The sequence below is a fragment of the Prevotella sp. tf2-5 genome (assembly GCF_900115435.1).
In the GTDB taxonomy this organism is placed as follows: Bacteria; Bacteroidota; Bacteroidia; order Bacteroidales; family Bacteroidaceae; genus Prevotella.
In genome coordinates, this window is record NZ_FOWK01000013.1 from 57,672 (window position 1) to 108,583 (window position 50,912).

Here is a 50,912-nt window from a genome sequence, read left to right on the forward strand (position 1 = left end):
TCGGCATGAACCAACTCGGTGTCAACGTAGAATTCGTCAGTACGCTGGTTACAGCCTCTGCAAAGCGGAGTAATATAGTGACTGTCGTCGTTGGCACCAACCTTCTTGACATGTGCGCCAACAAGATTGTCTCTACCTTTGACTGTACAGTCAGTAGCTCCACAATGATCAGCAGTTTTGCCAGTCTTGCCTTCCCAAAACTCCAGCCAAGTGTCGTAGCCCTTAGGCTGCTTGTCTGAAGTGTTGTTTAAGTTCTTAACTTTTACCATTGCTTCAATCTTTAGTTAATAAATTGGCTTCAACCAGAGAGCGTGGCCTAATTCATCGCACAGAGAAATAGGAACTTGCCAGCGGTGTTATCGTTATGCTGAGAACGGGAGTGCTTTTCATTATGTCCTCCGTAGGTGGTTGTGGCAAACGGTGTGCCAAATAGTTAATCCAGCTCAATTAATGTAAGAAATTGCAAAATTGTCGGTGCTATGGCAAACGAATGTTCAATTTGTGTCAAAATGGCATGAGGATTGGGAATGACAGTAAATAAAACCTATACCCAAACATGAACAGTCGATTACAATGGTTATTTAAGCGGGGGAACGGGGGGACAGGTACCTGTTTCACAAATAATAGGAGTCAGCATTAATCAATAGTTGAGCAATGCCAAGGCGAGCGAGAAAGCATCAGGAACTGACGATGGCTGATGTTTGAAGGTTGATGGAAGATATAAAAGCTAAGGAGTAAGATGAAACTCATAGATAAACAATTGATAGATGACGTAAGTATGCAGGCAAAACAGTCTGATAGGTTGAGGATGAATCACAACTTTCATCAAAGTCTTGATGAGAAGTGCCATCGCTTCCTGAATGCAGTTGAGCCAGGAACCAAGGTTGAGATTCATCGTCATCCGACGAAAGACGAGTCGTTTGTGCTACTTCGTGGTAGAGTGAAGGTAACCACCTACCATGATGATGGTACAGTGATAAAGAGTGTAGTGCTCTGTCCAGAGGAAGGACTCTATGGGGTGGACATACCCAAGAATGTCTGGCATAATGTGGAATGCTTGGAGTCAGGAAGCGTGTTCTTTGAATGTAAGGAAGGTCCGTTTGTGCCGCATGAGGAAGAAGGCGTGATGCGCCTTCAACGATAACGATCAGGTCACACAGATAATACGGAAAGCACAGAAATAGAGAGACTGAATAGACATGAATATATTTGAGATACAACAGTCCAAGCAGGACAAAGAGTTCGTGATGAAAAACGGCTCTTTGGAGTTTGAGGTGTTTGCAGATATTCTGAAAACAGCGGAGGACATTCCTTATATCGGATCCCTGTTCAAATTGGGCAAGGTGGCGGTTAACTACATGGACTATAGATTCGTGAGGAAGTTGCACTTCTTTCTTGAACAGTCGGAGAGTGTGGAGCCAGAAAAGAAAGAGAAGTTTCTGAATAGTCTCTCTCTAGATGATAATAAAAGGATAAACAGCTATCTTACACAGTTGCTTTATTCATCGGAAGAGGATGGTAAGGCAATGTTGATGGGAAAGATATACCGTAGTAGGTTGATGGAGGAGATAGACAACGATATGATGTTACGGCTATGTTCTATAGTTAACAAGGCTTTCTTGCCGGATCTTGAGCACCTGCGCGAATATGTTGAAGACAACAGTAGTTATGATTATGTCAGAGATAATTTGAACTCGCTTGGCTTATTACGTAACTTAGGAGGTACATATCAGAAAGAAAATGGCGAATGGGCTGGTGTAGGATTTGGTCCTGCAATACACCGATTAAATGATGTCGGCAATGAATTGCTGAGAATAATGTTAACGTAGGGGGGCTTGAGTTTTAATTTGATATGAACACCCTTAGGTTGTAGGGCTCAATATCGTCAATATTAACAGTTTACAAAATGAATAATTATAAGGGTTAACGGTCTTGATGGTCAGGCGCGTACCTTGAGAGCATTCATGAAATGCCATGAAAGTACGAGATGTGGGTTCGATTCCCACTTGACCCTCTGATAAAATATGGGATTAGTATTAAAAAAGAGTTTGGCATATAGCCTGTTAAAGAAAAGAATTGGCCAGGCCAATCATTTTTTGATTACCATTCTTGTTGGACTCGACGAAGTCAGTAAAGGAAATGCAAAGAAATCGGCTACACTTGATGCGAAATGGGACCCAAAAGATGTGAAGGTTTCTGCGTCGAGGAGTAGAACATATGCTTTGAATTCGTCGCTTGCGTGGATAGTTGACAATTTTGATTCATACGTGCAGAATTGCAAGCGCAAACCAAGTTTTATCGAAAACAATGAGCTGCGAAGAGCCTTGGATAGTGCAGATCGCCGGGTAAATGAGAAATTTGAAGTGTTATACAATAGATACAAGGCTACTGGCGATTTGAAGTTGTATGGGGCATTGATAGCATTGGGTATTCAATGGAGAAATGTAACTACACATTCTGGAGGTGACAATGTGCTAGATAATGAATATGAAGGTATATTGCAAGAGAATAAAGATTGGTATACAAACAATTTCTGCCACTTGGATGTGGATAAAGCACAGGATAGTTTTAATAAACGAAAAAATCCGTCGTTGAAAGAGGTGGCCTCTATAATTAAATCTGTATTACGTTTCGTAGAAATTGTAGATAAAGAACTAATAAAGGAAATTGATGTCGAGAGATATGTTAAGGATTTACTAGATAAACATTACCCCAAGGAGAGTAAAGAAAGGAGATTGTTTGCAAATCAAACCAGAGAGCATCAGTTATCAAAAATAAAACAATTATTGCTGAATAGTGGATTTGTGTATGAAGAAGGTGACGGTCTCCTGGTGGACAATGAATTTCTGACGAAGTACATGGGTGATATAAAATGTCAAGTCAGTGTATAGATGGCGAGATCAAAAGATAAATTGAGAAACCTATTAAAACTATTTATATGACTAAGTACGAAATACTCACAAATATACTTGCTGGGATTATCAGCGAAGCACCAGAAAAGTATTCTAAACTTTATGAGAAGGATACGACCAAGACAGAACAGTATTACAACTCTCTGTCACGAGCGTTTATTCATCTTTTCTTGAAGGTGCGTTTTGATTTGACCGATTTTGAAGAACGCGAACATTTTATTACTGATGGCGGCAATGATGGTGGTATTGATGGCTACTATATAGATTCTGAACACAAGGAAATATTCCTTTTCCAATCAAAGTTCCGCGCGAACGAAAATAATTTCCATGACAAGGAAATTTCTATGAAGGAACTTCTTTCAATGGATATTGAACGTATTCTTAGTGGAGAGACTAAGGATGAGAAAGGAATTGATTATCGCGGAAAGATATATCAATTGCAGCGAGAAATTAGTGAAATACCCGACATCCCTCGTTATACATATAGGGTAATCATCTTTGCAAATCTTAAAGAGGTGTCGGATACGGAACTCAAGCGGTTGACTGGGGGCTACAAGGTAGAAGTGATAGATTACCAGAAATGCTATTCTGATTTTGTCTTTCCTATAATATCTGGAACTTATTATAGTAAGTCGGATTTGATGATTCAGATTGATTTGAGTAACAAAATGGCTAGTAAAATTAGCTATACGGTAGATACTTCCATTGGCGACTGTGATATTACTGTGCTGTTTGTGCCAACTGTTGAGGTGGGACGTTTTATGTCGAAGTATAAGAATTCTATATTGAAGTTTAATCCTCGTAGCTATCTAGGGTTTAAGGCTCAAGACGTCAATCGCCAGATAGCAGATTCTGTGATCCAAAAGAAAACGAATGAATTCGCGCTTTTCAATAATGGTATCACACTTCTTTCTGAAGAGACTTTCATCAATGAGCATGTAGCAAACAAAGGAGTTGCCAAGCTTATTGTAAAGAACCCTCAAATCATCAATGGTGGTCAGACTTCTTTCACATTGAGCCGTTTGTATGAAGATAACAGCGACAAGAGTATCTTTGACAAAAAGGAAGTGCTTCTGAAGGTCATTACTCTACCACCGGATGCCACGGACAAAGAAAAACTAATAGAAGAAATTTCTAATGCAACGAATCATCAGACACCAGTTGGTCCGTCTGACCGCCTGTCTAACATGGATGAACAGGTATACCTACAACAATGTCTTTATGATCGTTTTGGAGTGTTGTATGAGCGTAAACGTGGAGAATATTCTGATGGTATCGCAAAAGGATACATCCGAGAAGATGACATCATAGATCGTAGTCTTTTCATTAAGATTTACTACACTCTACAGAATAAGGTTTCCAGTTCAAAGGCAAAGAAATTGTTTGTTACTCATAAATGGACGCGTGAAGCCATAGATGATGATAAAAGAATAATGGCCACGATATTCGGTTGTAAAAGCTATAAGAAATTATTCTCGCTTTCTAAAGCTAACAATTCTGACTTGGATATGCTGGCAAAGGTAAAGGCCATGGTGCTTCTTTTCCAACCTGAGAATATTTCAGATTTCGATGATGCCATTAGTAGATATGCTCCTCATGTTATTTTTTCATGGCCTTCTTTCTTGGAGCAAAATTCAGATAAAGTATATCAAAAGACCACGGTGATAGATATGAATAAAGAAGTGAGAGTTGTTTATAAGCGTGTTCGAGCAAAGATGCGCTCATGGATTAACTCTGTGGAGTTTGAAAAGAGTGCGCGTAGCTTTTTTTAACTATGATAGAGATTCATTTTTGAACTTGAAAAATGTTCGTGCCATATTATATTGCCTATGAAATAATGCGATTTACATATACATACAATTAAGGGTGTTTCTGACAGGGAATTTGTGTTCAGTATGAATGTCCTTAAGGAATATGTAGAAAAGATGCATATAGACGTTATAGCCATTACAAACCATGATTTGTTTGACTATAATAATTATATGGTAATTCAAAGAGAACTGCCTGATACTATTGTATTACCTGGAATAGAAGTAGATTTGGAAAAAGGACATATCTTGGTTATTGCAGATAACAAAGATGATGTAATTTACGAATTCATTTCAAAGTGTGATGCTGTTAAGGAGATGATAAGAACAGAGCACGATAGTATTCCATTAGACGATTTCTGCCAAATATTTGGAGATTTGAATAATTATCTGTTGATTCCTCACTATGATAAAACCCCTTCTTTAACCCAACCAGTATTAGATCAATTGAGTGACTATATCCAAGCAGGGGAGGTGACTAGTATCAAAAAGTTTCTTTCGATGCAAAAAAGTCCTGAGGAGAGGCTAACACCGGTATTGTTTAGTGACTTTAGATGTGAAGAAATGGTCGAAGGAGCACCGCTGCCAGTAAGGCAAACCTTTCTTGATATAAATGAAGTGAGTGTAGGCGCATTGAAGTTGTGTTTGCAAGATAAAAACAAGGCAACTCTTTCTGAGAAAGATGGAAATAAATTGTTTCAAGTTTTTGACGATGGTCAGATGTTGTCAACAGGTTTAAATATTATGTATGGTAAAAGATCTACAGGCAAGAGCTTTACCATGGATAAAATATACGAAATCTATGGCGAAAGAGCTAAATACATTGAACAATTTGACTTGTTAAATAAAGGCCAGGAGTATGGCAAAGAACAATTTGTAAGCGACCAGAAAATACGGTTGGAAAGCAAGGTGGCTGAGTATTTTAAGCCTTTTAAAGATATTGTCGACAAGATAATTCTGTTACCTTCATCACATAGCGATGAAACAGAAGTGGAAAACTATCTGAATGCTTTGATGAAGAAAGCGGAGATGGAGAATCAGAATGATATATACTCGAATACCAAGTTATATGAAGAAACGAGTTTTGGACTTAGTGCGAATGATGATCTTAAAAAACTGATTGAAGCTGTTAAACTGTTGTTGGAATCTGGCTCTTATAGAGAACTTATTGACAAACATCTAGATAAAAACTCATTAACACTATTACTCAAGGAACTTGTAGACTTGTACAGGGAAAGAAGTTATGAGAACGTATTGAAACAATTAACTAATAGTATTATGTCGGCAGTAAAAGCCGATTTGACGCTATATTCTGCAATTCCTCCCGTTCCTGACATTGATTTGTATTCAATTGTTTTAAGAGGTGAGCAACGGAAATGCTTTGAAAAGATTGCAAATAGCGTAAAAAGCAATGGTGACATTTATTCGGAAAATAAGGGGCGTTTTACTATTAAGGTTTGCAAACGGCCTTATCTTAATGCTTCAGATATAAAAAAAGGCATTGGTACTAGTACACCTCTCTCTGGGATATATTCGTATTATCAGAGGCCAATAGTGTATTTGGAAAAACTAAAAGAGTATGGAGTGGAGAGCTCCTCAATACATAAAGCTTTTGCTGGCGTTGACTATGTAGTTTTGAATGATGATGGGCTAGAAGTTTCTGGAGGAGAACGCTCTGAATTTGTTTTTATTCAAAAAATTCAAGATGCGCAGTTGTATGATATATTGTTGATTGATGAGCCAGAATCATCATTTGACAATGTGTTCCTTAATAACCAAATTAATGGTTTTATTAAGAAGATGTCTGATATAATGCCGGTGGTTGTTTCAACACACAATAGCACTATAGGAAGATCTATTCAACCCGACTATATTATATATGCTGAGAAAAAGGTTGAAGATGGTGCGCGGGTTTTTAGAAGATATAGCGGCTTCCCTGGTGACAAGAAGCTTGTTGCTGTTGATGGTAGTGAAATAAGCAATTTTGACGTTACCTTGAATAGCTTGGAGGCAGGTGCTGATGTTTATGATAAAAGGAAAGAGATATATGAAGTACTTAAGAGTAGATAATAGAAAAGGCCAATTCCTTAAGGATGATAATTGGGTGGACATTACATCGCTTGGGAAAGACGATTTATTGAGAATGGTAAGGGCTGCCCTTGAGGATGATCTATTTGAAATTGATGAATATGACGAGGACGCTTTACCAAATCCTGCTCATAAAATTATCTATAAACATGTGTGTCAGCAGCTGACTGATATACATGCTCGAAGAAATGAGTATCAGGAAGCAAGGAGAAATCTTTTTAAGGATGCATATGAGCAATACTGTATGGATATATAGAATTATTTTTTCTATGGAGAACTGGAAAAAACTATGAAGGCTTGGACTATAAGAAGCACTACGAGGTGCTGAATCGTCGGGGGCGCAAATAAAATAATAAAATATTAGATAAATAAATCATAATAATATGAACATGAAACTTAGGAATATTCCTTTTTCTCCGCCAGATATGACGGAGGCAGAGGCTAAAGAGGTACGAGAGGCTATTCTCTCGGGTTGGATTACTACGGGTCCACGGACAAAGAAACTGGAAACTCAAATTTCTGAATATGTGCACACGGACAAGACGGTGTGTCTGAACTCTGCAACGGCAGCACTGGAGATGGTGCTGCACCTGCTGGATATTCAGCCTGATGATGAGGTGATAGTGCCGGCATATACGTATACGGCAACGGCATCGGTAACTCAGCACGTGGGCTGCAAGCTGGTGCTGGTGGACAGTCAGAAGGACAGTGTGGAGATGGACTACGACAAGTTGGCTGCTGCCATCACGGAGAAGACAAAGGTGATTGCACCTGTGGATCTGGGTGGCATTGTGGCTGACTATGACCGTGTGTTTGAGATTGTGGAGGCAAAGAAGGGACTGTTTAAGCCTAACAATGCTTTGCAAGCTAAAATTGGAAGAATTGTGGTGTCTGCTGACTGTGCGCACTCGTTTGGCGCATGGCGCAAAGTCAACGCTAACGATAACAAGGTGAAGAAGATGGCGGGGGCAATTGCAGATTTCTCTTCATTCAGTTTTCATGCGGTGAAGAATTTCACTACTGCTGAAGGAGGTGCGCTGACATGGAACCTGCCGTTTGGTAACGAAGAAGTTAAGGTTAATGTTAACGTTAAGGTGGAAGATTATCTTCCTAACGTGCCTAAGAAGGAGGGGGAGACTTGGAATGAGTTGTTGTATCGCCTGAGTCAGTTGTTCTCACTGCATGGACAGAATAAGGATGCTTTGGCTAAGACGAAGCTGGGAGCTTGGGAGTATGACATCATTGGTCCTTGGTATAAGTGCAATATGACGGACATCATGGCGGCTCTGGGTCTGGTACAGATGGAACGGTATCCATCAATCTTGAACAGACGTTATGAAATCGTGAAACGATATAACGCTGCGATTGATAACCTTAACGCTAACCATAAGGTGGCTTATCTGAATCACATGAGTGAGGATCATTGTTCGTCACACCACCTTTACATTGTGCGCCTACTGGGTAAGACTCGTGAGGATGCTAACAAGGTGATTGAGCAGATGGCAGAGCGTGGCATTGCCTGCAACGTACACTACAAACCACTGCCTATGATGACAGCATATAAGGCTCTCGGATTTGACATCAAGGATTATCCTAATGCCTATCATCTGTTTGAGAACGAGGTGACACTACCTCTTCACACTAAGTTAAGTGATGAAGATGTGGACTACGTGATTACCAACTTCTGCGACATTGTCTCGAAGTTGTAACGCTAACGTTAACGCTAACGAATAACGATGGAGGAAATAAAAAAGGCGAGAAACTTTCGTAACTATAAGGTATGGCAGGATGCGGTGAACTATGCATCGAAAGTATATAAAGTGACTGCAGATTTACCTTGGTTCGAAAAGAAAGGACTATGTGACCAGTTACAACGAGCAGTTGTAACAATAAGCAGTAATATTGCTGAAGGGTCAGCAAAACCTTCAGACAATGACTTTGCACATTTCTTAGATATGTCATTAGGCTCTGCCTTTGAAGTTGAGACTCAACTAATAATTTCCAAAAATATCGGTTATATTGATGCTGAACTATTTGATGGGTTAATGGAAGACCTCAAAGAGATTGAGCGTCAAATTAATGGTTTGATTTCATCCTAAGAAAAGGTTAACGTTAAGGTTATCGTTAGCGTTCATCAATGTAAAACATGATGATATGATGAAAAGATTATTTGATATTGTAGCGAGTGGGCTTGGGCTAATAGTGCTTTGCCCACTATTCTTGATACTTGCTATTTGGATTAAGTTGGATAGTAAAGGACCTGTGTTTTACAGGCAGGTACGTGTTGGGTATAAGAACAAAGACTTCCGTATCTTTAAGTTTCGCTCTATGAGAGTAGGAGCTGACAAAGGAAGTCTTGTGACTATTGGCGGTCATGACCCTCGTGTTACTCGCTCTGGCTATTTTATCCGTAAGTTTAAATTCGATGAACTGCCACAGCTCATTAATGTATTCCTTGGTGACATGAGCCTTGTGGGCCCTCGTCCAGAGGTACGCCATTATGTAGACTACTGGACTCCTGAGCAGATGCATGTGCTTGATGTGCGCCCTGGTATTACAGACCCAGCCTCTATCAAGTTTCGCAATGAGAATGAACTGATGGAGAAGGCAGAAGATCCCGAGAAGTATTACATCGAGGTTATTATGCAGGAGAAAATTAAACTATATCTGGAGTATGTGGAGAAGCACAGCTTCTGGTATGACTTGGGGCTGATTTTCAAGACGTTCTGGGTGATTGTTAAAGAGAGATGAATATTCTAAAGACAATCAGGCAATTTTGTCGCTACTAGTTTTGGTCTCTGTGGGGAAGCAGGCGAGGTAAGGATGATGATGTCTGATGGAAGATGTCTGAAGGCTGCTTTCAAGAACGAGGAACCTTTTCTCATTATCCTCAAAAGAATGAATATCATCCAGTGCTTGATCAACAACTTTCGATGTTGGGGAATATAGGGGAGCATAGTAGGTTGCCTGGTAAACGATATGTTATTGGTAATTGTGCAATCAACATGCTTACTAAGAATTGTCGGTAGGATAATGAAAATCTAATTTTGTAGATTTCATAATATGGAGAATCTAATATCACAATCATCGGTTTGGCTAAGAGAAGAAGATTGCTTGAGCGGGGCAATTCAGGATAGAACAATGGCTGTGTTGGCAAAGTTTCATCAATTTATTAAGGTGAATTCTGGCGAATTAGAACATATTACTAAGGTATCATCTGATGAAATGCAGAAAATTATCAATGCATGTAAAACTGATATCGGGAATATATTGAATGCGTACCTTAGGGGTAATCAACATATTTCATTGACTACTACAGAAACGCTGGTGAAAAAGATGGGAACAAAAACAGTTCCTGTAGGTCTAAGATTATATAAGGCAAGGGAGGGTGAGAATCATTATCTCTTTTCGGAGGAAGAAATGTTTCATATCCCTTTCGATAAAAGGGATAAAATAGGCAATCAACGATATAGTATCTCAGGAATACCGTGTCTGTATCTTGGCTCTTCTTCGTATGTTTGCAGGGAAGAGTTAGGTAGAGTAAACTTCGATATGTGTAATTATTGTGGGTATACTAATATTTTGCCCATTGAGGTTTTTGATCTGTCTCTCCCATCTATTATATCTTCATTGGATGATATCAAAAGAGTGTGTATTATTCTTGCTTGTAGTTTGTCGGCAAAAAGGGATGCGCTGTTTAAGGAGGAGTATATTCTTCCCCAAAATATTTTTCAAGCATTAATATTAAGACACCATTATAATCATAAAGTGTTTTGTATTAAGTATATTTCTACACATCTTTTGAATGGTGATGCGGATTGTTTTGAGTGTAATTTCTCGGAAAAGGAGATAAGTCGATACTATAATTATGTGTTCCCTGCAGCGGAATCGCAAAAGAAAGGTTATAGTGCTAAATTGAAGTCTTACTTTACAAAAACTAAGACAGTGGCTATGTTTAGAGAGAAACTTGTATCTTTGGATCGATTGATAGCGGGTGGAAATGATGATGCATATTTGGATTCCCAGTTTGGTCTTATGGATGCATTGTTAGATGAGAAAATGGGGTTAGAGCCCATACGAAAAGAAATGACTTTTTTAACATTATAAGAGGATTAATCAGATGGAATTTATAACAGTAACAAGTCTTGGTGGAAGTACATGGTCATTTCGCAAGGATCGTATAGAAATGGTCATAAACCGATTTACGTTTACCGAAGAAGAGTCTAAAAATATTCCTGAAGCGAAGAATTTAGATTCTTGTGCTATTATTCGATTGATAGGTGATAACAGAGAATACTTCTGTAAAGATTCCTACGAGTCAATAATGAAGATGTTATGCTAAAGAAGAAAGTGTATAACTCAACTTTCGCAAGCTCTGCTTGCTTCAGTTACAGAGGTGATTGTCACCTCTTACCTCTCACCTTTAAACGTTGAAGCAGAGAAAGGCTAAGAAATGAGAAAAATTAAGAAGCAGGTACCGCCGGTAAATCTAGCCAGATTTTTCTGACAGAGTTGAGAGGAGACGCTATTCGTCTTGTAAAAATGTATAAATCTCAAGGACTTGAAGACAATGAAATATTGAGCGCATTATACAATTATGGATTTACAAGTGCTATAGAATATGCATTGAAGGGATAAAAGTTGCATTAGAGCCAGGTCTCACGTTCCTATTCACCGTCATCTAAAGACGAGTGAAATAGTCATCTGCTTAGAGGGATGTCTCGACTGGGTCTTCTATGAAGAACTGCCGGGAGTTGATACTGGTGGACCAGTCCATGATGGAGAAACTGCAGCTGATGAGACTGCCTTTGTAGAGGTTGCTCGGTTTCGTGTCTGCCCAAGAGAAAAACTATTCGGTATTCAAGTGCCGAAAGGTGCTTGGCATAGTATTGAAGTTCATGAACCATCCACTATCTTCGAGGCGAAGGATGGGGCGTATGTCCCATCGAGATGAATAGAGTGGAAATGTAGTTTTAAATATTTTTTATGGGTACTAAACTGAATGTAATAGGTAAAATAGATTTAGAGGCATTAAACCAGTCATCGTATAGGCCAGTAGATCCAAGTCAACCTTTTAAGATATTAAGCATTAAGGTGTCCTTTTGGGAACAGGAATCCTTATTATTGGATTTTGGTGAGATTGAAGATGAGAATGTAGACGGTGACCGATACTTTTCTCTGTTCATCGGTAAGAATGGTTTAGGAAAGAGCATGTTCCTTTGCGAGATAATAGAGTTCTTGGTGGCTGCCAGCAAAGGTTCCAATCTCGTATCTACCAAGAAAATGGTAAATATTCAGGCAATGACCTATACTATCGGTGGAAGGAGATTTACTGTCACTCGAAATGGTGAAGGTGATTTTATTTATCAAGACGGTCTGAAAACCATAAGGCGGAATAAAGTTGAATTCCCACTGATTATTGCTTCAACAATGGGGATGTTTGACAAATTCCCACTTAGTACCTATAGTTGGAAGAAAGGATATTATAATGTAGACTTTTACCGCTATGTTGGTCCTAAGGCGAATACCAATCTTTATTCGACCAAGACGAACCTGATGTTTCAGATGTTAGGTAATCTGAGGGATTTGAAACGTAAACAGCAAATGACAAAAGTTGCTGAGATTCTTAATTTTATTGGGTATGATTCAAAAATCACCGTAAAATATAAAATCAAGACTACCTCTGAAGAATCATCTGGAAACACAAAAGGGCTGAAATCTGCCACCCGGGCATATATGGACAGTATGAAGAAAGGGGAAGTCTTAGAGGAGTCTGTGGATTTCAGGAAAGACACGATGCCTCATGTACGACAGATGTACTTCCGTGAGATTGGTGAGATGAAGCAAAAAGGCTTCCTGACTTCCTATGAGTGCTATCTTTACCAAAATGGTACACCAATCGAATGCAATCATCTCAGTTCTGGTGAGTTTAATATGCTTAGTATGGTAATGAGTGTAGTGATGACATCAAAGAAGACACATCTTCTCATATTGCTTGACGAGCCAGAAATAAGTCACCATCCGAATTGGCAAATGGAGATTATTGACAATCTGGACTGTGCTTTGAGTGATTACAAGTGTCATTTTCTGATAGCAACGCACAGCCATTTTCTGGTGTCTGACTTACCGTTGGGAAGATCTACCGTCATGGATATTGAACGGTATCCTGATGGGAAAATAGAGATTAATAAACTATTGGCTGACACTTATGGATGGAGTGCGGAGGAAGTGCTGCTTAAAGCGTTCAAGATGCCTACAGACAGGAACAAATATCTGGCCGAGATAGTAGGAAAACTGATGTCGGGTATTGCTGATAAAAGTATAAAGCGAGAAGACGTAAATGAGCAGTTGCAATTTCTTAAAAAAGTGTCGATACATTTGTCTGATGTAGACCCCATGAAGGAAATCATATCCACTATCATTGGCACATTCGAGCGATATGACTGACAGAGAGGATTTTATTATCGACAGGCCTTACACATTGACGGGGGATGACATAAAGGCCATAAATGCTGCCAGTCCTGGTGAGAACGACAAGGATGATTGGGAGAAAGATGATTTAGATGACTTCAAGGAGCGATTGCGCGATTATCTTTGGGAACACCAGAATGGCAGATGTGCCTATTGCAGATTGAAGCTACATGACCATATAGCAACGCCTGAGATAGAGCATATCGTTCCGAAGAGCAAGAAACCTCAGTGGATGTATGAACCGTTTAACCTATGCTTGTCATGTAAACGGTGTAACACCATTAAAGGATATAGGAAGAAAATATTGGAAGATTTGGCTGTAAATGCGACGTCGCTCCCACACGCATCAGATGACTATAGGCTTATTCATCCGTATATCGATAGATACTCAGACAATATAGAATTGCTGGATGGTATTATCTACAGGGGCAAAACGACAAAGGGAGAAAACACCATTAAAATCTGTGGGCTTGACAGATTCCAGGTCGCTGCAGCACGTGCAGATGCCCTCATAGCAAAAAACTCAAATGAATATGTGCGGCTCATGCTCCTGATAGAGAATCCGAGATATAAAGGTCTCGTCAAGAACATGGGTGCTTTTAAAAAACGCATAAAACTCATCATAAGGGATTATGTCAAGTGATTCCGATTTCAAGTGAATGAAAGGGAAACAAACTATTAATCAACAAATTTCTTTATGAGGAACAGGGGGACGGGTACTGAAGTGAACCCCAGAAGTTGGCCACAACCGTTTTTATGGGTTTCTTGCAACAAAACAATCTGAAAATTAAAAATAAATTATGGCGCAGACATATAGTTTAGCACTTTATTCAATTACTATTCATAGATTAGGTAATCGTGATGACAGGCTTGTTTTGACGGATTTCGATAATGGTAAAAATTTGTATGATATAGCCTGTGATATGCTTAGTTCTATTAAGTATGAAAAAGAAATAGAGCAGGAAAAAGTGAATCTGTCTCAGAAAAACGATAAGACTGAAAAACGTTTCTTTAGGATAATGAAAAGTTCTAAGGGAGAAGATATCTTAAATCCTCGGAAGCCTTATCTTACAGGATTTATTGAATCAGGAGAGTATGGCACGGAAGAGAATATCGTAAATGTAGAGACTGGTGAAACAAAGGAGAAAAAAGAAAAAGATGCATTATTACGACCTTTCTATTTTATGCTTTATGTGCCTCAAGGTGCTAAAAAGGCGGTTCTCATATTAGAGCGGATCAGTAATTTGGGCATTATGACAGTTTTCGAGAAAAAGTTGAGAGAGGCTATTTCTGGTAAAATTGGTGCTGATATAAGAGACTTTGTTATTACGATTGAACCGATGGCTCTCGAGTCTGTTTTGAAAAGGCATATCAATACAATTGGTGGTGCTAAAAAGGTTATTTTTAATCATGTCAGATTAACTGATATCACTCCGTCAAAGCTCTCTGACGGTAATCTTAATGATGGTGAAATACATAACATGCAAATAACACTGAATGCTCCCAGGAACAAGAGTATAAATATCATGTCATGGTTTCAAAAAGTGAAAGAGTCTTTTGATCAAAAGAAAATCAGAAAGAGAACGAATATATGTTCAGTTTCCGGAGTAGAATACCAGAATGTCAAGTTTGAAGTCGAAATAGGTGGAGCACCGAGAACCATCTCAATGCAAGATATAGGAAAGCTGGGTACGTATCTTGATATTACTAATGAGGTAGAGTTGGATAGGAATTATTATCCGACTTTTGCTTCTGTAGACAGGCAAGCTAATATTTTGATCAGTGATATAAAACAGCAATTGGAGAATAGTATTAAGGATGAAAAATAGGTTTTCTCACATATTTCTTTTGCTTACGTTTCTCGTGACAATGATCTGTTTTGTCACGATAGCGGTTTCGCTGATTTCAAAGGCTGACTGGGATAATGGTGCATTCTCGAAAGATACCATGGGAAATATTGGCGACTTTTTGTCGGGTACTTTGGGCGTGCTACTGTCATTTGTTTCTTTCCTCTTGATGTGGAAGACATTTGCTACGCAATATAGACAGTTTGAAAGGCAGAATGAATTACAGAATCAAGCATCTTTTGAGACAACTTATTTTAACCTGCTGTTATCATTGGATCAAGTAAGAAAAGAGGCTGTCATAAAATTGGAGGAGGAAAGTAAATGCTGTTCAATTTTCAAATGGTATCAGCTCTTTATAATGACTGCTTTTACATCAAAAGATGAGATGATAATTGGTTCGGATGACGTGCAATCTCAGGTCGAGGCTACTCAAGGGGTTGTGGCAAAGTGTTATGAGGACTTCATTGATGACAATGGATATATCGGATTCTACTTCAGATTTGTATACAATACCATTAAGTTTGCTATTAGCTATTGGAATAACTACGATGTAAGCCGGAAATATACAGACTTACTTTGTGCCAAACTGTCTGACGAAGAACTTGCATTGCTTTTCTATAATGCCATTTCAAAGTATGGAAGGGATCAAAATGAATATTTACATTTTAAGGACATCTTGGATAAATATCAAGTATTTGAGAATTTAAATCCTGATTATCTGATAGATAGATCTCACTTCCGTTTCTATCCTCATACAGATTTCAAATTCCTCACCCGCGATGAAAGGAAACGTTTCTTGATTGACCACAATAGCATAAAGAAATAGTCTTTATTTGATTATATATATCAATAATGACTTGAATATTAAAAATATATTATAGGTCTTAACAAGGAAACAGAGGGATGAGTCCCCGTTATTTTTGAAACGGGGGTAAGCTGTCAATTTTGACGTGTTGTGTATGAGTTGGGAAAGTGATACCTTTGGTCTCGTTTTAAGAATGAGACAAATGGTATACAGCAGTAAAGCTTTCGAGAACCTTTGTTTTTTGTATCAGACCAAAGGTCTTCCCAAGAACATCTTGATAGAGAAGTCCTGTACAAAGCACGAAGTTGACTTTCCGACTTTCGATAAATGGTACAGGAAGACGCATAAGAGGTTTTATCCGGTAACTTGAATGAGTATAACTTCCAAAGTATGAGGATTGGGATTAGTGAGCCGAAAAGTTAAATAATTAGAGCAAATTTAGACTTATTTTTGGAAATTTCATTGAAAATTAGTATTTTTGCAAAGTACAATTGCAGAATAATTCAGTATGGTAAATGTAAGCATAGATATGGAAACAATAGCTGCTGCATGGGAGAAGGCCCGTACGGTGGAAGGCTTTGATGCTGACATTTTTCGGAAGGATGCTTGTGGAGCCTGGATACAAAAAGACATGTTCTTACAGTATGGGAGTATGTATGGCTGGGGAGTCGACTTAATTCTTCCGGCTTCTTTGGGAGGTAAAGTCGTCCCTGAAAATATCAGGGCTCTTAATTGTCATAACTTAAAAAGTAAAGGAAGCGATTATCCTAGTTATAAGGCAGTATATACTGCAGATGGCTTGAAAAATAAAGATACTGAACTTTTTCTTACAGTAAATAAAATAGTACGCGGTAAACTCAAAACTCTTTTTGAAAATGCTTAAACATATATCCATAAAAAAACTATTCCAATTATACGACTATGAGATTGACCTGACTGCTAGTGAAGGCAATCCAATTCAAAATATGATGTTTCTTACAGGTCCGAATGGCATGGGAAAATCAACCATATTGAAAAGTGTTGCTCATGTTTATAAGGGTGAGTTAGGTGCTTTTTCGACATTCCCGTTCGAAACTATGACGTTTGATTTTGATTCTTGTCGGCTAATGGTATCACAACAGGTGGATTTTGAAGTTGCCGAGGTAGATAGTGATATATCAGCAGAGAAAACAGTAAGAATATCATGTGACTTCTTGACAAAAGGGCAAAAACCTGTATCGGAACATGGAGAATGGGCTTATAAAGATGGTCTGAAATTAGCAATTCCAGTGTGTATGCCTAATATGGAAATGTATTTTAATAGTCATAAATGTTTATATATTTCCGATCATCGGTTACAGGAGAATGTGGACGATGCAGTGGTTCACCCAGAGTTTATTATAAACGTACTAAGAACCATACAAGCAAAGCTTACGGAAGGTTTTGCTATGCCTCCAGGTGCTGTAGTTGGATGGAGTGGAAGCATGGAAGAGCGGATAAACAAGGTGAAAGAGACAATGAAACTTTTAAGTGATTGCGATGTCGTAATTCCAATTGACCTAGATGTTTTAGAAAATGAAAATAATGTTTCTGATCACCTGTTGATAGGCTGTGAAAGGGCTATCAATAATTGTGGGACATTGTTGCTGAGACTGCAGGGCTTCCAGATGTTTATGGAGTCGAGTAAATTTTTAGGTAAGACCTTTCGTATAACGATGGCTAACGGTTTGCAGTTTTATGCTCAAAATGAGGATAAGACAATGTTGGGATTCAGTCAGCTTTCATTGGGTGAAAAACATATTATAAGTCAGATTTACACTATGTTTTTTTCACCGATTCCTTATCAATTGGTTCTTGTTGATGAGCCAGAACTTTCGTTTCACTTAATGTGGCAGATGCAGTATCTGAACAACATAAAGGCTGTGCAGAATATGCGTAAGTGTGCTTTTCTGATTGCTACCCACTCTACGCAGGTATTCGAGGGAAAGTTTGAATTGGCTACAGATTTGTTTACACAATCGCAACAATCAGAATGAGTGCACCTAAACACTGGGATTCTTTACAAAAGCTTCATTCATTACCGCCCAATGAGGAGTCAGACCTGAAGCTGGCTATTAACTCGCCTATGGGGCTTGTTACCCTGTGGGTGTTAGTAGAAGGTAATGCAGATCCATACTTTTATGAACGTATGTTCAATATGACTTGGAGCAAGGTCGTAAAAGTTGGTAAGAAGGGAAAGGATGGTAAACTATATGGTGGCAACAAGGTGGTGATGGAGTTGGTTAACAATCTGTTGAATTTGGGGTTGACACAACGCATTATCGGCATTATCGACCGCGATTGGCGACCTTTCAAGAAAGACAGTAGGAAACCGTTACCCAAAAACATTTTTGAAACAGACTTGCGTGACCTCGAGATGACATTTCTTTCCATCTCAGCATTGAGGAATGCATTAGGACAGGAGATTGTAAGCACAATGAAACCTGACCATAAGAAATGGTTCAAGAACGGACATTGGTATAAGAAATGTGGCGATTGGTATAGAGACATCTGGGAACAATGTTGTATGGTATCACGCTATATGGGGTCGTTGCGCATCGTAGATTCTCATTTTGAACTGCCAAGGATTGACTTTGTAGCTCACGATTGTTGGGATGAAAAACAACATGTCCTGTATAATGGATGGGAGAACCGACTTTTCCATATTGCTGAAAAACAATCAGGATGTTGTCACTTCAGATTGTTAGTCTATTGCTGGATGATTAGATACAAATATGACATTAATCACCGTTCAGTATATGATGTATGTCGGGGGCATGATTTTTTGTCATTATTGTCAGAGATGCTCATCGATAAGTCTCACTACTCAGAGATGTGGATGACATTTTTCATGACGAAGGAGATATCTGTAGCAGACATTAGGAATATGTGCCTTTACCAAAATATAGACAGATGGACAACTACAACAGGAGTTACAATGATGGCTCATTGAATATATTCCCCTCTCGTTATTAGCACACAGGGCTTCTTAAAGGCTAATCTTTACAGAATGGCTCGCTTTTACAATTTCTATTCTGGAAAAAGGAAAATAAGGAGAATGCCAAAGGGACAGCCAATTGAGAAATTATGGTTCAAGGTTAAAAAAGACTATTCAGTTAATACTATCTAAAACAACAAATTCCAATATTAAAGTCAAATAATGCGAATGTTCTCTTACTTTAATAATATTAATAATTTCAAATACTATGAATCAGCAGGAATTATTGTATAGAATATCTCAACTGTTTTCTCGTTTTACGGAACAAGTTAAAATTCTCAATTCTAATGGGGATTTTAGTATAAATGTGCATGCTGAGAATATCTTAATAAAGATTCTAAATGTCATTTTTGATTGTGAGTTGAAGAATGTTAATTATGAGGAGAAAAAGAATTATCCAAGTATCGATCTTAGAGATCAGACCAAACGAATCGCCATACAAGTGACATCATCGCCTCATTTAGAGAAAATTAAACAAACTCTGTCAGGCTTTATTGATAATGAATTGTACAAAGATTATGACACGTTGTACATATACATTATAACAGAAAAACAAAAAACATATAAACAGAGTGTTTTAAATGACATAATAGGAAGTAAGTTTTCCTTTTCTGCAGAGAGCATAATTGACAAAACAGACTTATTTATTAAATTGAATAAAATGAACGACATTCAAAAGATAAAAACTGTATGTCAGTTGCTTGAAAAACAATTTGCAGATAATAGAGGTGAATATGATAAATGGAATTCATATTGCAAAGGATTATATGAGTACGATCAATATGTCACAAAACTTTATACTTACTTTGATGTCAAAGGTTTTTCGCCACGTGTTAATAATACTGTGGTAAGATTGAATATTGACAAAATATATGTGCCATTGACATTTAAGGTTGATGTTTCGAACAATGCTGACGAGGTTTCATCAAAGGGAGGAAAGTTCTCCTGTGATATTGTAACAGCATTGGAGAACTATGAAAGATTAGTAATTTTGGGAGACCCTGGTTCTGGAAAATCTACATCATTAAAATACTTAGCATATTCTGTATGTTCCCAGAGAGCAGGTAGTAACGAATTGAAGTCATTCATTCCTGTACTTATAAAAGCTACTGAGTATGAAAGGTATCTTTCAGATACAGGACGAACTTTATCGGAATATATTATTGATAGTAATACTAAATATGGGTTGTTATTTTCGGAAGGCTTAGAAAATAACGAATTGATTGTTTTGTTTGATGGCTTGGATGAAATTAATGTGACTAATAAAAGACATGCCGTTGTTGATAAAATAAATTCGTTTATTGCCCAATATCCTAAAATAAAGATTGTCGTGTCATCAAGAATAGTCGGTTATAAGGAGACTCGGTTAAGTTTTGGTTTTTCCCATTTTGAGGTGGAAAAATTTTCTGACGATCAAATATTTTTGTTTATTAATAACTGGTATTCATCAATAGCTTTTTATTCAGATAAAAACCAAGATTATGCTTCGCAAGAGGCAGAAAACTTATATCGAAGTATTAAACAGAATTCGTCTGTCTATAGATTGGCATGTAATCCGCTGTTAATGACAATCATTGCATTAATTTATTTTCAGGGGTGTAAATTACCGGAAAAGCGAGCACAATTATATGATATCTCAACATCAACTCTCTTGGATAATTGGGTTCAACTGAGGGCTAATCAGAATAATAACATAGATCGCGAAACGTTGATAGAACTATTGGCGATTATCGCCTTCCATATTCATGAGAATTATGCCTCAGGTCTAATACCTGAAAATGAATTAAGAGCCATTATAAAGAAAGAATATTTTAAAATATACCCATATCTATCTCCTAAAGAGTTGAAACAGGATATTAATGATATTGTTTCTTTTTTAAGAGAAGACGCAGGATTTCTTTTTGAGAAAGGATATGACGAAAACGGTTTACCATTATTTGGCTTTGTCCATCTTACTTTTCAAGAATATTATGCTGCCATAGAATTTAAAACGAAATGGAAAGAAGGGAGTATTATAGCTAATCTTAAAGACTATATTTATAATTATAGTTGGACGGAAGTTATAAAATTGGCGGCATCGCTATTTAAATTAAATGAGCCAGGTAGATTTGGACGCAGTTCTGTAACAAAGTTTGTCTCTGAAATTTTGAATGTTGAAGAGCTTCTTCCAGGAACCGCTCGCCCGATACAACTTGTTTGTCAGATATTGAATGAAGATGTAGAAATAGAATTTGATATGCTGAAAACAGTAGTAAATAACTTATTTAAACTCTTGTCATCAATTGATACTCCCAAAACAGGCTATCATACGGGTTATATCTCTGAGAGATGTTTTGCTATGCTTTTAACTACGACAATTTATCGGAAGTATATTCTTGATAGAATAGATGAAAGATTAAAGTCTAATACCTCTCCATTATTATCAGAAAGATTAATTTCTATATTAATGAATTCTTCGGATAATCAAGATGTTTATGATTATTTGTTGTCAATCTTGCATGGCAATCATGTTGAGATGAAAGAATATATGTATGAGTATAGAACAGTTCTACCTGTTGCATATATTGTAAAGACTTCAGAGTTCCGCTCGGAAATTGTGAAATATGTAAATTCATCTGAGTTCTCAAAAAAATATAAAGGTCATCTACCAACTCAGTATTGCTGTTGTTTTAATGATGATATAGAAAATATGCTCCTTTCTATCAAACTAATAAGTGACGATAAAATAAAAAAGGATCTTATAAATTTCTATGTTTTTTCTTGGGGATTAGGTAATGTTGATAACCTGAAGGCTTATTATGAAGTTGTTAAGAAGAACTATCCTGATTTTAATTTAAAAAGAATAGAAAACCAATTGGTAAAACTTGAAAACTATAATTCTCGAGGTTTAGAGAAATATCCGATTCTTGAAATTAACAATACTGAAATATACAGGATTATAACAAATACTACTTCATATGCAATTATGCATAAAGAGGAAATAACGATTTTAGATAGTCCTTTTAGACCTGCAGATTTCAAACCATTCTTAGGTAATAAGTCATCTTCTTTTGCCTATTTTTGCAATATGGTAGTAGCTGCTGATAAAACTGATTCGAAAGAGATTTTAATTCATAATAATGAAGAATTGAAACTTTTGATGGAATATGGTCACACGATTCATTGGTTTGCAAATTTAAAGCAAAATTCGGCTAAAATATATGCATTGTCACATCTGTTTGCTAAAGATGAAATAGATAAGGAAATAATTTTTTGGCTAAAAAAGGAATTTTTTAGAAATTATGGTTATATTAAGTTGGAGAAGCCTTTTAAAATGGATGATTTTGAAGAATCTGTAAAGTCTTCCTCGCTGGACGTTTTCGACAAAATAGTGCTCTTAAAGCTAGTTAATCCACAATTCAGAGACAAAGAAATGTTGTCTTTAGCAATCGAAGAGTATAAAAAAATAGAGTCAGAACAACAAAAAGAGGAATGTCGAAATGTAATTATTTCTCTTTTTTAAACTGATGCCATGGGACAGGCTGTGGCAAATTTGGGTTCTCATGACTTGCAAACTCGAATCAGCGTCCAAAGGTCGAGCGCATGAAGAATGTGATAAATTAGAAAGATAATGTGCATTATAAACAAAAGGAAATTAGTTTGGATAAGAAATAATCTACTGGGCATTATGTTATGCTTGGTATTGTTTTTGTTTTGTGCCAATCTTTTTCTTATATTTCTACCATATAGTAAAGAAGCCAGAGGTACTTTTGGGGATCAGTTTGGCGCAGTGAATGCATTGTTTTCTGGACTTGCTTTTGCTGGATTGATATACACAATTATGCTTCAGCGGAAGGACTTGAAACTTCAAAGGCAAGATTTGAAACTTCAAAGGAAGGAACTGGAACTTACAAGAAAAGAAATGGAGGAACAAACGGCTGAGTATGAAAAACAGAATGAAACTCTGAAAATTCAGCGGTTTGAAAATACTTTCTTCAATATGCTAAGCCAGTTTCAAGAAGTTGTGAATAATCTCAGTTATACGGGTCAGGACGGTATAAAGGTCGTGGGTAGGGAAATCTTTAAATATACGTTTGTAGAGGTACCCCTTCATTCGAATATAAAAAGTGATAATCCATTTTTGGATCAGCAGTATATTGGGATAGAAGGAATTTTGACCTATCTTGGGTGGAAAGGTTATATGGAATCAGATATACCTACATATTATGACCATTATTTCAGGCTCTTTTATAGGATCTTGAAGTTTGTAAAAACATCGAAAGAATTGTCGAACTATGAGTCAGAGTATAGATATACCTCAATTCTAAGGGCATTGCTCTCAAGATATGAGTTATTATGGATATACTACAATGGTCTATCGGACTATGGAGAGGAAAAATTAAAGCCTCTTATTGAAAGATATGCGATGTTGAAGAATATGCGGGATGATCTTCCTATAACAGTAAAAGAGGATTTAGGAAGTTATGCTAATTCGGCATTCGTGAAAACAATTCCAGAGGAATAATATTTATAATGACATGAATCGGAAAGAATTTCTGGATAATATAAAAAGATATATCGAGGTGGGCGAAATGTCTTTTTTGATAGGGGCTGGATTTAGTCGAAATGTCAACAATAATGCCTATCCGTTTTGGGGTGAACTTCTAGAAGATGCAGCGTGGAACTTATATGGCGACAGCGGTAAAGCTACTAAAGCAAAGAAACAGAAGGTGCTTAGAAAAGTCGAAAAAGAGTTAGGATATCTTGGCCTGGCATCTAATTTGGTGAAAAAAGCAGGCTATCATGAAGCGATAGACACGTATATTGAGAAAAGGACTCCTTATCTGAAGACTGTTGGAGGAAAACCGATGCTTTTCGTTGGCGGGGAGGAACAACGTGATGTTGTTCATTCTGAGTGCCATGAGCTCTTAAAGAAACTGAACGTACAGAATATATATACCTTTAACTATGATAATGCGCTTGAGTATTTTCTGGGTGATGATGCTCGACAGATGTTGGAAGGTGAAATAAGACATTTGACGAGCGAATTAGACTCTTTGCTGGACCAAGAGAATACTGAGCAGGAATCAAATGGTAACAAGGAGGAGGAAGAAAGAGAGAAGGCAAGAGAACGAAAGGCAAGAATAAGTGAAATTAACGACCTCTTAGAAACACATAGACGAAATCTGAAGACATATTATAAGGTGGTGAAAGACTCTTATGATATTTCTTTGTCTGCTCGCCAGAAGAGCATCTATAAGATTCATGGAAGTCTTAGAGAACCAAATGCTACGGATTATGGATTTGACGGTGATGCTCATACGCAATATATTATTACGCAAGAGGATTATGATACATATAATGACAAGCATGGTGCCTTTGTAAGTATGATGCGAATAGACTTGCTTAGAAATCGTTTCTGCATTATGGGAGTCTCTGGAGGTGATGCCAACTTCTTAGCTTGGATTAACTGGGTGAAAGATGTATTAGATAAAACTAGGGTTCGCTTAGGGAATAGTGAGAAGCATCAGTCCTATTTCATCTACTCTGGTAGTGATGAAATGCCACAGGAGATGAAGCTGATGCTGAGGAATCATTTCATTGAACCTGTCATCTTGAAAGATTTGTTCCCGAACTGCTTAAAAGACGAAGAACGCATCAAGTCTTTTTTGGAATATGTGCAACCGGCAAACAATGATGATGCTGTAAAATTCAACGATTTGTGGAATAGCATAGACGTGATTCGAAGTCCACGAGGCGCAAAGAAATCTATAGTGGAACAGACTTCCATGGATCTGTTGCGTCTAGCAGAAGGTCATAAATTCCACTTACCTCAGTCTGCTGTCCATTATGTCGCTAACCATGTGCAGCTTTATAATCATGAATATCTGACGGAAAAATCGGAGAAGGCTGAGAGGGCTTTGTATGCAGCAGCAGTCCAGTGTTCCATGATTCCTATAGATGTGACATGTGGTAAAAACGAATGGGAGCAAATGGAAAGAGAGTCGGACCATGAGATAAAGGCGGCTTTCGATGATGCTCTTAGTCGAATAGTCTTGCTAAAGAATCTTCCTGTGAAAGGGCGGGCGCTGAAAGAGCTGGATGATTATACGCGTGTTATGTTGGGGCTTTTTAATTATCATTTCCCGACAGCTGATGATTTACTTTCAATGGCTGTTCGTACAGGAATAGATTATGTAAGGCAGTACACTTTGTTGACTTTGATTCGCTCGGAAGAGAAATCAACGACTGCATGTGAGGCTTCTGATTTTAATTCTTTTCAGGAGTTTGCCCTTGCAACTGATTGGCTGAGGATATTGAGTAATAAGCATCGTGCATTCAGTAAAAAGGTTGACGAATATAGGCAGCAGGCAAGGCTATTCTCTTTGAACGAGTATTGTCGTGCTTATCTGGAGTCCATGCGTAGGCATGAAGAGGTATCTACCTATGGTGACGTTTCGGAGACAATATATATGGATGGCTATGATGCGGATGTTGTCAATGGGGCAGTTTTGTTGAATAGTTTCGTGGAACTGGGCGTTTGTTTTGCCAGTCGCTCGATCTTGAAGGATGCAGAATGGTTAGAGTTAGTTAGAGCCTTGAAGAGTCGTTACGGGGCTGTCTTGATATTCTGTACGATAGTACGTGGTGGAAAGACGAATGTGCTTAAGGCCGTGGCACAAGAGATGATGTATGATGAACGTGCAAAGGACTTGCTGCCATCCGTAATTCAAAATATCATCGTATCGTTGGTGTCAGAAAATACGCCTGACTACTTGAAGGGTCGTATGGCGCAATTTGCAACAGAGATAATGCCTGCGGTGAATAAGAAATACTGGGCACGTCAACTGGCTGTTCATGCAGAGGGGATACTTGATGTGGCTGACCGTTATAGGAGTATCTCGGATAACAATAAGTCCTTGTATAAGCTGGTGACACATGGGCTTGACAAAATCTCCTCAAAAGGGTTGAAGTTGAGGCTGCTAAAGCGTGTCCTAAATGTTAAGACGATAGATGATGACCTTACAGGGCGATTTAATTCTTTGGCTATATCGTCAGCCAAGGGACTTTCGGAGAAGGATTTTAAAGAGCTGGTTCATTTGTATCATACTTATGCTGATAAGGCTATCGAAGCCAACAGTCAGCAAGGATGCTTCGTAGCATTCAATATGATAAAGCTTCTGCCCAAGGATGAACAGGAGATAATGTATGGGAAATTTGAACAACGGGCTCTTCGTGATGGGTTCTTGATAGAGGGCTATGCATACAGGATTAAAGGCTATTCGACATTGGTGTCTTCTTTTAAGGAACACTTTTTGCAAGGGGAGGACCTCTGGCACTCGGGTATTAACAATGATGGTGTTAGCATAGGACTAGGAAATGTGAATGTAAGCACTATAGACAAATATCTTTCTTTTAATGAGAAACAAACTATGATGGTCTATGAAAACATGAAGGTGATTCTTGGCAAGATAGATCGGGTGCTGAATAAGCAGGGACGCTCAAAAGAAGATAATGGATGGCTGTCGGCAGAGAATAATTTCAGGGATATTGTGTCGGATATGCGTATATTTGTTCATCGTCACAGAAAGCAACTCGGGCAGTGTCATGATTATCAGGATACGACGAAACTCCTTCTCGCTATATATGACCTGTGCTATTTTGGGAAAGATATTTATCAGCTCATTGCCGACGATAAGGTGTATAGAGCTATCAGACGAATCATAGTTGAAATAGAGATATTTGGTATTGACAGTTTCCGTTTAGTATATGAACAGCTGATAGGCAGAATCATTGCCCACGGCACGAAAGAACTCAGCATTCTATTCAGACATATTGCATGGGTGACCAGGCGTTATGCGAAGTTTTTCAATACGAATGAATTTAAAGAGTTGCTTGCTGCGATTTTGAGAGTATATGAACCTTATTTCTCTCCGGTAGGAAATATGCAAAAGGCATGGGATATGATTGGCTGCGAGAAGGAGATAGCCGAGAAATGTCTGATGGACATAACAGACACTCTAGCCAACTGGGGATGCAGAGATAAGTTCTGGAGTGGGTATAAGAGAGTGTATTATTATGAGAATTAAACAGATTTAGTTCAGAGTTTTAAAACAAAGTTGTAAATTTGCAAACGGGAAATAGAAGAAAGGACTTCGGATTTGGCGGGTTCATTGGGTACGGGAAAGGTGTGCCCGTAGGATTGGTGATGGAAGAGCTGAATATAAGCATGAGGTATTATTAAGACGATACGCCCTACATCTCTCCGCAGGGCTTGGTGACTATCTCAACGGGTGGACCGTTGAGCACTGTTGGTATATGAGCATCCCCCGATTCAGCTTTTCGTGAGCTGGGTCGGGGGATGTCGCGTTTGGTCGGGGCTGGTCACTGGCGGCGGTTGCTGCCGACAAACTTGCGATCTTACTTTTTTAATGTCTTTACAATGAATTTATAGATTTCCTTTCCCCAATGGTTGTGGGGTAGGAGCATAGCTGCCCAAAGGAGTGTCTTCTCCTTTGGGTATTTCCTAAAAGGAAGGGCTTTACTGAAACGCTGGGCGGTGGCACGAAGATCTTTGGCTTTGCGGAGTCTCATGTAATTACGAATAAAATCCCTAACGTAATATGCTGCTTCTCTTCCTTCATCGTCAGGCGTGAAATTCATAGAGATAATATCATATACAATACATTTCTGGCTTGATAACACTTCTTTTCCAGAACTACCGCAGATAGAATCTGGGCGTTGGTAATAAAAATAGGTAAAATCAGGTATGATATATATATGACTAAGGTCTTTCATTGCAAAGAAAGTCCAAAGAATCTCTTCCCATATTTTACCTTCTTCGAATCTGAGGTGATGTTTATTAATAAACTCCCTGCTTATCATTCTGTTCCAAGCTGAATACGGAATAAGGTGCTTTTTGTCGAAAAAGGTGTTGCGTACTTCCTCATGCGAAGTTATTATTTTCTTTGAACCACCCAATCTAATAGTTTGGACTGATAGTCCTTCATCTGAAAATCGCATTGTTTTGCCAAGAACCATTTCAATGCTATTGTCATTCAATACAGGTGCCATCAGCTTTTCCACGCAGTCATTGCTGATAATATCGTCGCTATCGACATAGAGAATATAATCACCTGTGGCAGCATCAGTACCAGTGTTCCTTGCTGCAGAGAGTCCTCTGTTATGCTCATGATGAATGATACGGAATTGGATGGGACCGTCATAATCAGCAATCATCCGCTCACATTTGGCAATACTGTCGTCTGGGGAGGCATCATCTACCAGAATACACTCAAAGTGGTCGTAGGTCTGTTTAATGACAGACCTCAGACACCGTTCTATATAAGCCGAAACGTTATAGACGGGAATGATGATTGATATGGTGATACCCTTTTGTTGCTCCATATTGAGTGCAAAGTTACGATTTTTTTCTTCACGTTACCATTTTAGAGACATTTTATTTGGTAGTTTAGCGGAAACTTTGTACTTTTGGGCCCGAAAAAGAATTAGTAACCCATAAACAAATAAAATCATGGCAGAGAAAAAGAAATTTGAAAAGCCTCAGATGGAGGCTATCAAGCTAAATACGGAAGTACGTATTTTAGCAGGTTCGGGATGTTGTGATGGCTATACAGACTATGGCTCCTCTCGTGAATTTGAAGACCTCATTTTTGAGGATTAGCTGTTTGAGACGTGCAAATCATCGCTCCTGCAGCCTCGTTTGTTAATCAAGTAGTAGGCAAACAGCAACGCAAAGAGGGTCAGGTCTATCGCCTGATGACTTACGTAATACAATGCCCTGTCAGTGACGGGGTATTGCTTTATCATACACTGACGTGTTGTATGGTGCTGCTGACGAACGAAGAGGCTGCGCAACTTACTACACAGCAGGAATTGATAGATAACTGGTTCTTAGTGCCTGAGCTGCATGATGACCGCATGTTATGTCAACAGATACGACAGACGGCGCAGTTGTTCATATCCCCTCAAAAAACTATCACAGGCTATACCATTCTGACAACAACTGGCTGTAATGCCCGTTGCTTCTATTGCTACGAGAAAGGTACGAAACCTGTTACGATGACCACGGATACCGCCAGCAAGGTGGTTCGTTATGTTTTAGCGCATCGTGGGGAGGAGAACGTCAAAATCAGTTGGTTTGGTGGTGAACCGTTATATAACGTCAACGTGATTGACCAAATCTGCTCGGAACTCAAAGAGCATGATGTTCCCTTTAAATCGGCGATGATTTCCAATGGCTATCTATTTGATGCTGAGATGGTGCAACGGGCTAAGGACTTGTGGCAGCTGAAGCAGGTTCAGATAACGCTCGATGGTACAGAACAAACTTATAATCGCGTCAAGCGTTATATCTATGGCGATGTGAATGCCTTTGAACGGGTATTGAGGAATATCCAATTATTGACGGATGCTGGTATTTGTGTTCAAATACGTTTGAATGTGGATAAGCACAATATCGAAGAAATGTCAGAATTGGTATCTTTGCTACACAAGAGGTTTGGGGTCAATAAGCGCCTGATAATTTATTCTCGTGAACTATACTGCAAGCGTACTCTCGAAGATGCTGCAGCCCTTTACAACCAGCGGATGGAGTTGGAACGGCAGATAGATGAGCTTGGCCACAGAGGGAAGCAAGAGCTACAGAAAGAAATCAAACTGAGTCTTTGTATGGCGGATAATGATCGAAATGTGGTAATTATTCCTGATGGGCATTTAGGAAAGTGTGAACACTTTGTTGATCGTGAGTTCTTTGGTCATATTGACAGCGAAGAAAAAGACAAGGAAGTGTTGCGCAGATTCAAGGAGCGTCCTGCCGACATTAAGGCTTGCAATACCTGTCCATATTATCCTCAATGTTTTAGACTTAAGGTGTGTGAGAAGGGGGAATGCACTCCTGAATTACAGAAGGAAATGATTCATAACACCATTATGGCGATGAAAGACGAGTATGAGAGATGGAAGAAGGAAGATGTCTGATGTATGATGTAAGATGGCTGATGGCTGATGGATGATGTAATAACTAATAAATAAGATGGGAAGATGAAACTGAATTATGAGTTTTCTATACAGGAGGTAGCTGATAAGTTCGTGGCTGTTGCCAAGAACACTGAGACGGAGACGGTTGAACAGGTGTTTAACTTGAATGAGTCGGGGGCTGTCATCCTCAAGGCTCTCCAGGAGGGGAAGGATGTGCCTGCCATTGTGAGTCTGTTGTTGTCACAATATGATGTGGAACCTCAGGAGGCTGAAGATGAGGTGAATGCATTCGTCAATATGTTGAAGGTGAATGGGTTGTGTGAGTAGTTTTTTCTAATCTCCCCCGTCCCCTCTTTTCTAAAGTGGGGCTCCACCTCTCCCTATATCCCCTCACCCTCAGGGGAGGGGAAAACTCGAAATCGCAGAAACCGCGATTTCTCCTAGGTTTTGGTATCGCGGGACGACGCGATGTCATGTTATTAATAAATCTTTGACTGAAGACAGGGGGACAGACAGTGTCTCGCATTGGGCAGCGTGAGGGAAAAATGAAAAAAGTGAAAGGGTTATTCCCCTGCTGTCCAGATGTGATGAATGACACCTTTTCCGATACCGGTAAGGCGTTCGAGTTGGCGCAGGGAGGCTCCACTGTCTTTGAGTTCCAGGAATATTTGTTGCTTGGTGGCATCGTCAAGCAGCTGGAAGGCGCTACTGTTAGTGGCGCCTGTTTTTGTTTTTATAAGCATCATGACTTGGTCATCAGAAGGGCGGAGGCGTGAGGAGTCTTCAATATCGAGGCAATGGACATCATCTGGCAGAGGGACGTTGACCCATTCCTCGAGATCCTTGAAAGGAATACGATTTAAGACACTTCGTGTGTCGTAGATTTGAAAGACAGGTTCAACGGGACCATCGTATTCGCTCCAGCTGCTATATTCATAGTCTTTTACCTCAGTAACAATACCAGCTTTGACTGGGTTTTGGTGAATGTAACGGAGCAGGGTGGTGAAATATTCTATGTCGTTAACAGGCTCACTTTTGAAACGTTCTTTGAAGAGGTGACCATCGCGACCATATTTGCGATTATATTAATACACGTATGAACTGGCTATGCGCTTGATGGTGTCACCAACAGGCTCTTCTCGTTCACGGATTAGCAAATGAAAGTGATTTGACATCAAGCAGTAGGCGAAAGACAGGGGTCAGTGTCTCGTCACACAGATCCCTGAGATGTCTGATGGTTGATGTCTGAGGGATGATGTTTGAGATTTGACAAAAACCGCAAAAACTCTCTTTTCTGAGATAAATACTCTTGTCAGAGCTTTTTGATGTTATTAGTGGTCTTCTTACTTGTGTGCAAGCACCCAGATAAGCTTACCCCTAATATCATCATCCCTTTCAGGGATTCTATCTCAGAAAAGAGCAAAAACAGTGAAAACAAATTTCCTCAGCCTGAACGTTTTTGTCACAGATTTTTAAAGGATTCGCACGTTGTGCGAAGTCATCGTTTCTGTGAAACGCTTTGCAGAGAAAGGAGTTTGCTCCTTCGTCGCAAAGTAATCGAGTTCAACTCGCTTCGCTCGTCGAAGAAATTATTCAAAATTAACGATGTGACAAAAGCCGAGGCTGTTCGCCTCTCTCAAGTGCAAGCCATAAGAGCTGAGCTCAAAGCGAGCTTTGGCTCTTCTATTCTGTCTTACCCTTGCCGTTGAAGCTTTGCTTCCCCGGTCTTTTGTCACATCTCAAAAAATTATTCAAGGCCTACGGACTTCCTAGTTTTTAGATAATTCAAAGCTACGCCACTCCAATACCATCTAAAATAATTAAATAGGCGTTTGGTAATAATTACATAGTTTCGTCCTGAAAGGAAAATATGAGTTGTATAAATAACTGCTGGCGACGGAGAATAAACATGTGAATCAGTGAAAGTGATGCTCTGCGATCCAATTTTTTGATAATTTGTGAAAGAAAATTTGCAAAATCTACGGCTAATTTAAAAAAAAGCCGTATTTTTGCAAACAGAAATTAGTAATTGAAAAGTGTAATGGATACGACGCCGAAGGGAATACTTACACCTCGTGACATTGACGAGAAAGGTCGTTACTACTTTGTACGCAAAGCCATAGATGCGGGCGAAGTGGTAAGGCTGAAGAATGGCGTGTATGCCACAGAGGAGGGTCTTTCTGACACTATGGTGGATATAGAACGGATAATTCCTGGCGGTGTGCTGTGTCTTTATTCAGCGTGGGATCATTATGGGCTGACTACTCAGATACCGGGCTCGATTTACGTGGCAGTAGAGAAGCACAGGAAGGTGGTGGTACCGGAATACCCGCCTATTACGCTTTGCTACTGGGAGCAGAAATACTACGAGATGGGTGTGGTGGAATCTGAAGTGGCAGGACATAGGTTGCGTATATACGATATAGAACGGTCGGTGTGCGATGTAGTACGCTTTAGGAACAAGGTAGGAATGGACGTGATGACTGAAGTGCTGCGGACCTACCTAAGTCGCAAAGACCGAAATATAGCCCGCCTAACTGAATATGCAAGGAAGATGCGTATTGGTTCGAGAATGACGCAGTATTTGAATGTAATGGTATAAGGCAATGGGGGAGATAAAGAATTATGGGAAATCGAACAGGACTAAATTGTTGAGTCTAGCACGGAAAACGAAAGGTACAGATTATAATCTGATATTGCTTCGCTTTGTGCAAGAAAGGTTCTTATATAGGTTGTCTCTGAGTGCGTACAGGGAGAATTTCTTTTTGAAAGGTGGCGCATTGTTGTTCGCCTATGAAAGGTTTGCGGCCCGCCCAACACGTGACATGGACTTTCTGGGCGACCATATCAGTCGAGATAAGGAGAAAATCAAGCACATTATGCTGGAGATATGCAGCATAGAGTGTGAAGAGGATGGTGTGACATTTGAGTGTGGTGAAGATAATATCTGGCTGGAAGATATTGCTGTAGAGAAGGAATACAATGGAATTTGTGTTCACATGATAGCGCACATGGATACTATTGTGCAGCCGTTTTCGATTGACGTAGGATTTGGTGATGTGATAGTGCCGCAGCCTGTACAATTGGACTATCCGTTGCTAATAGAGGGTCTACCGGCAGTGAATGTTAAAGCTTATTCTCTGGAGACGGTAGTGGCGGAAAAGTTCCAAACGATGATAGACCGAGGAACAATCAACAGCAGGATGAAGGATTTTTTTGACGTGTACACAATACTTAAAGCGGACAAGGTGGACAATGAGTTGCTGAAGGAAGCTGTGATGGAAGTTTTTGCCAACCGAGGGACGCAACTGGATACAGGGCATGTAGTGTTCTCTGATGCGTTTGCGCAGGACGAAATGCGCCAGAAGATGTGGAAGACATACCTGAAGAAGATAAGGTATAAAGAAGAATTGTCGTTTGATGAGGTGATGAGTGTTGTTAAGGAACGGCTGCAGGGGATGATGGGTTAGTAGCTTATAGAATATTTACAGATAATAGTTAATGGATAATAGTGACTATAATGAAGACACCTATGCTGAAAGCTGGGTGTCTTTTTTTGTTAGAACATAGTATTTTTTGACATTAAAATTTGGTTTTAATGTTGAAAAATAGTATATTTGATTTTCAATCGAAGTTAGGCTGCACCTCGAAAATCAAAATAAATACAAATTTATTTGGTATTTTGCTCGGTTTAGATAAATTTCTTTGACCTAAAGGTACAAAGCGTGCTAAAGATACGATTTCTCACGCTCAAAAATGAAAATACATTCTCATTTTCTTTGCTTAATCGAAATTTTGCACTAACTTTGAAGCGATATAGTGCACTTTACCATGCACTCTACGGGATGGATGTCCCTCGGGTAGAGGAGGTAACTGGTTGACCTATACCCTTATTGCTATAAACCTATGTCCCTTTCCGCCATGAGAATCATGGTGGTTGGGGAAAGGGAAGTAAATAAGGTGATGGCTGAAGTAGGGTGAATGGTGAAGTTGAACACGGATGAGACGGATGTTCCGGATAGCGAAAATATTTGAAAAAACAAAAACCCCAAAAACCCCTGCTGATGTTATAAGTCTTGACAGACTTTCGTAGTCCTTCAAGTGTTATTGCCTATGGAAGCAAGCTTCCTAGTCTATATCACTTTAATTCCTACACCTTTTCTTCGAAAGGTTATAACATCTGCAGGAAAAAACATCGGTTCAAATTAGTTTGAACCTAAAAAATTTTACATTAGTGCTCCCTTTATGGATCCGCACGTTGTGCGAAGTAATCGTTTCTTTGAAACGCTTTGCAGAGAAAGGAGTTTGCTCCTTGCGTCGCAAAGAAATTATTCAAAATTAACGATGGTATGGGATGTAACTGCCTATCGGCAGCTCCCATGCTGTTTTGATTGTCTGTGATCTCAAGCGAGCTTGGCTCACCTACACTCAAACCATCATGCATCATCTTTTCGATGATGTTACATCCCAAACCATCTCAAAAAATTATTCAAGCCTACGGGATCCCTGTTTTGAGCTATTCAAAGCTGCCGCACTCCCTAGTATTTTAGATTAATCAATGCCTACGGACTTCCTAGTTTTTAGATAATTCAAATCCTACGGACTCCGGAAGGATGAAGATAGTGGAGGGGGAGATAGGGGGCTAAAAAGTGTTAATTTATAAAGAAATCCTTTATGTGTTGAAGAAAAGTTGTATTTTTGCAAACAGAAAAGTATATACTGTCGGAATATGAAACAAACGAAGTTGTTTAAGCAGGATGTTGCCATCCAAGCTGTTCTTTATATCCTAAAAAGAATGGGTGGCTCTTGCGATATACATCGTTGTCACAAGATTCTGTATTTTGCCGATAACGAACATCTGTCGAAGTATGGTCGCTCGATAACGGGTGATGCATATGTTCGTATGGACTTCGGACCAGTACCTACGTGCATCTACGACCTATTTAAAGCTGTGAGAGGTGATAGCTATTTTGCTTCTCAAGTGGATGACGTAAGGCGCAACTGCTTCTATTTTGTGAATAACAAAGATATCACAGCTGTGGCTAGTCCGGATATGAGTCATCTGTCGGAGAGCGATGTGGAGATACTGGACAAGTATATAGATCAGTTAAAGGACAAGGATTTCAATGAGGTATCAGAGGCTTCGCATGGCTACGCATGGTCAAATACGGCTCAGAATGGTGTGATTAGTGTAAGGGACCGGCTGACAGAAATGGGTGACTCGGACGACTACATCAAGTATATTGAGGATCAGATGACTGCCGAGGAGGCTGTGATGTAATGGAAATACCTGTTGAAGCAATAGCTGACAGTATTCAGCGTGGTGATATATTGTTGTCGGAGTTTGACGGTATAGACCATAGGAAATTTTTTGTGGTGATGGGTATAAGCGAGGACAAGGTTTGCGGTTTTTTCTTTATTAACTCAAATATCCATCCTGCTATTTTCAACAAACAGGAACAGCTGAATATGCAATATCTATTATTACAAAGGGATTATGAGTTTTTGAAATATGATTCGTTCCTCTGTGCATCAAGTGTAATAGAACGCAGGTTAGTTGACATCTCTGAAGGAATACGGAACAAAACGACACAGGTGATAGGACACATGAAGGAGGAGCATATCACTGATGTGATAAAGATGGTGCGAGAGTCTAAGGTGATTAGTGAGAGGCATAAAAGGCTATATTTCTATTAAAAAGCTTATAATCGTTTCTTTGAAACGCTTCGTGAGAAGGGGTTCTCCCTTCGGTCGAAGTCATCGTTTCTTTGAAACGCTTTGCAGAGAAAGGAGTTTGCTCCTTGCGTCGCAAAGTAATCGAGTTCAACTCGCTTCGCTCGTCGAAGAAATTATTCAAAATTAACGGTCATAGATAGAACTGTTATCACAGTTATGTTGTGTTGCATGTGCTTCTGCGCTTAAGCAAGCTTAGCTCCCAATCCCCTGCAACTCAACCCAAAATCATCAAAATGATTTTTCCCTATCTCTGACCTCAAAAAATTAAACAAAGCCTACGGGATCCCTGTTTTGAGCTATTCAAAGCTGCCGCACTCCCTAGTATTTTTAGATTAATCAATGCCTACGGACTTCCTTGTTTTTAGATAATTCAAAGCCTACGGACTCCGAAAGGATGAAGATAGTGGAAGGGGATGGGGGCTAAAAAGTGTTAATTTATAAAGAAATCCTTTATGTGTTGAAGAAAAGTTGTATTTTTGCAAAAAATAAGATTGATGACAGAGCGTAACAATACATTATCCTCGAACCATGAAGCCGTACTAAGCAGTGCCGATGGCTTCACAGCCTTCAGCTATGGCGGTTACAACATTCGCTTCCGAGCACCCTATAGCTTGGAGCGGTATGTTGATGTACTGCGTTGGGACGATGGCTATTTGGTGGTGCTTGCAAAATACAGACATAATGCTGAGTCGGAAGAGGAGTATATTGACTTGAAGCCTATTCTTGAAGGGCTTTATATTGATTCTGCTTCTTTTTTAAAACCCATAAAAAGTGTACGTATAGCTTATGCCTGATATGGTATCCTTAATGATCGTGAGATAGCTAAAATATCTGAGTTTATCAAGGATCATTATCAGGAAATGTATCTCCGCTGGTCGCAATATAGCGAAAAGGGGTATTATGAGAAATAACGGTGACATTGTGTTGGAAGATAGAAGGAATGTTGCCGAAGCTGATGAAGATGATGGAGGGAGAGATGTATATATGAATATTGCGTTTTTATTAGGAAATGGTTTTGACCTGCAACTGGGGTTGAAAACAAAATATGAAAACTTTTATGGATATTATAGTCAGAGACCATCTGCTAATGAACTAATATTACATCTGAAAGAGCATATCAACGACTATCTTGAAGGTAAGAAAAATAGATTGCCAGATGTAAATTGGGAAGATTTGGAGCTGGCTTTGGGCAAATACACCAAGGAATTGAAGTCATACGAGGAACTAAAGATAGTTTATCTTGATATCAACAAGGAATTGATGGAATACCTGCGTAAGCAGGAAAAACAATTTGTCCGTGATGAAAAGATATGTGGTAAATTGAGAGTAGACTTCAGCCAGCCAGAGCGATACCTGAGTATCAACGAGAAAAAAAGATATGCGCGTTTGGTTGATGGGGATACAGGACTTTTCATTCTTTCGTTGAATTATACGAAGTGTTGTGAGACAATCTACGAGAAAAATGGACCAACTGTCAATGCTGTAGGAAGAAGCACCAACTGGGGTGAGATAGCTCATGTTCACGGTGATTTGGAAATGCTGAATGTGCTTATGGGCGTGAACGACACGTCTCAGATAGCCAATGAGGATTTAAGGGAGGATGTCAGGGTGAAGCGAATGCTGGTGAAACCTTTGACGAATGACATGCTTGACAATCAGAGAAAAGCACACCTAACGAATTTACTGAGCAATGCAAAGGTGATAGCTGTATATGGCGCATCGCTTGGAGATTCTGACTTGATGTGGAGAGCAAAGTTGAGAGATTTGCTAAAACAAGAGAAATGCTATTTCCTGATTAATGAGTATCAGGATGGTTTCGACAATATCTATGACCAGATGGAAGCAGAGGATCAAGCCAAGGCAAATTTCATTACCAAACTTGGATTAGGTGATGAAGTAGAGAAATACAGAAACTATGTGTTTGTGGCTGTGACAAAGAGTATGTTTAAACCAGAAGAGTGGAAACAGGTTTAGCTATGGATCAAGAGACTAGGTGGATGGTGAGGTATAAGATGTATGATGGTTTAGGGTTGGGACAAGCGTGATAGTTATCTGTATTTATATAGGAGATATGGTATAACATATTAAAAAAATGGATTTATTTGAATTGTTACAGAGGGGGTATTTCCCGAAAGAACTGCCTCCAGCGTTTAATACTTATAAGTTTGCGCTGAAGGGACAGGATTTCCTTTCAGGAATTAGTGCCGTAAACGGATATGATAAGAAATCTTCTGCTCCTGCACTTTATTCTATTGAGAAAAGTGATGTGTCAAGAAGGACAATACATATTCCTAATCCTCTCAATTATTTGAAATTGGCTGATGTGATCGTTAGAAACGAGATGAATATTATCCAAAACATTCCACATTCACCATATTCTATTAGTAAAGCTTATTATGAGTCGGATATATCAAAGAGATGTATTATACCTCGTCATATATTACTTTCTGTTATTCAGCGTGAAAAATTGAAGATGGCTCTCTCAAAACGCTATGAAGTAAAACTTGATGTCGCAAACTTTTATCCGACGATTTATACTCATTCGATTTCATGGGCATTATTAGGACGTGACAAAGCTAAAGCTATATGGAGTATGAGTAGGGCTCAGCGTAGTGCCCACACCCCTGCTTCAGAGGTGACGTTGTATCAGATGGCTGATGATATTGATGTGGCACTCAGAAATTGTAATGAGTGTCAGACTCATGGTATCTTAATTGGACCTGATGTGTCATTTCTGATAGGTGAGTTAATCATGTCTAGAATTGATGCTAATATGGCAGTAAGATATCCGCAATTGAAGGGACATCGTTATTATGATGATTATACTTATTATGTAGATACAAGTGAGGAGGCAGATGAAATCTATCAGTCTTTACAAGAAGAGCTGAGACAGTTTGGCTTGGAGATTAATGAAGCAAAATTTGTCAAGAAGAAAGCTCCTTCTGCAATCAATGAGGAATATGTACGGGAAATTAATCCAGTGAGGATTACAAATAATAATATGGTAAAAACCGATGGGTTGATTCGCCTTTTTGACATTATGTGGAAGTGCGCAGAACTGAAACCTGAGAAAACGCTGACAATCTTTAGGTATGGTTTGAGTTTGTTAATTAATCAGCGTGTCAAACTGGATAAGAGTAATAAGGATATTTATGAGCCATTACTATACAAGACAGCAATTCTCAATCCGTCTCTTCTGCCGTCTATATGCAAGATATTTGACTTTAGTTCAGAACGACCGTCCATAGATATGTTATCTGATACGATAACGACAATTCTTAAAGAGCATGTACCTTACGCAAAGGATAATGAAGTGGCATGGGCTTTGTGGATGTGTAAGAAATATGGTATAGAGGTTGAGAAGCAATGGATATGTAACATTTTTCAGATGAGAAGTGCTATTTGCTCTATTATTCTTTTGGATATTCTGCATAATCTACAGTCAACATTACTTGTTGATGCTGATGTTCAGACGTATATTGGGAATCTAAGTACTTCATGGAGCGCTAACTCTTTGTATTCGGAGGATTGGTTGTTGATGTATGAGGCTTCAGAACATGGATGGATAAATAATAGTGCTTATATCGCTGCTGATCCTTTTTTCTCAATGTTACACAATGAAGGTGTGATGTTCTATGATTGTAATACGGATGCAGATTATACATCATACGATTATATAGAAAGACTTCCATATGATTATTATCCACTCTCGACCAGAGATGAGGCAAATATTTTGAAAGACAAAATTCTGGATAAGGTCAGGAAAGAGGCCTTTAATAAGTATATTGATGATGACTCGGAGGATGGTGGAGAGGTAAAGAATTTACGTGATTTGATAGATGCTGAAATAGAGGATATGGACTTTGACAGGGATATTCTTGATCGTATATTGAATCCTGTTTTTCGAGGAGAAGAGATTGATGATGAAAAACTTGTTCGGGAGTTCATAGAACGTATAAGGCTATATTCTGGTTATTAAGTTGGATTGTTGATGAATGGTCGCTGTTGCCAGAGTGTGTTAATTACGGTATTAATAACGGGGATGCTTGAAAAATATGCCTATTATCTGAGGAATAAGATGTTATGATGAATCTTGATTTCAATGGCATTAGACCCGTGAATGGGTCGGCAAGGGACGGTTTTGAGGAATTTGTATGCCAACTGGCACGCAAAGAGGAGATTCCATGCAAAAAGAGATACATACGTAACGGTAAACCCGATGGGGGTGTGGAGTGCTATTGGATACTGGAAGATGGCAGTGAAGTGGCATGGCAAGCTAAATATTTCTGTAAGGCTTTTGACAACTCACAGTACCAGCAAATAGATGGTTCGGTTAAAGAGGCGCTAAATTCTCACCCGAACCTGAAGAGATATATTATAGCAGTGCCCACAGACTCATCAGACGCTCATGTTGAAGGAAAAAAAAGTATGAAGGAGCGGATTGAGGGTTATGTGAAAAGATGGTCAAAGAATAATCCTGATGTCACGTTTGAGTTCTGGTGGGCAACAGATTTAATAGAAAGAATACAAAGGCCTGCAAACCAAGGAATGATACGGTTTTGGTTTGGGGGGAATGAGTTTACTGACGAGGATTTGAAGCGCTTCAATACGGGCTCGATAAAAGATTTAGGTAAACGGTATTTACCTAAGTTGAATGTTGAGGTTGAGCCCATTGAATACTTTGAGGTGCTATCACGTGGGGAGTCATTTAGGCATTTTCTTAGTGAAGAACTGAAAGCTGCAGAGGATGCTTGTGGAAAAATAGAGAAGGATAAGCATTGTCATGAGGCCTTGGATAAGGTTGAGAATGTAAGGAATACCATCAAGCAAATTTATGAAACCAATGTTTTTGGTATAGATAGCATACCGCTTGATGCTTTTTTGACGGCACTATCGGCACTGGCCGAGGCAGTACAAAGTATTGCATACAAAATAGTAGAAAAAGAAAAACCGACATACGAAGAGAACAGAATATCCAGCCAATTATATGAATTAGGCGTTGATGTGCTGAATGTCTATAACGATCTGAATCAGGATCTCATGAGGTTGATAAAAGCCCCTATCTTGATTCTTCAGGGAGAAGCTGGTGTAGGTAAGTCACATTTAATAGCAGAAGTTGTGAAACGACGGGAAAAAGCAAAACAGACCAGTCTACTTTTTCTGGGACAGAAATTCACAACTGATGAAGATGCCTTTGCTCAGATGATGAAGATGCTTTATTTTAGCGGAACCCCAGAAGAGTTGTTGGAAATGCTTGAAGCGAAGGCTGTGACGACAGGCCACCGGTTAATCATCTTTATTGATGCCATCAATGAGGGACACGGGTTGAATATTTGGCAAAGAGACATCCGTAGTTTTATTGATAGAATTAGGCAGCATCCTTGGCTGGGATTGGTTATGAGTATCCGCTCGTCATACATTGAGGCTATACTTCCATGGGATGAGTTTAGGCATGATTACTGTGTAAGAGCATGGCATCATGGATTTGGCCGTAGTACCCAAAAGGCCGTACAATTGTATTTTAAAGAATACAACATATTGTATCCATCAGTACCGCTACTCAATCCTGAATTCAGGAATCCACTGTTTCTGCATTTGTTCTGCGAAGGAATGAAAAATAATGGCCATAGGAAGATTCCTGATGGGATTAGGGGTATAACATCGGTCATGAATCTGTTTTTTGATGGCGTAGAGAAATCTATCAGAAAGGACAAACGATATTCACCATCAATCAGGTGCGTAGAGAAAGCGGTACGCAAATATATTGCGAGTACCACGAAAGAAGGCCGACATGAGATACCTATAGATAAAGCCATTGAAATGTTCGCGGATATTTGTCCGAGTGTTTTCAGTGAGGGTGAATTGATGGATTGCCTAGTGTCTGAAGGCGTTTTCAGCAAAAGCGCCTTCTGTAAATCGGATGGGAGTTATGGTGAATGTATATACCTGACATACGAAAGATTTGAAAATGTTCTGCAGGCAGCGTATCTTATAGACGAATTGCAATATGATACTAATGCTTTGGAGGAATATGTTCAGACTGTGAAAATTCCGTATAGGATAGAAGGTCTGTTAGAATCACTGGCAACCTTGTTGCCGGAGCGGAAGGGAGTTGAATTGTATGATGCATTGCCGAGTTTTAGGGATAGTAAAGCTGTGGTGCATGCGGTACTGTCCAGTTTGATATGGAGAGATGAGAAGACCATAGATGCGCGACTTGATATCTATTTCGCTGAATTTATGGATGATGACGCATTTAGAGAGCGTCTTATCAGAACTGTGATAGAGATTGGTTTTAATAGTGGGAACTATTATAATGCCGATTATCTGCATAAGATGCTTGCGCCGATGAGATTGGCAGACAGGGATGCTTTGTGGATACCGGTGTTGTATAGGATATATGGTAGTAGGGAAAACATTGTTGAGGATATTATTAACTGGGTTTGGGATGAAAGCGATAAGGTATATATTGACGATAAGTCGGTAGAACTGGGAGCTACCTTGCTATCATGGTTCTTGGCAAGCACCAACCGTAAGCTACGTGATACTGCGACAAAGGCCCTTGTGCAGTTGCTTCATAACAGGATGCAGGTGCTTATACCAATCTTTGAAAAGTTCAAGACCGTTGATGACCCATACATACATGAAAGACTATATGCCGTGGCTTTAGGGTGCGCAGTAAGGGCAAAGAATAAACAGCATCTGGTCAGTTTGTGCCAATACATCTATACAATGGTATTTGATGTTGAAGATGAAGTTTACCCACATGTTTTGCTTCGTGACTATGCAAGAGGGGTTATAGAATATACACTCTCAATGGGAGATCAGTTTGATATAGATGTGGATAGAATACGGCCACCGTATAAGAGTTCGTTTGATTTTGCGCCTGTGCCTAACGAAGAAATAAAAACACTGTATGAGCAATGCAGCGGGAATAAAGATTGTTATGGCATGTATAATATGCTCACCTCCATGTTTACGGAGCATACGACTATCGGCTTCTCGTATGGAGACTTTGGCAGATATACATTCCAGAGTGCTTTGAGTGACTGGAAAATAGATGCTGAGGATCTGAGTAATGTGGCTATAAAACTCATTATTGAGAAATATGGATACAGTGAAGAAAGACACGGCGAGTTTGATAAGAACGTAGGCTCAGGGAGAGGACGCACGACCATACCTAATGAGCGGATAGGTAAGAAATATCAGTGGTTGGTCCTGCATGAATTGTTGGCCAGAGTGGCAGATAATTTCCCCAAGTTGGAGTATAGGTGGAGTGAGAATGAAGTTGAATATGAAGGGCCGTGGAATCCTTATGTTCGAGATATAGACCCTACGACCCTTATACGAGTAAATGGGGATTGGGGAGACACGAAATCCCGTGATGAATTCTGGTGGTATGGAGGTAAGTATGAGAACTGGAATGCAGGAATGGTCGATTGGCTTAATATTGATGATGATGTGCCACCAGTCGAGCCGATTATAGAAGTGAAGGATTCTGATGGGTGTGAATGGCTTGCATTGGAATGCTATCCGGAGTGGGATGAACCACATGGCAAGGATGACATATACAAAAGGCTGTGGTATCAGGTGAGAAGCTGTATCGTTGACGAAGAAGAATTTCCGCATTTGTATGGATGGGCCGCGAACCAGAACTTTGGTGGCAGATGGATGCCGGAGAACAGTGAGCGGTACGAAGTGTTCTACAGGGAGTATTACTGGTCACCGTCATATAGATGCTTTGATGATGATGGACAGACAAAGAAGGTGTTTTATGACAGGATTACGAACCAAATCATTGCCTATGGGGAGGTATCATCAATTTGTTATTTGTGGGAGGCTGGAGAAGATTATTCCAAAGAAAAAACTTATAGTTTCCTTATTCCTTCAAAGCAATTGTTTGACGGTATGAAAATGCAATTTGCCGATGAAGAAGGGGTGTTCGAGAACGAGGAAGGCAAGGTGATTTGTTTTGATGCTGGAGCCATCGAAAAGTCGAAAACCTATTTATTGGTTAGGAAGGATGCTCTGTTGGAATATCTCAAGGAACACCACAAGAAGATAATGTGGTATGTGCTTGGTGAGAAGAATATAATTGGAATTCATAATTATAATAGTGTGCCAAAGCTGCCTATGTGGCTTATTGTTAGCGGGACTTATACGCTGGATGAGAGTGGTAGAGTCGTGGGGAGTTTGAGGTGTTGTCATGAGAAGTAGTAACTATATGAACGTAATAACACAATGGGGATACGAGTAAATAAACTGTTGTCGGAATTGAATATAGGGCTGTCTACACTTGATAGCTTGCTTAAGGCTTTGGGTTATAAGGAAGATCTTCTATCAATAAACACAAAGATACCTGACGAAATAGCAACCCTTGCAAGGGTGATGTTCGGTAAGGATACTGACTATGGCAAGATAGTAAAGGCTGCTGCAAATAAAGATATCAATGGGAGTGCGTATAGCAACCTGACATGGTTTAAGCCCCAGGGGAATAGAAGTTTCAGTGAACTTGTATCGCCACCATCTCTGGTATATAGCGAGGAAGATAGTTTTTGGATTAGCGAGCTACTTGTACTCTCAGCTGCTAATAATCTTACCAGGATAAACACAGGATCGTTCGAAGAGGCAGAGGGGTTACCGCTATACTCAGTATGTATTGGTACCAATGGAGTAGGTAAGAGTATGCTGATGAAAGAAATTGTGGATTTTTTTATTGATTTACATGCTTGTGCTGCTAACGATAAAGACGCGAAGTTATCGCCAGCTAATAAAGGTCGGTTAAAAGGCATCAAATATCATATAGATGGTATAGATTGTGAAGTATTTAGGCTGGAGAAGAATTATTTTGTGCGAATTAATGGGTATTTTTATTCCATTAAGGATTTACGGCTACCTTCAATTGTTGCTTGTCATTTCGGTGCATTCGACAAGCTTCCCGTACAGAAAGTAAATGGATCGGCTCAAACGAGATATGACGTGCCGTATTATAGATACGTGGGAGCTCATGTGAATGGTAATATGATTTCTTCTTCTGCCATTGCCTTCAGGTTGCTATTTGCACTGAATGAGCAGATGAATGATAGGCAACGGAAGAACATTTGTTCGATACTTGACTTCATTGGGTATGACCATCGTATATCGTTGTCGTATACGGTTGTAATGAAATCCAAGAAAGATGGCGTTGTAAAAGAGGATATTAAGAAAGAAGTTGATAATGACAATGATTATGATACGTATAGTAGACAGGAAAAGAATGAGCTAGCAAACAAACTGTATACTTTTTATAAGAATAAATCACCGGCTTCCAAAACAACATACGATTACGATATAGATTTTGACTCAGCATCAAGTGGTTTCCTAGAGGAACTTCAGCTTATCTATAAGTTGAAAAAATATCGTTTTGTTAACTCTGCGAATGTGATATTCCACAAACCGGGAGTAGATGTTACGTCGGAAGATCTGAGTTCGGGAGAGTTCGCGATGCTGTCAACTGTTTTGAGTATATCGGCTGCTGCAAATGATCCGCATACATTGGTACTGCTTGATGAACCGGAATTGAGTCTGCATCCGAACTGGCAGATGACATTGATAGACAACCTTGACAGAGCGTTGGCAAATCAAGTATGCCATCTGCTGATTGCAACGCATAGCCATATGTTGGTTTCGGACTTGCCGATGAAGCGTTCGGCTGTTACCCAAATAGAGAAAGATAAAGACGGAAGTTTGAATGCGACCACCATAGCGGAAAGTACTTATGGATGGAGCGCAGAAGAAGTGCTCCTGAAAGTGTTTAAAACGGCGACGGACAGGAATAAGTATTTGGCAGAAGTGGTGGGCACGCTATTGAAGAATATTGGCGATAACACGATAACTGCCAAAGAAGTTAGAACACAGGTGGACTTTCTGGAGAGCGTATCGGGCAATCTTTCGGATGTTGACCCGATGAAGAAAATCATTTCTACCATTATAGAAGGCTTTGCGGGAAAATGAAGGTGACAGAGGATTTCGTAATTAATCGTCCTTATGATTTGACGGGTGAAGACTTAATGGCCATTGAGGAGGCCAGTCCTGTAGAGAAGGATAAGGGAGATTGGGAGAAAAAATGTTTGGATGGGTTTAAGGGAAGGTTTAGGCGGGATATGCTTCCTAAGCAAAATTATCGGTGTGCATATTGCAGGCTGGAACTGCATACCAACGAGGTGACGCCTGAGATAGAGCATATTGTGCCTAAAAACTTGAAGCCTAACTGGATGTATGAGCCGTTTAACCTTTGCTTGTCGTGTAAGTTGTGTAATACGAAGAAAGGTCATAGGAAGAAGACATTAGTAGATGAATCGGTAGAGGAGTTGCCCCATGATGCGAAAGCATACAAGTTGATTCATCCACACTTGGACAAATATTCGGAGAATATTGAGTTTATTGGCGACATCTTGTATAGGGGTATATCTGATAAAGGCAGGTATACGATATGGCTGTGCGAACTGAACCGATATGAGGTGGCTGCCGCGAGAGCGATGGAGCTGATTAAACAGGGGGTAATTGATGAAACCCGAACTATCTTGATGTTGACTGACGAGGATAATCAGAAGTTGGTTGATGACTTGGATGAGTTTCTTGAGGATATCAAGAATAGGATAAGGACGTATAAAATGGAGAATGGGATAGGATGACACAGGACGAAAGGTGGCAGAAACGGTATGAGGAGGTGGTTGGTTTCATAGAGACTAACCATAGGAATCCCTCGAAATATGTGGCAGAGGATAGAGATATGCTGAATTGGCTGAAGGCTAATAGAAAAGCTCTTAATGCTGGGAAAATGAAGCCGGAAAGGGTGGAGAAGTTCAGAAAACTTCTGGAAATGACGGAACAGTATCGGAGGAAGAATCAGTGGGAGTAGATGTATGAGGGAAGATGTAAGATGGAAGAAGGAAGATGGAAGAGGGATGAGGGAAGATGTCTGAAGGATGATGGATGAGGGAAGATGTAAGAGGGATGAGGGAAGAGTTGAGAGTTGACAATTGACAATTGAGATGGGAAATGGATGTCTTAAAAAAGAATAATAATACAAAGGAATGCAATAAAATACGGGGGGAATCGTTAATTTTGCAGTCGAAATGGTAAACGAAGTAACCATAAAAGGATATAAATCGTTCAAGGAGCTCAACCTGAAACTGGGTGGGCTGAACTTGCTGATTGGCTCGAACGGATCGGGAAAAAGTAATTTTCTGTCGATGTTCGAGATGCTGAATAATGCCTTTGAACAACGGCTGGCTAACTATGTTGCCACATTGGGAGGGGTTGACAAGTTGTTGTTCCGTGGACGTAAGGTTACTGACGTGATAGAGGCTCAGTTGACGATGGGTCATAACAGCTATATGCTGAGGTTGCAGGAGGCTGACGGAAAGCTGATTGTGGCGGACGAGAGGCTGGGATACTATAACGACAGCGTGAGCATTTCGCAGTTTACCCCGGAAACGAATATCAAGGGGTATAACGGCATGAAACGGGGCGACTATATCAAGACGTATCTGTCGCACATCAGGAAGTTCCACTTCCACGATACGGGCAGACGGTCGCCTTTTGCATCGGAATGTCATGTACAGAATGATGCGTATTACCTGTATGCCCACGGGGAGAACCTGGCGGCTATACTATATCGCATCAATAGGGAGCAGCCTATTGTTTACAGACGTATCGTCAAGGTGATACAGAGTGTGGCTCCATATTTTCAGGACTTTTACTTTAATGTTTCGCAGGCAGATACACTGAGGCTGCAGTGGCGGGACAAGTATGGTGATATGGTGTATGGTCCGAATGATCTGTCGGACGGTACGATTCGTTTCATTGCGTTGGCGACGCTGTTTATGCAGCCAGTGCTGCCGAGTGTGATTATCATAGACGAGCCGGAGTTGGGCTTGCACCCTGTGGCCATCCAGAAACTGGCAGGGCTGATACAGTCGGCCAAGCAGCGGGGTACGCAGATTATAATTGCTACACAGAGCTCAGACCTGATCAGCCAGTTTGAGCCTGAAGATGTGATAACAGTTACCCAGACTGACGGGGTGACGAGCATGGAGCGGCTGAACAGCGAGGACTTGAAGGTGTGGCTGAATGAGTATACGATAGGTGACTTGTGGAGGCAGAGTATTGTGAAAGGAGGTCAGCCATGATGAAGAGAATAATTGTGGTCTGTGAGGGTCCGACGGAGAAGGAGTTCTGTCAGGACATTCTGTTGCCTCATTTCCAGAAGCTGGACATCGTGATAGAAGCTCCACTGATTAAGCAATCTGGCGGAGGCATTGTGGCCTGGCGAGTACTGAAGAGCCAGCTGGAGCGACATCTGGCTGAAGGTGATGCCATTGTGACAACGTTTATAGATTATTACGGCATAAGGAAGGATCATGAGTTCCCCGGATGGGATGCTTCGCAGAAGGCCCCGCATAATATTGACAAGGTGCGAGCACTGGAGGATGCGATGCGTAATGAGATACCTGACGAATGTCGCCACAGATTTATACCTCATATTCAGTTGCATGAGTTTGAGAGTCTGTTGTTCAGCGACGTGGATGCCTTTGCACGGAACTTTGCTGACTATGACCTGGACTTGGAGCAGCTGAGGAGGGTGGTGAGTAAGTTTGCCAATCCGGAGGACATCAACAACAGCCCGAAGACGGCTCCGTCGAAGCGCATACTTGGTGCGGTGAAGAGTTATAGCAAGGTGCTGGATGGTAATTGCGTTGCCATGGACATAGGACTGGAAAGGATGAGACAATGCTGTCCTCACTTTAATGAATGGGTGAGTGAAATGGAGAAGGTGTGATCGAACACGAATGGCACGAATAAAAGGAAAAATGCTGGTATTTTTGCAAAAAATAAGATTGATGACAGTGCGTAACTTGAATACTTATAGTTTATGTTTACATTAATTCAACTTCCTTATGCGCCAGAGGCGCTGGAGCCGGTGATTAGCCGGGAGACGATAGCTTACCATCATGGGAAGCATCTGCAGGCGTATGTGAATAACTTAAATGGGCTGCTGGAGGGTAGCGGGTTTGAGAAGGCTACGCTGGAGGAGATTGTATGTAAGGCGACGGGGGGCATCCTGAATAATGCGGGGCAGATCCTGAACCATAACTTGTACTTCGGACAGTTCGCTGCGCCTAAGGCTGACAATAAGCCTACGGGAAAGCTGGCGGAGGCGATTGCTCGTGACTTCGGGTCGTTTGAGGCTTTTAAGGAGGAGTTCCAGAAAAAGGGGGCAACTCTGTTTGGCTCTGGCTGGGTATGGCTGTCGGCTGACAAGGACGGGAAGCTGGTGATCACGCAGGAGGTGAATGCGGCTAATCCTATCCAGAAGGGTTTGAAGCCGTTGCTGACGTTTGATGTATGGGAGCATGCGTATTACCTGGATTATCAGAATCGTCGACCTGATCATCTTGCTGCCCTTTGGCAGATTGTTGATTGGAAGGTGGTGGCGGAAAGGATATGATACCATTTTTGTCATTGAAGGAGGTGACGGCTCTGCATGGGGCTGAGATCAACGAGGCGGTGTGCCGCGTTGTGAAAGGGGGATGGTATCTCCAAGGGAAGGAGAATGAACGGTTTGAGGCTGACTATGCGCGGTTTATCGGGACTAGGTGTTGTATAGGGTGTGCCAATGGACTGGATGCGCTCTTCCTGATCTTCCGTGCGTATCTGGAAATGGGGGTCATGCAACCGGGGGACGAGGTGATCGTTCCTGCTCATACGTATATCGCCACGATTCTTGCTATCACGGAGAATGGGTTGAAACCGGTGCTGGTGGAACCTAAACGGAACACACTGGAGATGGATGATGACAGGATAGAGGAGGCGATTTCTCCGAAGACTAAAGCGATCTGTATCGTACATCTGTATGGGCGTAATGCTTATACGGAGAAGATCGGGGCGCTTTGTGAGAAGTATCAGCTGAAACTGGTGGAGGACAGTGCGCAAGCGCATGGGGCGAAGGTAAAGGTTAGAGGTGAGAGGTTAGAGGTGAGAGGTGAAGGGTTCACGGTTAAGGGTGAGAGGTTAGAGGTTAGAGGTGAGAGGTTAGAGGTTAAAGTTACGGGAAGTATTGGGGATGCGGCAGGGCATTCGTTTTACCCGGGGAAGAACCTGGGGGCTCTGGGGGATGGCGGTGCTGTGACGACGAATGACCAGGAACTGGCTGCTGTCATCCGTGCCTTGGCGAACTATGGCTCCCCCCAGAAATATGTGTTTAAATATGCGGGGCGTAACAGTCGGTTGGATGAGATACAGGCGGCTGTGCTGGATGTGAAGTTGAAATATCTGGAGGAGGATAACGAGCATCGCAGGGTGGTGGCTCATTATTATTATGAGCATATCGACAACCCGCTGGTGTCTTTGCCAGACTTGTTGCCTGATGAGCAGAATGTGTATCATTTGTTTCCGATCCTGGTGAGTGGGGGGAAGCGGGATGCGTTGCAGGCTTATCTGGCGGATAACGGGGTGGGGACGTTGATTCATTATCCGATTGCTCCGCATCAACAGGAGTGTTATGCCAATGCGGCATGGAACATGCCGAGGTTGCATCTGCCTGTCACGGAGCGGATTGCTAATGAGGAACTGAGTATCCCGATGGGGCCTGCGCTCTCGCTGGAGGATGCGAAGCGTGTTGTGGAGGTTGTTAATTGTTTTACTTAGATTTTAACAAAAACCTGAAAAACCCTCTTTTCTGAGATAAATGCTCTTATTCGAGCATTTTGATGTTCTTAGTGATCATCTTCCTTGTGTGCAAGCACCCAGATAAGCTTACCCCTAATCCCATCATCCCTTTCAGGGACTCTATCTCATAAAAGAGCAAAAACCTAAAAAACACATTAGTGCTCCATTTTTTGGAATGCCCCTTTGGGGCTAGAAATTATTCAAAATTAACGATGATGTATTCTTGATCTGCCTGTCGTCAGCTCGCATGTTATTCTGCGTTCTAGTGCGCTCAAGCAAGCTTGGCTCCCTATCCCCCAGAATACCATTGCATCCTTCTTCAAAGGATGCTCAAGAATACATCATCTCAAAAAATTATTCAAAGCTGGCGCCTCCCTAGACTAACTCCAAGAATATTTCAAGGCTAAAGCTCACACGGGGACAGTCCTAGGTTGTTAAGTTAATCTGTGAATTATTTGTTAATTTTAGGGGATAATATTTTAACTAAATATATTTACATATTTTAGTATATTGATTACTATTTTTCTTGTATAATTC

The 50,912-nt window shown here is 40.1% G+C and carries 42 protein-coding genes and 1 tRNA gene (1 of these 43 only partly in view); 41 read left to right on the forward strand and 2 right to left on the reverse strand.

Annotation, left to right across the window (positions count from 1 at the left end):
- Positions 1-269: the 5' portion of a hypothetical protein gene (locus tag BM257_RS12835; protein ID WP_092073443.1), read on the reverse strand. It extends 10 nt beyond the left edge of the window; the window shows 269 of its 279 coding nt (coding positions 1-269); the start codon lies at positions 267-269; its stop codon lies off the left edge, out of view.
- A 470-nt stretch (positions 270-739) separates the two neighbouring features.
- Here BM257_RS12835 and BM257_RS12840 point away from each other — a divergent pair, with 470 nt between their 5' ends.
- The 22 genes from BM257_RS12840 to BM257_RS12945 all read left to right on the forward strand — a co-directional run bounded on the left by BM257_RS12840 (position 740) and on the right by BM257_RS12945 (position 27,016).
- Entirely contained in the window at positions 740-1,144 is a 405-nt protein-coding gene (locus BM257_RS12840; protein WP_092073446.1) for a WbuC family cupin fold metalloprotein, read from the forward strand.
- A 55-nt stretch (positions 1,145-1,199) separates the two neighbouring features.
- On the forward strand, positions 1,200-1,829 hold the full coding sequence (locus BM257_RS12845) for a hypothetical protein (RefSeq protein WP_092073449.1): 630 nt from the start codon (positions 1,200-1,202) through the stop codon (positions 1,827-1,829).
- A gap of 91 nt (positions 1,830-1,920) precedes the next feature.
- Positions 1,921-2,014, forward strand: a tRNA-OTHER gene (locus tag BM257_RS14965).
- Positions 2,015-2,024: 10 nt separating this feature from the next.
- Positions 2,025-2,891: a hypothetical protein gene (locus BM257_RS12850; RefSeq protein WP_092073452.1), complete on the forward strand. Its 867-nt coding sequence runs from the start codon at positions 2,025-2,027 to the stop codon at positions 2,889-2,891.
- Between the two features lie 47 nt (positions 2,892-2,938).
- A complete protein-coding gene (locus BM257_RS12855) occupies positions 2,939-4,684 on the forward strand; it encodes an AIPR family protein (protein WP_092073455.1) in 1,746 nt (581 codons plus the stop codon).
- 123 nt (positions 4,685-4,807) lie between these two features.
- A complete protein-coding gene (locus BM257_RS12860; protein WP_255405833.1) occupies positions 4,808-6,790 on the forward strand; it encodes a phosphotransferase in 1,983 nt (660 codons plus the stop codon).
- Positions 6,768-7,064 (forward strand): hypothetical protein, encoded by a 297-nt coding sequence (locus BM257_RS12865; RefSeq protein ID WP_143096859.1) that lies wholly within the window; start codon positions 6,768-6,770, stop codon positions 7,062-7,064. The genes BM257_RS12860 and BM257_RS12865 overlap by 23 nt, the downstream gene beginning before the upstream one ends.
- A 127-nt stretch (positions 7,065-7,191) precedes the next feature.
- A complete protein-coding gene (locus BM257_RS12870) occupies positions 7,192-8,517 on the forward strand; it encodes a DegT/DnrJ/EryC1/StrS family aminotransferase (protein ID WP_092073461.1) in 1,326 nt (441 codons plus the stop codon).
- Positions 8,518-8,544: 27 nt separating this feature from the next.
- Positions 8,545-8,907 (forward strand): four helix bundle protein, encoded by a 363-nt coding sequence (locus BM257_RS12875; RefSeq protein ID WP_092073463.1) that lies wholly within the window; start codon positions 8,545-8,547, stop codon positions 8,905-8,907.
- A gap of 58 nt (positions 8,908-8,965) precedes the next feature.
- Positions 8,966-9,559, forward strand: a complete 594-nt coding sequence (locus BM257_RS12880) for a sugar transferase (protein ID WP_092073573.1) — start codon at positions 8,966-8,968, stop codon at positions 9,557-9,559.
- A gap of 312 nt (positions 9,560-9,871) precedes the next feature.
- Complete coding sequence (locus BM257_RS12885) at positions 9,872-10,915, forward strand: hypothetical protein (RefSeq protein WP_092073466.1); 1,044 nt, start codon at positions 9,872-9,874, stop codon at positions 10,913-10,915.
- Positions 10,916-11,510: 595 nt separating this feature from the next.
- Positions 11,511-11,762 carry a DUF6016 domain-containing protein gene (locus BM257_RS15205; protein WP_369821327.1) on the forward strand — a complete coding sequence of 84 codons (252 nt, stop codon included), beginning with the start codon at positions 11,511-11,513 and terminating at the stop codon, positions 11,760-11,762.
- A 140-nt stretch (positions 11,763-11,902) separates the two neighbouring features.
- Positions 11,903-13,255: an AAA family ATPase gene (locus BM257_RS12895; protein WP_177216125.1), complete on the forward strand. Its 1,353-nt coding sequence runs from the start codon at positions 11,903-11,905 to the stop codon at positions 13,253-13,255.
- Positions 13,248-13,922, forward strand: a complete 675-nt coding sequence (locus BM257_RS12900) for an HNH endonuclease (RefSeq protein ID WP_092073475.1) — start codon at positions 13,248-13,250, stop codon at positions 13,920-13,922. Before BM257_RS12895 ends, BM257_RS12900 begins: the two co-directional genes overlap by 8 nt.
- A gap of 157 nt (positions 13,923-14,079) precedes the next feature.
- Positions 14,080-15,108, forward strand: coding sequence for a hypothetical protein (locus BM257_RS12905; RefSeq protein WP_092073478.1), 1,029 nt, complete (start codon positions 14,080-14,082; stop codon positions 15,106-15,108).
- Between the two features lie 40 nt (positions 15,109-15,148).
- Entirely contained in the window at positions 15,149-15,952 is an 804-nt protein-coding gene (locus tag BM257_RS12910; RefSeq protein WP_177216126.1) for a putative phage abortive infection protein, read from the forward strand.
- Between the two features lie 508 nt (positions 15,953-16,460).
- Positions 16,461-16,814 carry a hypothetical protein gene (locus BM257_RS12920; RefSeq protein WP_143096860.1) on the forward strand — a complete coding sequence of 118 codons (354 nt, stop codon included), beginning with the start codon at positions 16,461-16,463 and terminating at the stop codon, positions 16,812-16,814.
- A complete protein-coding gene (locus tag BM257_RS12925; RefSeq protein ID WP_092073490.1) occupies positions 16,807-17,946 on the forward strand; it encodes an AAA family ATPase in 1,140 nt (379 codons plus the stop codon). Before BM257_RS12920 ends, BM257_RS12925 begins: the two co-directional genes overlap by 8 nt.
- Entirely contained in the window at positions 17,943-18,902 is a 960-nt protein-coding gene (locus tag BM257_RS12930; RefSeq protein ID WP_092073493.1) for a DUF4435 domain-containing protein, read from the forward strand. The genes BM257_RS12925 and BM257_RS12930 overlap by 4 nt, the downstream gene beginning before the upstream one ends.
- 253 nt (positions 18,903-19,155) lie before the next feature.
- Complete coding sequence (locus BM257_RS12935) at positions 19,156-22,449, forward strand: SMEK domain-containing protein (protein WP_092073496.1); 3,294 nt, start codon at positions 19,156-19,158, stop codon at positions 22,447-22,449.
- Positions 22,450-22,767: 318 nt separating this feature from the next.
- Positions 22,768-23,451 (forward strand): putative phage abortive infection protein, encoded by a 684-nt coding sequence (locus BM257_RS12940; protein ID WP_143096861.1) that lies wholly within the window; start codon positions 22,768-22,770, stop codon positions 23,449-23,451.
- A gap of 259 nt (positions 23,452-23,710) precedes the next feature.
- Positions 23,711-27,016: an SIR2 family protein gene (locus BM257_RS12945; RefSeq protein ID WP_255405836.1), complete on the forward strand. Its 3,306-nt coding sequence runs from the start codon at positions 23,711-23,713 to the stop codon at positions 27,014-27,016.
- Positions 27,017-27,347: 331 nt separating this feature from the next.
- Here BM257_RS12945 and BM257_RS12950 read toward each other — a convergent pair whose 3' ends face one another.
- Positions 27,348-28,334: a glycosyltransferase family 2 protein gene (locus BM257_RS12950; protein ID WP_092073505.1), complete on the reverse strand. Its 987-nt coding sequence runs from the start codon at positions 28,332-28,334 to the stop codon at positions 27,348-27,350.
- A gap of 127 nt (positions 28,335-28,461) precedes the next feature.
- Between BM257_RS12950 and BM257_RS14970 the strand changes: the two genes are divergently transcribed.
- The 19 genes from BM257_RS14970 (at position 28,462) to BM257_RS13050 (ending at position 50,354) form a co-directional block, all read left to right on the forward strand.
- Entirely contained in the window at positions 28,462-28,611 is a 150-nt protein-coding gene (locus BM257_RS14970; protein ID WP_177216128.1) for a hypothetical protein, read from the forward strand.
- A gap of 11 nt (positions 28,612-28,622) precedes the next feature.
- A complete protein-coding gene (locus BM257_RS12955) occupies positions 28,623-29,927 on the forward strand; it encodes a radical SAM/SPASM domain-containing protein (protein WP_092073508.1) in 1,305 nt (434 codons plus the stop codon).
- A 63-nt stretch (positions 29,928-29,990) separates the two neighbouring features.
- Positions 29,991-30,254 carry a PqqD family protein gene (locus BM257_RS12960; protein WP_092073511.1) on the forward strand — a complete coding sequence of 88 codons (264 nt, stop codon included), beginning with the start codon at positions 29,991-29,993 and terminating at the stop codon, positions 30,252-30,254.
- A gap of 227 nt (positions 30,255-30,481) precedes the next feature.
- Complete coding sequence (locus BM257_RS12965) at positions 30,482-30,703, forward strand: hypothetical protein (RefSeq protein WP_143096862.1); 222 nt, start codon at positions 30,482-30,484, stop codon at positions 30,701-30,703.
- A 1,265-nt stretch (positions 30,704-31,968) separates the two neighbouring features.
- Positions 31,969-32,529, forward strand: coding sequence for a type IV toxin-antitoxin system AbiEi family antitoxin domain-containing protein (locus tag BM257_RS12975; protein WP_255405834.1), 561 nt, complete (start codon positions 31,969-31,971; stop codon positions 32,527-32,529).
- A 4-nt stretch (positions 32,530-32,533) separates the two neighbouring features.
- Positions 32,534-33,397, forward strand: a complete 864-nt coding sequence (locus BM257_RS12980) for a nucleotidyl transferase AbiEii/AbiGii toxin family protein (RefSeq protein ID WP_092073520.1) — start codon at positions 32,534-32,536, stop codon at positions 33,395-33,397.
- Positions 33,398-34,656: 1,259 nt separating this feature from the next.
- Positions 34,657-35,208: a Panacea domain-containing protein gene (locus BM257_RS12990; RefSeq protein WP_092073526.1), complete on the forward strand. Its 552-nt coding sequence runs from the start codon at positions 34,657-34,659 to the stop codon at positions 35,206-35,208.
- Complete coding sequence (locus BM257_RS12995) at positions 35,208-35,624, forward strand: hypothetical protein (RefSeq protein ID WP_092073529.1); 417 nt, start codon at positions 35,208-35,210, stop codon at positions 35,622-35,624. The genes BM257_RS12990 and BM257_RS12995 overlap by 1 nt, the downstream gene beginning before the upstream one ends.
- Positions 35,625-36,157: 533 nt before the next feature.
- Positions 36,158-36,457, forward strand: coding sequence for a DUF7724 family protein (locus BM257_RS13000; RefSeq protein WP_092073532.1), 300 nt, complete (start codon positions 36,158-36,160; stop codon positions 36,455-36,457).
- A gap of 106 nt (positions 36,458-36,563) precedes the next feature.
- Positions 36,564-37,637 carry an AbiH family protein gene (locus BM257_RS13005; protein WP_092073535.1) on the forward strand — a complete coding sequence of 358 codons (1,074 nt, stop codon included), beginning with the start codon at positions 36,564-36,566 and terminating at the stop codon, positions 37,635-37,637.
- A 118-nt stretch (positions 37,638-37,755) separates the two neighbouring features.
- Complete coding sequence (locus BM257_RS13010; protein ID WP_092073538.1) at positions 37,756-39,642, forward strand: RNA-directed DNA polymerase; 1,887 nt, start codon at positions 37,756-37,758, stop codon at positions 39,640-39,642.
- A gap of 104 nt (positions 39,643-39,746) precedes the next feature.
- On the forward strand, positions 39,747-43,880 hold the full coding sequence (locus BM257_RS13015) for an NACHT domain-containing protein (RefSeq protein WP_092073540.1): 4,134 nt from the start codon (positions 39,747-39,749) through the stop codon (positions 43,878-43,880).
- A gap of 24 nt (positions 43,881-43,904) precedes the next feature.
- Positions 43,905-45,656, forward strand: coding sequence for an AAA family ATPase (locus BM257_RS13020; RefSeq protein ID WP_092073543.1), 1,752 nt, complete (start codon positions 43,905-43,907; stop codon positions 45,654-45,656).
- Between the two features lie 149 nt (positions 45,657-45,805).
- On the forward strand, positions 45,806-46,336 hold the full coding sequence (locus BM257_RS13025) for an HNH endonuclease (RefSeq protein ID WP_143096863.1): 531 nt from the start codon (positions 45,806-45,808) through the stop codon (positions 46,334-46,336).
- Positions 46,333-46,563: a helicase associated domain-containing protein gene (locus tag BM257_RS13030; protein ID WP_092073549.1), complete on the forward strand. Its 231-nt coding sequence runs from the start codon at positions 46,333-46,335 to the stop codon at positions 46,561-46,563. The genes BM257_RS13025 and BM257_RS13030 overlap by 4 nt, the downstream gene beginning before the upstream one ends.
- A 217-nt stretch (positions 46,564-46,780) precedes the next feature.
- Positions 46,781-47,836, forward strand: coding sequence for an AAA family ATPase (locus tag BM257_RS13035; RefSeq protein ID WP_092073552.1), 1,056 nt, complete (start codon positions 46,781-46,783; stop codon positions 47,834-47,836).
- Positions 47,833-48,486 carry a DUF4276 family protein gene (locus BM257_RS13040; RefSeq protein ID WP_092073556.1) on the forward strand — a complete coding sequence of 218 codons (654 nt, stop codon included), beginning with the start codon at positions 47,833-47,835 and terminating at the stop codon, positions 48,484-48,486. Before BM257_RS13035 ends, BM257_RS13040 begins: the two co-directional genes overlap by 4 nt.
- Positions 48,487-48,579: 93 nt before the next feature.
- On the forward strand, positions 48,580-49,155 hold the full coding sequence (locus BM257_RS13045; protein ID WP_092073558.1) for a superoxide dismutase: 576 nt from the start codon (positions 48,580-48,582) through the stop codon (positions 49,153-49,155).
- Positions 49,152-50,354, forward strand: a complete 1,203-nt coding sequence (locus BM257_RS13050; RefSeq protein WP_092073561.1) for a DegT/DnrJ/EryC1/StrS family aminotransferase — start codon at positions 49,152-49,154, stop codon at positions 50,352-50,354. The genes BM257_RS13045 and BM257_RS13050 overlap by 4 nt, the downstream gene beginning before the upstream one ends.
- The last annotated feature ends 558 nt before the right edge of the window (positions 50,355-50,912 follow it).

Bases quoted from the DNA above. Each gene is read 5' to 3' on its own strand.
- BM257_RS12840 (WP_092073446.1), top strand. From the start codon at position 740: ATGAAACTCATAGATAAACAATTGATAGATGACGTAAGTATGCAGGCA.
- BM257_RS12845 (WP_092073449.1), top strand. From the start codon at position 1,200: ATGAATATATTTGAGATACAACAGTCCAAGCAGGACAAAGAGTTCGTG.
- BM257_RS12850 (WP_092073452.1), top strand. From the start codon at position 2,025: ATGGGATTAGTATTAAAAAAGAGTTTGGCATATAGCCTGTTAAAGAAA.
- BM257_RS12855 (WP_092073455.1), top strand. From the start codon at position 2,939: ATGACTAAGTACGAAATACTCACAAATATACTTGCTGGGATTATCAGC.
- BM257_RS12860 (WP_255405833.1), top strand. From the start codon at position 4,808: ATGAATGTCCTTAAGGAATATGTAGAAAAGATGCATATAGACGTTATA.
- BM257_RS12865 (WP_143096859.1), top strand. From the start codon at position 6,768: ATGAAGTACTTAAGAGTAGATAATAGAAAAGGCCAATTCCTTAAGGAT.
- BM257_RS12870 (WP_092073461.1), top strand. From the start codon at position 7,192: ATGAACATGAAACTTAGGAATATTCCTTTTTCTCCGCCAGATATGACG.
- BM257_RS12875 (WP_092073463.1), top strand. From the start codon at position 8,545: ATGGAGGAAATAAAAAAGGCGAGAAACTTTCGTAACTATAAGGTATGG.
- BM257_RS12880 (WP_092073573.1), top strand. From the start codon at position 8,966: ATGAAAAGATTATTTGATATTGTAGCGAGTGGGCTTGGGCTAATAGTG.
- BM257_RS12885 (WP_092073466.1), top strand. From the start codon at position 9,872: ATGGAGAATCTAATATCACAATCATCGGTTTGGCTAAGAGAAGAAGAT.
- BM257_RS12900 (WP_092073475.1), top strand. From the start codon at position 13,248: ATGACTGACAGAGAGGATTTTATTATCGACAGGCCTTACACATTGACG.
- BM257_RS12905 (WP_092073478.1), top strand. From the start codon at position 14,080: ATGGCGCAGACATATAGTTTAGCACTTTATTCAATTACTATTCATAGA.
- BM257_RS12910 (WP_177216126.1), top strand. From the start codon at position 15,149: ATGATCTGTTTTGTCACGATAGCGGTTTCGCTGATTTCAAAGGCTGAC.
- BM257_RS12920 (WP_143096860.1), top strand. From the start codon at position 16,461: ATGGAAACAATAGCTGCTGCATGGGAGAAGGCCCGTACGGTGGAAGGC.
- BM257_RS12925 (WP_092073490.1), top strand. From the start codon at position 16,807: ATGCTTAAACATATATCCATAAAAAAACTATTCCAATTATACGACTAT.
- BM257_RS12930 (WP_092073493.1), top strand. From the start codon at position 17,943: ATGAGTGCACCTAAACACTGGGATTCTTTACAAAAGCTTCATTCATTA.
- BM257_RS12935 (WP_092073496.1), top strand. From the start codon at position 19,156: ATGAATCAGCAGGAATTATTGTATAGAATATCTCAACTGTTTTCTCGT.
- BM257_RS12940 (WP_143096861.1), top strand. From the start codon at position 22,768: ATGCTTCAGCGGAAGGACTTGAAACTTCAAAGGCAAGATTTGAAACTT.
- BM257_RS12950 (WP_092073505.1), bottom strand. From the start codon at position 28,334: ATGGAGCAACAAAAGGGTATCACCATATCAATCATCATTCCCGTCTAT.
- BM257_RS14970 (WP_177216128.1), top strand. From the start codon at position 28,462: ATGGCAGAGAAAAAGAAATTTGAAAAGCCTCAGATGGAGGCTATCAAG.
- BM257_RS12960 (WP_092073511.1), top strand. From the start codon at position 29,991: ATGAAACTGAATTATGAGTTTTCTATACAGGAGGTAGCTGATAAGTTC.
- BM257_RS12975 (WP_255405834.1), top strand. From the start codon at position 31,969: ATGGATACGACGCCGAAGGGAATACTTACACCTCGTGACATTGACGAG.
- BM257_RS12980 (WP_092073520.1), top strand. From the start codon at position 32,534: ATGGGGGAGATAAAGAATTATGGGAAATCGAACAGGACTAAATTGTTG.
- BM257_RS12990 (WP_092073526.1), top strand. From the start codon at position 34,657: ATGAAACAAACGAAGTTGTTTAAGCAGGATGTTGCCATCCAAGCTGTT.
- BM257_RS12995 (WP_092073529.1), top strand. From the start codon at position 35,208: ATGGAAATACCTGTTGAAGCAATAGCTGACAGTATTCAGCGTGGTGAT.
- BM257_RS13000 (WP_092073532.1), top strand. From the start codon at position 36,158: ATGACAGAGCGTAACAATACATTATCCTCGAACCATGAAGCCGTACTA.
- BM257_RS13005 (WP_092073535.1), top strand. From the start codon at position 36,564: ATGAGAAATAACGGTGACATTGTGTTGGAAGATAGAAGGAATGTTGCC.
- BM257_RS13010 (WP_092073538.1), top strand. From the start codon at position 37,756: ATGGATTTATTTGAATTGTTACAGAGGGGGTATTTCCCGAAAGAACTG.
- BM257_RS13015 (WP_092073540.1), top strand. From the start codon at position 39,747: ATGATGAATCTTGATTTCAATGGCATTAGACCCGTGAATGGGTCGGCA.
- BM257_RS13020 (WP_092073543.1), top strand. From the start codon at position 43,905: ATGGGGATACGAGTAAATAAACTGTTGTCGGAATTGAATATAGGGCTG.
- BM257_RS13025 (WP_143096863.1), top strand. From the start codon at position 45,806: ATGCTTCCTAAGCAAAATTATCGGTGTGCATATTGCAGGCTGGAACTG.
- BM257_RS13030 (WP_092073549.1), top strand. From the start codon at position 46,333: ATGACACAGGACGAAAGGTGGCAGAAACGGTATGAGGAGGTGGTTGGT.
- BM257_RS13035 (WP_092073552.1), top strand. From the start codon at position 46,781: ATGGTAAACGAAGTAACCATAAAAGGATATAAATCGTTCAAGGAGCTC.
- BM257_RS13040 (WP_092073556.1), top strand. From the start codon at position 47,833: ATGATGAAGAGAATAATTGTGGTCTGTGAGGGTCCGACGGAGAAGGAG.
- BM257_RS13045 (WP_092073558.1), top strand. From the start codon at position 48,580: ATGTTTACATTAATTCAACTTCCTTATGCGCCAGAGGCGCTGGAGCCG.
- BM257_RS13050 (WP_092073561.1), top strand. From the start codon at position 49,152: ATGATACCATTTTTGTCATTGAAGGAGGTGACGGCTCTGCATGGGGCT.